The following is a 56,569-nucleotide window of genomic DNA, read 5'->3' on the forward strand; positions in this document are numbered from 1 at the left end:
TTTCTCCTGTTCAGCGATCGTTCTTGATGTTCGCGTTGGAGTAGGTGGGGCGGGGGCGCCCCCGCCCGGGGCCCCCCGCCGGCCCCCCCCCCCCGGCGGTGGTCCCGCAGTCGTTGATCCCGTCCATCCAGGCGTACGTCTTCAGGGTCCGCAGCTTCGCGCCCGCCGTCTCGGGGTCGAGGGTGTGCGGCAGGGTGCTGGTCGGGTAGCCCAGGTAGTTCTGCACGCCGACGTGCGGGTGCCCGGGGGTGTCGGCGTACCGGTCCAGTGCGGCCTGGACGAACCGCGCCCCGTACAGGTGGTCCTGATGGTCGCGGAGCTTGCCCGGTGTCCCCGGCCAGGTGCCGGGGGTCGGGTCCTGCATGCGGACGAAGGTCGGCCGGAAGCGCTCCAGGAGCCCGGTGACGGTCGCGACGACCTGGTCCTTGGTGTACGTGAAGTCGGCCGTGACGGGGGTGCCGGCGGCCCGCTGGGAGGCGAGTGCGTCGATTCGGCCGTGCCAGAGGCCGTTGAGGCTCTCGGGCCGGTCGTCGCTGATCGAGCCGGCCTCGCGCAGCTGTAGCCACACCAGCTTGACCTGGGGCTTCGCGCGCAGGGTGTCCAGCTCGGCCGTCGCGCCGCCGGCCGTGGGTATCGCGACCCGGTCCCAGGTGGCGGTCCGGCTGCCGGTGGCCATCTCGGCGTAGGCGGCGCGTATGCCGTTCTGCCGGGCTTCGGCGTAGCCGGCCTTGTCGGGCGCGGCGTCGGCGGCGTCGCGCGGGCGGGCGTTGACGCCGTCCGATTCGCCGGCGGTGAGGTAGACGGAGGCCAGGGGGCTGCCGGAGCGCAGGGACTGGGAGATGTCCGGGTTCATGAAGAACAGGTCGTCGTCCGGGTGGGCCACGATCTGCACCACGGAGGTGGCGGAGTGGGGGGTCCGCACCGGCGTGGCGGGCGCCTTGGCCTCGTGGCCGGGCGGCGGCACGGCAGGTTCCGCCGGCTTGGCCGCCGTCACCGAGAGGAGTCCGGCGAAGGTGCCGCCGACCAGGACGGTCGCGACGGCGGAAGAAACGATTCTTCGGCGGGAGGGGCGGCGGCGGGGACGGACAGGCATGTGCGGCGGCGCTTTCACTGACGGACGGGACGGGGGTCCCGCCCACCTCGACGGCGGGAGGGTCCCGTATCGAGGGCGAGCGGGTCCCGTATCGAGGGCGAGCGGGTTCCGTATCGACGGCGGGAGGGTCCCGCGTCGAAGGCGAGCGGGTCCCGTGTCGAGGGCGGGAAGGTCCCGCGTGCAACAAGACGGACCTTCTAGATTTACGGTTCATTCGCCCCGAAAGAGATCTTTGTGCGCGATCTCACGCGCCGGGCGCCGTGGGATGCGCCACGTACGCGCCGGATCGGCCGGACTCCGGCGCGATGTGACCGGCGGTCGGGCACGCCCGGGGCCCCCGCGCCGGATAGGCTCGGTCCTTGGGGCTGACCTGCTCGGAAGGAGCGGCGGAATGACGGTGCCGGGACGCAGGAGCAGTACGTTCTCACGTCTGCTGCGGCACGGGTTCACCGACCCCTCGGGAGCCGAGGAGCTCCTCGCCGCGCCCGAGCTGTCCGCACTGCGCGACGACTCCGTCCTCCTCGACGCCCTGGGCGCCACCGCCGACCCGGACCTCGCCCTGCGCGGCCTGGTCCGGCTGGCCGAGGCGCAGCCCGAGACCGAGCGGCAGACCTTCACGGCCACGCTGCTCTCGGCCAAGCCGTTCCGGGACCGCCTCCTCGGCGTCCTCGGCGCCTCCGAGGCGCTCGCCGACCACCTGGCCAAGCACCCCCGCGACTGGGAGTCCCTCGTCACGTACGAGGCGGCCGACCTGCACCCGGGCGTCGCCGAGTTCGAGCAGGGTCTGGCCGAGGCCGGCGACGCGGTGTCGCTGCGGGTCGCCTACCGCCGCTGCCTGCTCGCCATAGCGGCCCGTGACGTGTGCGGCACCACCGATGTCGCCCAGGCCGCCGCCGAGCTGGCCGACCTGGCGACGGCGACCCTGCGGGCCGCGCTCGCCATCGCCCGGACCGCCGCGCCCGCCGACGCCGCCCAGTGCCGGCTCGCCGTGATCGCGATGGGCAAGTGCGGCGGCCACGAACTCAACTACGTCTCCGACGTGGACGTGATCTTCGTCGGCGAGCCCGTGGAGGGCGCCGACGAGGGCAAGGCGATCCAGGCCGCGACCCGGCTCGCCTCCCACCTGATGCGGATCTGCTCGGAGAGCACGGTCGAGGGCACCATCTGGCCGGTCGACGCCAACCTCCGCCCCGAGGGCCGCAACGGCCCCCTCGTCCGCACCCTCTCCTCCCACCTCGCCTACTACCAGCGCTGGGCGAAGACCTGGGAGTTCCAGGCCCTCCTGAAGGCCCGGGCGGTGGCGGGCGACCCGGAGCTCGGCGCCCAGTACATCGACGCCGTCTCGCCGCTCGTCTGGCAGGCCGCCGAGCGCGAGAACTTCGTCCCCGACGTGCAGAAGATGCGCCGCCGGGTCGTCGACAACATCCCCGCCGCCCAGATCGACCGCGAACTCAAGCTCGGCCCCGGCGGTCTGCGGGACGTCGAGTTCGCCGTCCAGCTCCTCCAGCTGGTGCACGGCCGCAGCGACGCCGGACTGCACAGCGGCACCACCCTCGACGCGCTGACCGCGCTCGCCGCCGGCGGCTACGTCGGCCGGGCCGACGCGGCCCAGCTCGACGAGGCGTACCGCTTCCTGCGCGCCATGGAGCACCGCATCCAGCTCTACCGGCTGCGCCGCACCCACCTCGTCCCCGAGGACGAGGCCGACCTGCGCCGCCTCGGCCGCTCGCTCGGCCTGCGCACCGACCCGGTCGCCGAGCTGAACAAGGAGTGGAAGCGGCACGCGGCCGTGGTCCGCCGGCTGCACGAGAAGCTCTTCTACCGGCCGCTGCTCGACGCGGTCGCCCAGCTCGCCCCCGGCGAGATCCGGCTCAGCCCCAAGGCGGCCGGACAGCGCCTCGAAGCGCTCGGCTACCAGGACCCCGCCGCCGCCCTTCGTCACCTGGAGGCGCTGGCCTCCGGGGTGAGCCGCAAGGCCGCGATCCAGCGGACGCTGCTCCCGGTGCTGCTCGGCTGGTTCGCCGACTCGGCCGACCCGGACGCCGGTCTGCTCGGCTTCCGCAAGGTCTCGGACGCCCTCGGCAAGACCCCCTGGTACCTCCGGCTGCTCCGCGACGAGGGGGCCGCCGCGGAGAACCTCGCCCGCGTGCTCTCCGCCGGGCGCCTCGCCCCCGACCTGCTGCTCCGTGCCCCCGAGGCGGTCGCGCTCCTCGGTGACCCGGAGGGGCTGAAGCCGCGCGGCCGGGACCACCTGGAGCAGGAGGTCCTGGCGGCGGTGGGCCGCGCGGACGACGCCGAGCAGGCGGTCGCGGCGGTCCGCGGGGTGCGCCGCAGGGAGCTGTTCCGTACGGCGGCGGCCGACCTCATCGGCTCGTACGGCACCGAGGACAACCCCCGCGAACCCGACCCGGGCGCCCTGGTCGACCGGGTGGGGGAGGCCGTCACCGACCTCAACGCGGCGACCATCGCCGGCGCCCTGCGGGCCGCCGTGCGCGCCGAGTGGGGCGACACGCTGCCGACCCGGTTCGCGGTCATCGGCATGGGCCGCTTCGGCGGTCACGAGCTGGGGTACGGCTCCGACGCCGACGTCCTGTTCGTGCACGAGCCGCGCGAGGGCGTCGACGAACAGGAGGCGGCCAAGGCCGCGAACCGGGTGGTCGCCGAGATGCGACGGCTGCTCCAACTGCCCACCGCCGACCCGCCGTTGCTGATCGACCCGGACCTCAGGCCGGAGGGCAAGAGCGGCCCCCTGGTCCGCACCCTGAAGTCGTACGAGGCGTACTACCGCCGCTGGTCCCTCGTCTGGGAGAGCCAGGCCCTGCTGCGCGCCGAACCCATGGCGGGCGACCTGGACCTGGCGGAGCAGTTCATCGAACTCGTCGACCCGCTGCGCTATCCGGCGGAGGGTCTCGGCGAGGACGCGGTCCGCGAGATCCGTCGGCTCAAGGCCCGCATGGAGTCCGAGCGGCTGCCGCGCGGCGCCGACCCGACGCTCCACGCCAAGCTGGGCCGCGGCGGCCTCAGCGACGTCGAGTGGACGGTCCAGCTGCTCCAGATGCGGCACGGCTGGGCGGAGCCGGGGCTGCGGACGCCCCGCACCCGCGAGGCGCTCGCGGCCGCGCACGCGGCCGGTCTGATCCCGACGGAGGAGGCGCAGACCCTGGACGAGGCGTGGGTGCTCGCCACCCGCGTCCGCAACGCGGTCATGCTGGTCCGCGGCCGGCCCGGCGACACCTTCCCCTCCGACCCGCGCGAACTCGCCGCGGTCGGGCGCTACTTGGGGTACGTCCCGGGTCACGTCGGCGAGATGGTCGACGACTACCGGCGCATCACCCGCCGGGCCAGGGCCGTCGTGGAGGAGCTGTTCTACGGGGCGTGACGGGCCTCCGCGTCAGCCCTTCAGGTAGGGCTGGAGCAGGGTGCTCCACGCCTGGTCGATCTTCCGGAACTCCTCGGGGCACTGGGCGGCCCGGCTCTCGGGCAGGGGCCCGCCGGGGTTGGCCTCGGTCTGCACGGCGCCCTGGAAGGTGGCCGGGTCGGAGCCGTACAGCCAGCAGATGGCGTTGTAGTACCGCTGGGCGTCGAGGGAGTGCTCGTCGGGGAGCCGCGCGCTGACGTCGCCCTGCGCCTCGGCGTCGGCCAGGGCGCCCCATGCCTCGATGGCGCTCACCGCGTACTCCTGGTGCACGGAGTCGCCCGCGAGGAGGAGGGTGGCGAGCTGGTCGGCCGCGTCCTCCTCCCGGCCGGTGGTCGGCAGGTCGTAGACGTCGATCAGGCCGTGCGCGAGCTCGTGGAAGACGACGCTGTTGGAGATGCCGATGAGGTCGTCCTCGGTGGCCCGGTTCCGCTGGGCCTGGGTGCCGGTGGTGTTCAGCTCCTCGAAGACGCCCCGGTAGTACCCGACGAGGTCGTAGCAGAAGCCGATGCCCTGACTCTCGGGATCCCAGAAGGCGTTGACCTCGCCGCAGCTCAGGGCCGTCACCGGCACGTCCCGCGGAAGTCCGATGAGGGCGTTCGCATGGGCGGCGGCGCCTTCGAGCACCTCGTTCCGCTCCAGGAACTGCTGTTCCTGCACGTCCTGTGCGGTCTCGGCGGGCGCGTACCCCGCGACGAGAACTCCGGGGCCGGGAACGGCCGGTGCGGCGGTCGCGGTGGAGGTGCCGAGCGTCAGGAGAGCCGCGGACGTCAGGGTGACGGCCCATTTCCGGTGGAATCGCATCCTGTGCCTCCCGCTCGGGGTGAGGAGCGCGTGCGGGTGCCGCCGGAGCCGTGGGGAGCCCAAGGTCGTACAGCCCCAGGATAGGCCCGCCGGTCGGGCCGGGCACGCGCACGCCCCCGCGCCCCGACGCCTCCGGGCGGTCTCCTACTCGGTGTCGAGCAGGGTCCGGACGTGCCCCAGGTATGCCGTGAGCGCCAGCTCGAAAGCCTGGTCCGCGCGGCCCTCGGGGACCGCTCCGAGGGCGCGGGCGAGGAGGGGGGTGGCCGTCTCGTCGGGGAGTTCCCACATCGCCTCGGGGGCGGCCAGGTCGAGGGCCGAGCCGAGGACGAGGTTCTCCAGGGCGATGATGACGGGCATGACGTCCGGCAGCGCGAAGCCCGCGTCGAGCAGGCGGCGGACGGCCTTCTCGTACTGCAGGAGGACCTTCGGGGCGCGGACCGGCGAGGTGGTGAGCAGCGGGATCGCCCGCGGGTGGGCGGCGAAGGCGGCCCGGTAGGACCGGGCCCAGGCGGTGAGGGCGGCGTCCCAGGGTTCCGCGTCGAGGGTGGCGCCGTCGATCCCGGCGGCCACCCGCTCGCGCAGCAGTTCCACGATCCCGTCCCGGCCGTCCACGTGGTGGTAGACGGAGGCGGTCTGCACGCCGAGGCGCTTCGCGATCTGCGGGACGCTGAACTCGCCCTGCTCGTCGACGATGTCGAGCGCCGTGGTGGCGATGCGCTCCCGGTCGAGGAGGGGTCTGCGCGGCCGGCCCATGAAGCGTCACTCCCTGTTCAGGTCTTCCCGAATCGTCGAACGCGAGGCTACATTGCGCAAACCGAAAGCCTTTAGGTTTCCTGTCGCGGAAAGGCTTCCCCCGCCATGTCCACACCCACCCCCGACGAGCCCCCGGGGCTGAGAACCGGCACCCTCACCACCGCCGACATCTCCTTCTTCGTCGTCTCCGCCGCCGCCCCGCTCACCGTCATGGCCGGCGTCGCCCCCGTCGCGATCCTGCTCGGCGGCATCGGCGCCCCGGTCGGCTACCTCCTCGCCGGCCTCACCCTCACCGTCTTCGCCGTCGGCTTCACCACCATGAGCCGCCACGTCCGCAGCGCCGGCGCCTTCTACGCGTACATCACCCGCGGCCTCGGCGCCCCCATCGGCATCGCCGCGGCCCTCGTCGCCATGCTCGGCTACAACGGCATGGAGATCGGCGTCTACGGACTCCTCGGCTCCGCCACCTCGGACACCGCGGCCGCCCTCGGCCACGACGTCCCCTGGCTGCCCGTCTCCCTCGCCGGCCTCCTGCTCATCTGGTACGGCGGCCACCGCTCGATCGACTTCGGCGCCAAGCTCCTCGGCGTCCTCCTCGTCGCCGAGACCGGCATCCTCGTCCTCCTCGCCGGCGGCGTCCTGATCGACGGCGGCGCCCACGGACTCTCCCTCGCCGGCCTCGCCCCCGCGCACGTCCTCACCGGCGGCACCGCCGCCGTCCTGGCCTGCGCCTTCGCCGCCTTCACCGGCTTCGAGTCCACCGTCATCTACCGGCGCGAAGCCAGGAACCCCGAGCGCACCATCCCCCGCGCCACCTACATCGCGGTCGCCTTCCTCGGCCTCTTCTACGCCTTCGTCGTCTGGACCGTGATCCAGGCGTTCGGCGAGGACAAGGTCGTCCAGGCCGCCGCCGACGACCCCGGCGGCCTCTTCTTCGCCGCCATCACCACCTACGTCGGAGCCTGGGCCGCCGACCTGATGCACCTGCTCATCATCACCAGCGTCCTGGCCTCCCTCCTCGCCTTCCACAACGCCATCAACCGCTACACCCTCTCCCTCTCCGAGGAGGGCGTGCTGCCGAAGGCGCTCGGCCGGATCCACCCCCGCCACCGCTCCCCGTACGTCGCGGGAGCCGTCCAGACCGCCCTCGGGGCCGTCGTCGTCCTCGCCTTCGCGCTCGCCGGGGCCGACCCGTACCAGCAGCTCCTGCTCTGGGTGAACACCCCCGGCATGATCGGACTGATGGTCCTCCAGCTGCTGGCCGCGCTCGCCGTGCCCTGCTTCTTCCGGCGCATCGACCACCGGGAGGGCGCGCTGCGCACCGTCGTCGCCCCCGTCGCCGCGTTCGTCCTGCTCGCCGGGGCGATCGGCCTGGTCACCGCCCACGTCGAGCTCTTCACCGGGGCCTCGACCACGGTCAACACCCTGCTCGTCTCCCTCGTCCCCGCCGTCTTCCTCCTGGGCCTGGTCCTCGCGTACCGGCTGCGCCGCAGCCGCCCCGAGATCTACGCCCGCTTCGCCGCCGAACCCGTCACCGAAGGAGCCGACCCCTCGTGCCCGCACCCGACCTCGTCCTCGTCAACGCCCGCGTCCGCGACCCCGAGCTCACCGGCCACACCGCCCTCGCCGTCCATGGCGGAGTGATCACCGCCCTCGGCACCGACAGCGAGGCCCGCACCTGGGCCGGACCCGGCACCGAGACCGTCGACCTGGCCGGAGCCACCCTCACCCCCGGCCTCACCGACGCCCACAGCCACCCCGTCTGGGGCCTGGAGATGTTCACCGGCACCGACCTCTCCGGCGTCACCGACCTCGAAGGACTGCGCGCCGCCCTGCGCGCCGCCGAACGCCACGACGGCTGGGTCCTCGGCTTCGGCCTCGACCACAACGCCTTCGGCGGCCGCCCCGTCCACCACGAACTCGTCGACGACGTCCTCGACGGCGCCCCCGCCCACCTGCGCCTCTACGACGGCCACTCCGTCCTCGCCAGCGCGAACGCCCTCAAGGCCGCCGGCATCGAGGGCCCCCGCGCCTTCGCCCAGCACTCCGAGATCGTCTGCGGCCCCGACGGCCGTCCCACCGGACACCTCGTCGAGCACGCCGCCATGGACCTGATGACCCCGGTCCTGCCCGCGCAGTCCTACGCGGAGCGCCGGGCCCGGCTCGTCGGACTGCTCGACTCCATGGCCGCCACCGGCCTCACCGCCGCCCACGTCATGGACCTCGGCGGACACGACGTACCCGGCCTGCTGACCGCCCTGGAGGAGGACGGCGACCTGCCACTGCGCCTCCGGCTGGCCCCGTGGTGCATGCCCGGGGCGACCGCAGAGGAGCTGGACGCCCTCGTACGGCTCCAGTCGCGGGCCGGCCGTCTGTGGCGCGTCGGCGGCGTGAAGTTCTTCATGGACGGCACGGTCGAGGGCGGCACCGCCTGGCTGGAGCACGCCGACTGCCACGGACAGGGCACCGACGCCTTCTGGCCGGACCCGCGGACGTACTCCGCCGCCGTGGGTCACCTCCACCGCGCCGGCGTCGGCACCGCCACCCACGCCATCGGCGACGCCGCCGTGCGCCACGTCCTCGACACCGTCGAAGGACTCGGTACGGGCGGTCCCCGCCACCGGATCGAGCACATCGAGACCGTCCCCGACGACCAGCTCGGCCGCTTCGCCGCGCTCGGGGTCGTCGCCTCCATGCAGCCCCCGCACACCGCGTACACCCGCGCCGACCACACCGACGAGTGGTCCCGGCGGCTCGGCGAGGAGCGGGCGGCCCGTGCCTGGCGCTGCCGTGACCTGCGGGACGCCGGCGCGCGTCTCGCGCTCGGCTCGGACTGGCCCATCGCGCACCACGACGCCCGGCAGGTCCTCGCCACCGCCCGCGCCCCGCGCGGCGCGGCCTCGGCCCGCCTCGGTCTGACCGGCCTGATGGCGCTGGAGGGGATGACCACGCACGCGGCGCTCGCCGCGGGGGAGGAGCGGTTCGCCGGCCGCGTCGCCCCCGGCTTCCGGGCCGATCTCACCGCCTTCGCGGTGGACCCGGTCGAGGTCCCGGCGGACGAGGCCGCACAGGCCCCGATCCGGCTCACCGTCGCCGGCGGCCGGGTCACGTACCGGGGCTGACCGTCCGGGTCACGTACCGGGGGTCACGTACCGGAGCTGACCGGCCGCTCCGCGTCGGTCTCGCGGTCCGTCTCCTTCGCCGGGGGCGGACCGCCCCGCAGGACGGCCCCGGCGGGCTCCACCTGCCGGGGCAGCCGGTGCGGTCGGGAGCCGTACCAGCAGTAGGAGACGGCGAAGCCGAAGGCCAGGCAGATCATGCCGCCGACCGCGTCCAGCCAGAAGTGGTTGGCGGTGGAGACGATCACGACGAGGGTGGCCATCGGATAGAGCAGGCCGAGGATCTTCGCCCAGGGCGCCTTGGCCAGCAGGAAGATCGCCAGCCCGCACCAGAGCGACCAGCCGATGTGCATCGACGGCATCGCCGCGTACTGGTTCGACACGTGCTTCAGGTTGCCCGAGGCCATCGAGCCCCAGGTGTGGTGGACGAGCACCGTGTCGACGAAGTCCTGGCCGTTCATGAGCCGGGGCGGCGCGAGCGGATACAGGTAGTAACCGACCAGTGCCACACCGGTGGTGGCGAACAGGACCGTGCGGAACGCCGCGTAACGGCCCGGATGCCACCGGTACAGCCACACCAGCACACCGATGGTCACGATGAAGTGCAGCGTGGCGTAGTAGTAGTTCATCGAGACGATCAGCCAGGTCACCGAGTTCACGGCGTGGTTCACGGCGTGCTCGAAGGCGAGTCCGAGGGACTCCTCGGTCCGCCAGATCCAGTCCGCGTTCTTGAGCGCCTGGGCCTTCTGCTCCGGCACCGCGTTGCGGATGAGGGAGTAGGTCCAGTAGCTCACCGCGATGAGCAGGATCTCGAACCAGATCGTGGGACGCCGGGGCGTGCGCGTGCGCAGGCGTGACAGCCTTCCGTCGGCCACGGTGGGTGACGACGGGGTCGTCCGGTCGTCCAAACTCTTCACGGTCGTTTCACCCATAGGGAGAGAGTCTGCCAGATCCCCACCCCCCGACCGATCATCCCTCGGTCGGGTTCGGGGCGCACCCCCTCCGTCTCAGGAAGGAGTGCGCGCGGGCGCCGGGGCGGACGCGGTCGAACCGCGAACGACCAGCTCAGGCATGAAGACGAACTCGGAGTGCGGGGCCGGGGTGCCCCCGACCTCCTCCAGCAGCGCGCGGACCGCGGCCTGCCCCATCGCCTGCACGGGCTGGCGGATGGTGGTCAGCGGCGGGTCGGTGAACGCTATGAGCGGAGAGTCGTCGAAGCCGACGACGGAGACGTCCTTCGGCACGTCGAGCCCCTGCTGCCGGGCCGCCCGGATCGCGCCGAGCGCCATCATGTCGCTCGCGCACACGATCGCGGTGCAGCCGCGGGAGATCAGCGCTCCGGCGGCCGCCTGGCCGCCCTCCAGGGTGTAGAGGGAGTGCTGGATCAGCTGTTCGGACTCCTCCAGGCCGAGACCGAACCGCTCCTCCATGCCCTTCTGGAAGCCCTCTATCTTGCGCAGCACCGGCACGAACCGCTTCGGTCCGACGGCGAGCCCGATCCGGGTGTGGCCGAGCGCCGCCAGGTGCGTCACCGCGAGTCGCATCGCCGCCCGGTCGTCGGGCGACACGAAGGGCGCCTGGACCTTGGGGGAGAAGCCGTTGAGGAGGACGTACGGGACGCCCTTGCCGCGCAGCTGGTCGTAGCGCGTCATGTCGGCGGTGGTGTCGGCGTGCAGCCCGGAGACGAAGATGATGCCGGCGACGCCGCGCTCCACCAGCATGTCGGTGAGCTCGTCCTCGGTGGACCCGCCGGGGGTCTGGGTGGCGAGGACCGGCGTGTACCCCTGCCGGGTGAGGGCCTGCCCGATGACCTGCGCGAGCGCGGGGAAGATCGGGTTGTCCAGTTCGGGGGTGATCAGGCCGACGAGACCCGCGCTGCGCTGGCGGAGGCGCACGGGACGCTCGTAGCCGAGCACGTCGAGTGCGGCGAGGACGGACTCGCGGGTGGCAGTTGCCACACCCGGCTTTCCGTTGAGCACGCGGCTGACTGTGGCTTCACTGACCCCCGCCTGGGCTGCGATGTCGGAGAGCCGCGCGGTCATGGGAAAGGACTGTACCGGTCACAGCGCGTATTTCCCACCGGTTCACCCGTACCCGGGCCGGACCGCAAGGTTCGAGCCGTTGCGCAAGGTCTTGCAGTGCTTGCGGGGGTCTTTCGGGGCGACGAAGGGGGCGCATGGGGCCGCTCGGTGTGCGAGATGCCCGATACGGCCCCTGTCAAGCGGCCTGCAGGCAACCTTCGGGACACGTGGATGTAACGATCGCCGGGCCTTGCAGAAATTCTCCGCAAGGTCTTTCGGCGCGTTTTCATCCCTGTTACGTTCCTGGCAACCCGGAGCGCCGCGAGGGAGCGGTCGCATGAGGAAGGTTCCAGCCCCTCGTCTCCCCGGGATCATTGAAGGAGTTCACATGCGGCGTGGCATAGCGGCCACCGCGCTGATCGCGGCCCTGGGCGTGACCCTGGCGGCGTGCGGTAGTGACAGCGGTTCGAACGGCGGCGGGGCCAAGGGCTCGGGCGAGCTCTCCGGCACCGTGACCTGGTGGGACACCTCCACGGTCGGCTCCGAGGACAAGGTCTTCAAGAAGGTCGCCGAGGACTTCAAGAAGAAGCACCCCAAGGTCACGGTCAAGTACGTCAACGTGCCTTTCGGTGACGCGCAGAACAAGTTCAAGAACGCCGCTCAGTCCGGCTCCGGCGCCCCCGACGTCATCCGCTCCGAGGTCGCCTGGACCCCCGAGTTCGCGGACCTCGGCTACCTCGCCCCCCTCGACGGCACCCCCGCCCTCAAGGACGCCGACGACTTCCTCAAGCAGGCGTCGGCCTCCACGCAGTACAAGGGCAAGACCTACGCCGTCCCGCAGGTCATCGACTCCATGGGCATCTTCTACAACAAGAAGATCTTCAAGGACGCCGGCGTCGAGGTCCCCAAGACCATCGACGAGCTCAAGACCGTCTCCGCCAAGATCAAGCAGAAGACCGGCAAGACCGGCCTCTACCTGCGCGGCGACGACGCCTACTGGTTCCTCTCCTTCCTCTACGGCGAGGGCGGCGACCTCGTCGACGCCGACAAGAAGTCGATCACCGTCGACAGCCCCGCCGGTGTGAAGGCGTTCAAGACCGTCAAGGACCTGGTGGACTCCGGCGCGGCCAAGACGGACGCGACCGACGGCTGGAACAACATGCAGACGGCCTTCAAGGACGGCAAGGTCGCCATGATGATCAACGGCCCGTGGGCCGTCGCCGACACCTACGGCGGCAAGGAGTTCACGGACAAGGCCAACCTGGGCATCGCCCCGGTCCCGGCCGGCTCCGCCGGCCAGGGCGCCCCGCAGGGCGGTCACAACCTCGCCGTCTACGCCGGTTCGAAGAACCTCGACGCCTCCTACGCCTTCGCCGAGTACATGACCTCGGCCGAGACCCAGGCGACGATCGCGAAGGAGCTCAGCCTCCTCCCGACCCGTCAGTCCGTCTACATCAAGCCGGACGTCGCGACCAACGAGATGATCACCTTCTTCAAGCCGGTCGTCGACAAGGCCGTCGAGCGCCCCTGGATCCCGGAGACCGGCAGCCTCTTCGCGCCGCTCGTCACCGAGTACACGAAGGTCCTCACCGGCCAGACCACCCCGGAGGCGGGAGCCAAGGCCACCGGTGACGGCTACCGCAAGCTCCTGAAGGACTGGAAGTAGCAGGAAGAAGAAGGAAGGCAGGCCGGCTGATGGCTGTGGACACCCCCAGCCAGTCGGTGGTGAAGGCCGCGGGCGAGAGCGCCCGCGGCCGGAGCCGCGGAACTGGTAAGTCCCGGGGCGCGGCGAAGCGCTCCCTCTCCACCCACTGGTACGCCTGGGCGATGGTCGCCCCGGTGACCGTCGTGATCGCCGTGATCATCGGCTATCCGCTGGTCCGCGGCATCTTCCTGTCGCTGACCGACGCCAACGAGCGGAACGTCGAGCGCTCCATCGGCGTCAACCACATCCCGTCGAGCTACGAGTTCGTCGGCCTGGACAACTACGCCGACGCCCTGACGGGCGGCCAGTTCCTCTCCACCCTGGGCTGGACGCTGGTGTGGACAGTGTCCTGTGTGTCGCTGACGTTCGCCCTCGGCCTCGGCCTCGCCAACATCCTCAACCGCAGGATCGTCGGCCGCTCCGCCTACCGGCTGATGCTCATCCTGCCGTGGGCGGTGCCCGGCTTCGTCTCCGTCTTCGCCTGGCGCTTCCTCTACAACCAGGACAACGGTCTCCTCAACAAGGTCCTGGCCGGCGGCGGCATCGACGCGGTGCCGTGGCTGAACGACCCCACCTGGGCCAAGCTGTCGGTCATCGCGACCAACGTCTGGCTCGGCGTCCCGTTCATGATGGTCGCCCTCCTCGGCGGGCTCCAGTCCATACCCGGCGAGCTGTACGAGGCCGCCGAGATGGACGGCGCCAACGCCTGGCAGCGCTTCCGGCACATCACCATGCCCGGGCTCAGCTCGGTGTCCACGACGGTGATCCTGCTCTCCACCATCTGGACCTTCAACATGTTCCCGGTGATCTTCCTGCTCACCCGGGGCGGGCCCGGCGAGGCCACCCAGATCCTCGTCACCCAGGCGTACAAGTTCTCCTTCGAGGTCAGTCCGCGCGACTTCGCCCAGTCGTCCACCTGGGGCGTGCTCATCCTGGTCCTCCTGATGCTCTTCGCCGCGGTCTACCGGCGAGTCCTCCGCAAGCAGGGAGAAGTCTGGTGACCACCACGACCCCCGCCCGTCACGCCGTGAGCACCACCCCGATCCGCGGCCGCCGTTCGCCGCTGGCCTCGGTCGCGCTGCACCTCACGCTGATCACGGCGTCCGTGATCGCCGTTTTCCCGGTGCTGTGGGTGCTGCTGACCTCCCTGAAGCCCGCGAAGTACGCGATCACCACGGACTTCTTCAAGGAGACGACGCTCGAGAACTACACCAACCTGCTGAGGGACACCCCGTTCCTCACCTGGTTCGGCAACTCGCTGGTCGTCGCCGGTCTCACCACCGTCATCGGTGTCTTCGTCTCCGCCACCACGGGCTACGCCGTGAGCCGCTTCCGCTTCCCCGGCAAGCGCGGACTGATGTGGACGCTGCTCATCACCCAGATGTTCCCGGTCGCCGTCCTCATCGTGCCGATCTACAACATCATGGCGTCGATGGGCCTGCTCAACCAGCCGGTCGGCCTGGTCGTCACGTACCTGACGATCGCCGTCCCGTTCTGCGCGTGGATGATGAAGGGCTTCTTCGACACCATCCCCCGCGAGATCGACGAGTCGGGATACGTCGACGGCCTGACCCCCTTCGGCACCTTCTGGCGGCTGATCCTGCCGCTCGCCAAGCCGGGCATCGCCGTCACCGCCTTCTACTCCTTCATCACCGCCTGGGGCGAGGTGGCCTACGCCTCCGCCTTCATGGTCGGCGACGAGAACCTGACGCTCGCCGGCGGACTGCAGAAGTTCGTCAACCAGTACGGGGCGCAGTGGGGCCCGATGGCCGCGGCCTCCGTCCTGATCGCCGTCCCCGCCGCCCTGGTGTTCCTCTTCGCCCAGCGGCACCTGGTCACCGGCATGTCGGCCGGTGCCGTCAAGGGCTGACGGCCCTGAGCACCCCGCCCGAACGCACCTCCTTACCTCCCAGGGAAGACATGACCCAGCATCTCGCCACCCCGGCCGACGCCCCCACCACCGGCACGCACACGGGCTGGTGGAGAGACGCCGTGATCTACCAGGTCTACCCGCGCAGCTTCGCCGACGGCAACGGCGACGGCATGGGCGACCTGGAGGGCATCCGCAGCCGGCTGCCGTACCTCAAGGACCTGGGCGTCGACGCCGTCTGGCTCTCCCCGTTCTACGCCTCGCCGCAGGCCGACGCCGGCTACGACGTCGCCGACTACCGGGCCATCGACCCGATGTTCGGCTCGCTCCTCGACGCCGACGCGGTGATCCGCGACGCCCACGAACTGGGCCTGCGCATCATCGTCGACCTGGTGCCCAACCACTCCTCCGACCAGCACGAGTGGTTCCAGCGGGCGCTGCGCGAGGGCCCCGGATCGCCGCTGCGCGAGCGCTACCACTTCCGCGCCGGCAAGGGCGGGAACGGCGAACTCCCGCCCAACGACTGGGAGTCCATCTTCGGCGGTCCTGCCTGGACGCGCACCGAGAACCCGGACGGCACGCCCGGCGACTGGTACCTCCACCTCTTCGCCCCGGAGCAGCCCGACTTCAACTGGGAACACCCGGCCGTACGCGACGAGTTCCGCTCCATCCTGCGCTTCTGGCTCGACATGGGCGTCGACGGCTTCCGCGTCGACGTCGCCCACGGCCTGGTCAAGGCCGCCGGCCTGCCCGACATCGGCGCCCACGACCAGCTGAAGCTGCTCGGCAACGACGTCATGCCCTTCTTCGACCAGGACGGCGTCCACGAGATCTACCGCACCTGGCGCACGGTGCTCGCCGAGTACGACGGTGAGCGCGTCCTCGTCGCCGAGGCGTGGACCCCGACCGTCGACCGCACCGCGAACTACGTGCGCCCCGACGAGATGCACCAGGCGTTCAACTTCCAGTACCTGGGCACCCACTGGGACGCGGCGGAGCTGCGCACCGTGATCGACGCCTCGCTCGACGCGATGCGCCCGGTCGGCGCCCCCACCACCTGGGTGCTGTCCAACCACGACGTCACCCGGCACGCCACCCGCTTCGCCAACCCGGCGGGCCTCGGCACCCAGCTGCGCGAGGCCGGCGACCGCGCACTCGGCCTGCGCCGGGCCCGCGCCGCGACGCTGCTGATGCTGGCCCTGCCCGGCTCCGCGTACGTCTACCAGGGCGAGGAGCTCGGCCTGCCCGACGTCACCGACCTGCCCGACGAGGTCCGTCAGGACCCGTCGTTCTGGCGGGCCAGCGGCCAGGACGGCTTCCGCGACGGCTGCCGGGTGCCGATCCCGTGGACCGCCGAGGGCACCTCGTACGGCTTCGGCGCCGGCGGCTCCTGGCTGCCGCAGCCCGCCACCTGGGGCGCCCTGAGCGTCGAGGCGCAGACCGGCGACCCCGGCTCCACCCTGGAGCTGTACCGCAGCGCGCTCGCCGTGCGCCGCGAGCGCCCCGAACTCGGTGCGGGCGAGGACGTCGAGTGGCTGGAGGCACCCGAGGGTGTGCTCTCCTTCCGCCGCGACGGCTTCGTCTGCACCGCCAACACCACCGGCCGGGCCATCACCGTCCCGCTGCCCGGCCGGTACCTCCTTTCCAGCGAGGAGATCCGCGTCGTCGACGACGAGGCGGAAGTGCCCGCGGACACCACCGTCTGGTGGGCGGTGTGACGGTCCCCCTGCCGCGGGGGGGCGGGGACGGGGCCCCCCCGGGCCCGGGCCGCGCGGGCCCCACCCGGGGGCGGGGGGCCCCCTCACACCCCCGCCTGCCACCCCGGGCGGTCAGGGCCGCCCCACACCCTGTTGTGGGGGGGGGGTGCCGCGCCCCACGCCCGGGGCGGCCCGCACCCGCCCCCCCGCGGCTCGCGGACATCGCGGCCCAGTCCGGGGTCAGCGAGGCCACCGTCAGCCGCGTCCTCAACGGCAAGGCGGGGGTGGCCGGCGCGACCCGGCACAAGGTGCTCGCGGCGCTCGACGTGCTCGGCTACGAGCGTCCCGTACGGCTCAAACGCCGCAGCGCGGGCCTCGTCGGGCTCGTCGTGCCCGAGCTGACCAACCCGATCTTCCCGGCCTTCGCGCAGGTCGTCGAACAGGTCCTCGCCGGGCACGGCTACACCCCGGTGCTCTGCACCCAGATGCCCGGCGGCGCCACCGAGGACGAGCTGGTCGAACAGCTCGTGGAGCGCGGGGTGGCCGGCATCGTCTTCCTCTCCGGGCTGCACGCGGACGCGACCGCCGACCCGGCCCGCTACGCCCGGCTCGCGGCCCGGGGCGTGCCGTTCGTCCTCATCAACGGCTACAACGAGAACATCGACGCCAACTTCGTGTCGCCCGACGACCGGGCCGCGGCCCGGATGGCCGTCCGGCACCTGGTCGAGCTGGGGCACGAGCGGATCGGCCTCGCCATCGGCCCCACCCGGTACGTGCCCTCGCGCCGCAAGGCCGAGGGCTTCGCCGCCGAGCTGTACGAGCTCCTCGGCGTCGAGCGGGCGGACGCCGAACGGTTCATCAGACCGACGCTCTTCGGCGTCGAGGGCGGCCACGCGGCCGCCGAGATCCTGCTGCGCGAGGGGTGCACGGGCATCGTGTGCGCCTCCGACCTGATGGCGCTCGGCGTGATCCGCGCCGTCCGTGCCCGGGGCCTCGACGTGCCCGACGACGTCTCCGTCGTGGGCTTCGACGACTCGCCGCTGATCGCCTTCACCAGCCCGCCGCTGTCCACCGTGCGCCAGCCGGTGCAGGCGATGGCGACGGCGGCCGTCGGCGCGCTCCTGGAGGAGATCGAGGGAAACCCGGTCCAGCGCACGGAGTTCGTGTTCCAGCCGGAGCTGGTGGTGCGCGGTTCCACCGCGCAGCCGCCCAGGGGCGTGCAAGTCCTTCCGTAACAACTTGCACAGCGATGTCCGGAGGGTTGACCGGGCGTCGGGGCACTCGTACGGTCACGGCTGAAAACAGTTGCTGAAGTTTTCGGCAACTTCTTGCGACACGGATGTCGTACAGGAGGAAGCATGGCCAGAAGAACCGTGGCCGCTGCACTCGCCCTCGTGGCGGGAGCCGCCGCTGTGGCCGTCACGGGAAACGCCCCGGCGCAGGCCACCCCGCCCGGCGAGAAGGACGTCACCGCGGTGATGTTCGAATGGAACTTCGCCTCGGTCGCCCGTGAGTGCACCGACCGCCTCGGCCCCGCCGGATACGGATACGTCCAGGTCTCCCCGCCCCAGGAACACCTCCAGGGCGGCCAGTGGTGGACCTCGTACCAGCCGGTCAGCTACAAGATCGCCGGACGTCTCGGCGACCGCACCGCCTTCAAGAGCATGATCGACACCTGCCACGCGGCCGGCGTCAAGGTCGTCGCCGACTCCGTCGTCAACCACATGGCGAACGGCTCCGGCACCGGAACGGGCGGGACCCCGTTCTCCAAGTACGACTACCCGGGCCTCTACTCCGGCTCCGACATGGACGACTGCCGCTCCTCGATCTCCAACTACCAGGACCGCGGCAACGTCCAGAACTGCGAACTGGTCCAGCTCCCCGACCTCGACACCGGCGAGGACTACGTCCGCGGGAAGATAGCCGGCTACCTCAACGACCTGCTCTCGCTGGGCGTCGACGGCCTGCGCATCGACGCCGCCAAGCACATGCCGGCCGCCGACCTCGCCAACATCAAGTCCCGGCTCACCAACCCCGGGGTCTTCTGGAAGCAGGAGGCCATCCACGGCGCGGGCGAGGCCGTCTCCCCGAGCGAGTACCTCGGCAACGGCGACGTCCAGGAGTTCCGCTACGCCCGCGACCTCAAGCGCGTCGTCCAGAGCGAGAAGCTCTCCTACCTGAAGAACTTCGGCGAGGCGTGGGGCTACATGCCCTCCGGCCAGTCCGGCGTCTTCGTCGACAACCACGACACCGAGCGCGGCGGCGACACCCTGTCCTACAAGGACGGCGCCAACTACACGCTCGCCTCCGTCTTCATGCTCGCCTGGCCCTACGGCTCCCCGGACGTCCACTCCGGCTACGAGTGGACCGACAAGGACGCCGGACCGCCCAACGGCGGCCAGGTGAACGCCTGTTACAGCGACGGCTGGAAGTGCCAGCACGCCTGGCGCGAGATCTCCTCCATGGTCGCCTTCTGCAACACCGCACGCGGACAGGCCGTCACCGACTGGTGGGACAAAGCCGGCAACGCGATCGCGTTCGGCCGCGGCACCAAGGCGTACGTGGCGATCAACCACGAGTCCTCGGCGCTCACCCGCACCTTCCAGACCTCGCTGCCCGCGGGCTCCTACTGCGACGTGCAGTCCGGCACCGCCGTGACGGTCAACCCGTCCGGCCAGTTCACGGCCACCCTCGCCGCCAACACGGCCCTGGCCCTGCACGTCAACGCCACGAACTGCGGCGGCACCACCCCGACCACGCCGCCCACGACGACCCCGCCGACCACGCCGCCCGCCACCGCGGGCGCCGCCTTCAACGTCAACGCCACGACGGTCGTCGGCCAGAACATCTACGTCACCGGCAACCGCGCCGAACTCGGCAACTGGGCCCCGGCCTCGGCCCTCAAGCTCGACCCGGCCGCCTACCCGGTGTGGAAGCTGACGGTCTCCCTGCCCGCCGGAACGTCCTTCGAGTACAAGTACATCCGCAAGGACGCGGCCGGGAACGTCACCTGGGAGTCCGGTGCCAACCGCACCGCGACCGTCCCCGCCTCGGGCCAGGTCGTCCTGAACGACACCTTCCGCAGCTGACCTCCTCCTCCCGTCAGGGCCGCCCCACCCGGGGCGGCCCTCCCACCCGTACCCCCGTCCCTCCTCCAGGGAGCACCCCGTGACACGCAAGAGAACGGCGGTCGCCATCGCCGCCGCCCTGTGCGCGGCCCTCGTGCCCGCCGTCCCCGCGGCCGCCGCGCCCCGGCCCCCCGCCCCGCCGTCGGACCGGTCGCTCGCCGCGCAGCCCGCCCGCCAGGACCTCACCCGCGAGCAGTTCTACTTCGTGCTGCCGGACCGTTTCGCCAACGGTGACGCCTCCAACGACCGCGGCGGTCTCACCGGCAGCCGCACGGAGACCGGCTTCGACCCCACCGACAAGGGCTTCTACCAGGGCGGCGACCTCAAGGGCCTGACGCAGCGGCTCGACTACATCAAGGGCCTCGGCACCACCGCCATCTGGATGGCGCCGATCTTCAAGAACCGGCCCGTGCAGGGCACCGGCAAGGACGCCTCGGCCGGCTACCACGGCTACTGGATCACCGACTTCACCCAGGTCGACCCCCACTTCGGGACCAACGAGGACCTGGAGAAGCTGATCGCGGCCGCCCACGCCAAGGGCATGAAGGTCTTCTTCGACGTCATCGCCAACCACACCGCCGACACCGTCGACTACGCCGAGAAGAAGTACGGCTACCGCCCCAAGGGCGCCTACCCGTACCTCGACAAGGACGGCCGCCCCTTCGACGACCGCGACGCGATCGGCCGGGTCGACGCGGACTCCTTCCCGTACACCCCCGTCGAGAAGGCGAACGCCAAGGTCCCCGCCTGGCTCAACGACCCCACGATGTACCACAACCGCGGCGACTCCACCTGGGCCGGAGAATCCGCCGAGTACGGCGACTTCGTCGGCCTGGACGACCTGTGGACCGAGCGTCCCGAGGTCGTCGAGGGCATGAAGCGGATCTACGAGAAGTGGGTCCGCGACTTCAAGATCGACGGCTTCCGCATCGACACGGTCAAACACGTCGACCTGGACTTCTGGACCCAGTGGGCCACCGCCCTCGACAGTTACGCCAAGAAGCAGGGCCGCGAGGACTTCTTCATGTTCGGCGAGGTCTACTCCGCCGACACCACCGTCACCGCCCCCTACGTCACCCGCGGCCGGCTCGACGCCACCCTCGACTTCCCCTTCCAGGACGCGGCCCGCGCCTTCGCCTCCCAGGGCGCCGGCGCCGACCGCCTCGCCAAGGTCTTCGCCGAGGACTACCGGTACACCACCGACAAGGCCAACGCCTACGAGCAGGTCACCTTCCTCGGCAACCACGACATGGGCCGCTTCGGCGGCTTCCTCAAGCAGGACAACCCGAACGCGACCGACGCCGAACTCGTCGACCGGACCCGGCTCGCCAACGAGCTGATGTTCCTCTCCCGCGGCAACCCCGTCGTCTACTCCGGCGACGAACAGGGCTTCACCGGCGCCGGCGGCGACAAGGACGCCCGCCAGCCCCTCTTCGCCGCACAGGCCGCCGACTACCTCGACGACGACCAGATCGGCACCGACCGCACCCACGCCACCGACGCCTACGACACCACCCACCCGGTGTACCGGTCGATCGCCGCGCTCTCGAAGCTGACCCGCGAGAACCCGGCCCTCCGCGACGGCGTCCAGCAGGAGCGGTACGCCGAGGGCTCCGTCTACGCCTTCTCCCGCACCGACGCCACGACGCGCACCGAGTACCTCGTCGCCACCAACGGCGCCACCACCGCGCAGACCGTCACCCTCCCCGTCGACTCCGCGAACTTCCGGGCCCTGTACGGGGGTCAGGGCGCGGTCGCCGCGAAGGACGGCTCCGTCACCGTCACCGTCCCCGCCCTCTCCTCGCTGGTCCTCAAGGCCGACCGGGCCCTCCCGCCGCCCGCCGCACCGCCGGCCGTCGCCCTCAAGGCCCCCGCCGCCGGAGCCACCGGCACCGTCGAGCTCACCGCCGACGTCACCGGCGGCCGGCTGAACCGGGTCGTCTTCGCCGCCCAGGTCGGCAACGGCCGCTGGCAGACCCTCGGCACCGCCGACCACGCCCCCTACAAGGTCACCCAGTACGTGACCGCCCCCGCCGGCACCGCCCTGCGCTACAAGGCCGTCGCCGTCGACACCGCCGGCCGCACCGCGAGCGCCACCGCCGCCACCACGGCCGGAGCGCCCCCGGTACCCGAGAAGCCGGTCGCCGTCGAGCGGACCTACGCCGTCGTCCACTACCAGCGCGAGGACGGCGACTACGACGGCTGGACGCTGAAGGCGGCCGGCCAGGAAGCCGCGTTCACCGGCCGCGACGCCCACGGCGCCTTCGCCTGGGTCAAGGTCCCCGAAGGCGCCTCCACCGTCGCCTACACCGTCGAGAAGGCCGGCACCGCCGACGGCCCGCAGCGGAGCATCGCCCTCGGCCGCACCGGCGAGGTCTGGATCACCCACGGCCAGGACGGCCAGTCCGACACGAACCCGGCCCCGGCCCCGCAGGACACGGCCAAGGCCGTCGTCCACTACCAGCGGCCCGACGGGAACTACGACGGCTGGGGCCTGCACACCTGGACCGGCGCCGCCCAGCCCACCGACTGGTCCAAGCCGCTGCTGCCGGTGCGCTTCGACGCGTACGGCGCGGTGTACGAGGTGCCCCTCACCCAGGGCGCGACCTCCCTCTCGTACATCCTCCACAAGGGCGACCAGAAGGACCTGCCCACCGACCAGTCCCTCGACCTCGCCACCTACGGCCACGAGATCTGGGCGCTGTCCGGACAGCAGAAGTACCTGCTCCCGACCGTCGGCGGCGCCCCCACCCTCGACCTCGGCAAGGCCGAGGCCCAGTGGATCGACCGCGACACCGTCGTCTGGAAGGTGAAGACCACCGACGCCACCAGCCAGCAGCTGGTGTACGCGAAGGACGGCGGCATCACCGTCACCGACGGGGCCCTGAACACCGAGGGCCAGTGGCTCCGGCTCACCCCCGCCGCGCTCACCGACGCCCAGAAGGCGAAGTACCCGCACCTCGCGGCGTACCCGGCCTTCACCGTCGACCCGCGGGACGCCGACCGCGTCCGCGACTCCCTGCGCGGCCAGCTGATCGCCACCCAGCGCGCCGCCAACGGCGCCCTCCTCGCCGCCACCGGCGTCCAGACCGCGGGCGTCCTCGACGACCTGTACGCGGCCAAGGCGACCGGGGCGGCCCTCGGCCCGACCTTCCGCGGCGGCCGCACCACCCTCTCCGTCTGGGCCCCCACCGCCCAGACCGTCGCCCTCGAACTCGACGGCCGGACCGTGCCCATGCGGCGCGACGACACCACCGGCGTCTGGTCGGTCACCGGCCCCAAGTCCTGGACCGGCAAGCCCTACCGGTACGTGGTGAAGGTCTGGGCCCCCAGCGTCGGGAAGACGGTCGTCAACAAGGTCACCGACCCCTACTCCACCGCCCTCACCACCGACTCGGCCCGCAGCCTCGCCGTCGACCTCGCCGACCCGAGGCTCGCCCCCCGCGGCTGGCAGAACCTGCGCAAGCCCGCCGCCGTACCGCTGCGGGACGCCCAGATCCAGGAACTCCACATCCGCGACTTCTCGATCGCGGACCCGACGGCCGAGGCCGGCCACCGCGGCACCTACCTCGCCTTCACCGACTCCGGCAGCAAGGGCTCGCGGCACCTGAAGGACCTGGCCGCCTCCGGCACCTCCTACGTCCACCTCCTGCCGGCCTTCGACCTCGGAACCGTCCCCGAGAAGAAGTCCGACCAGGCCGCCCCCGCCTGCGACCTGAAGGTCTACGCCCCCGATTCCGAGGAGCAGCAGACCTGCGTCACCGCGGCCGCCGCGAAGGACGCCTACAACTGGGGCTACGACCCGCTGCACTACACCGTCCCCGAGGGCTCCTACGCCACCGACCCCGAAGGCACCCGCCGCACGGTCGAGTTCCGGCAGATGGTCCAGGCCCTCAACGGCGACGGGCTGCGCACCGTCATGGACGTCGTCTACAACCACACCGTCGCCGCCGGACAGTCCGACAAGTCGGTCCTCGACCGGATCGTCCCCGGCTACTACCAGCGCCTCCAGGCCGACGGCTCCGTCGCGACCTCCACCTGCTGCGCCAACACCGCGACAGAGAACGCCATGATGGGCAAGCTCGTCGTCGACTCGGTCGTCACCTGGGCCAAGCAGTACAAGGTCGACGGCTTCCGCTTCGACCTCATGGGCCACCACCCGAAGGCCAACATCCTGGCCGTGCGCAAGGCCCTGGACGAGCTGACCGTCGCCCGCGACGGCGTCGACGGCAAGGCGATCGTCCTCTACGGCGAGGGCTGGAACTTCGGCGAGGTCGCCGACGACGCCCGCTTCGTCCAGGCCACCCAGAAGAACATGGCCGGCACCGGCATCGCCACCTTCTCCGACCGGGCCCGCGACGCCGTCCGCGGCGGCGGCCCCTTCGACGAGGACCCCGGCGTCCAGGGCTTCGCCTCCGGCCTCTTCACCGACCCCAACTCCTCCACCGCCAACGGCACCCCGGAGCAGCAGAAGGCCCGCCTCCTGCACTACCAGGACCTCATCAAGGTCGGCCTGACCGGCAACCTCGCCTCGTACACCTTCACCGACACCTCCGGGCGCGCGGTCAAGGGCTCCGAGGTCGACTACAACGGCGCCCCGGCCGGCTACGCCGCAGCACCCGGCGACGCCCTCTCCTACGTCGACGCCCACGACAACGAGAGCCTGTACGACGCGCTCGCCTTCAAGCTGCCGGCGGGCACCTCCCCGGCCGACCGGGCCAGGATGCAGGTCCTCGCCATGGCCACGGCGACCCTCTCGCAGGGACCGGCGCTCTCCCAGGCCGGCTCGGACCTGCTGCGCTCCAAGTCCCTGGACCGCAACTCCTTCGACAGCGGCGACTGGTTCAACGCGATCCACTGGGACTGCCGCGACGGCAACGGCTTCGGCCGCGGCCTGCCCCCGGCCGCCGACAACAGGGCCAAGTGGTCCTACGGGAAGCCGCTGCTCGTGAACCCGGCCCTCACGGTCGGCTGCGAGCAGATCGACGGCACCTCCGCCGCCTACCGGGACCTCCAGCGGATCCGCACCACCGAGCCGGTGTTCTCGCTGGCCACGGCGGGACAGGTCCAGTCGGCCCTGACCTTCCCGCTCTCCGGGACCGGCGAGACCCCGGGCGTGATCACCATGCGCCTCGGCGACCTCGTCGTCGTCCTCAACGCGACCCCGCAGAGCGCCGCGCAGAAGGTCGCCGACCTGGCGGGCCGGGGCTACGCCCTCCACCCCGTCCAGGCCGCGGGCTCCGACACCGTGGTGAAGTCCGCCTCCTACGAGGCCGCCTCGGGCACCTTCACGGTCCCGGCGCGCACGGTCGCGGTGTTCAAGGCCGCGAGCTGACCGCGGGCCCCGGCGCCGGGATCCACCCGGCGCCGGGGCCGGCCGTCACCCCAGAACCTTCTCCATCCGCCGCACGGCGTACCGCCGGCCGTCCGCGCCGGTCTTCTCCAGGAGCGGGACGAGGGCCGTGTACCCCGCGTCCTCGTAGTACGTCCCCAGGCGCGGGTTGCGGTCCTCGCAGTCGAGCCGGGCCAGCGTCCGGCCCCCCGCCGTGATCCGCCCCTCCGCGTGGGCGAGCAGCAGCCGGCCCGTCCCGGCGGGCGCCGCCTCCCGGTCGGTCATCAGCCGGTGCACATAACCGGCCACCGGCGGCTGGGCCCCCCAGACCTCGCGGTCCTCCCACCACAGCTCGTACGCGCCCACGGTCCGCCCCTCGCGCGACGCGAGCCACACCTCGCCCTCGGCGATCCGCGCCCGGAAATGAGCGGCCCCGCGCGCCCCCGGCTTCCACTGCTCGATACCGCCGCGCACCATCCAGCGCGCCACCCCGTCGAACAGCTCCACCAGCAGGTTCGTATCGCGTTCGTCCGCCTGCCGGAAGGTCACTTGTGCGTCCATGGCCCCCACCGTAAAGGTGTGGCCAGACATCCGTCCCACCGGGAGTGACCCCCATGCCGCAGATCACCGTCGACTACTCCGCGCCCCTCGACCGGCGCGGCTTCGCGCTCGCGCTCCACCCCCTCGTCGCGGAGACCGTCGACACCCAGGTCGACGCCTGCAAGACCCGTTTCCGCGAGGTCGAGGAGACCGTCGTCGGCGACGGCGCCACCGAGGGCGCGACCGTCCACGTCGAGATCGCCCTGCTCCCCGGCCGTACGGAGGAGGCCAAGGCGCGGCTCGCCGAGGCCGTCCTCGACCTGCTGCCGCACCACCTCAAGACGACGGACGGCGTCCTGCTCTTCGCCGAGGTCCGCGAACTCGACGCGTCCTACCGCAAGCGCTGATCGGGCACGGCCGGCGCTCCGTGGAGCGTGGGCACCAGCGCGACGAGCCGGGCCACCAGGTCGCCGAAGGGACCGTCGGCCGGCTCGTCGGCGAGGATGCCGACGAGGATCCCCGCCATGTCGGGGTCGTACGCGGCGCTCACCGCGGCGAGGGCCGCGAAGTCGTGCACGAGCTGCACCTCCAGCTCCGCGCGCGGGACCCGGCGGCCGTCCAGCCACAGGAGCGCCGTCGACTCGGCGAGCGAGACCCAGGACCGGACGACCAACTCCAGGCGGGCCGAGGGCTTCTCGACCTCCAGATGCGCGAGGATCTGCTCGTAGGCGGCCTGCCGCACCTCGTCGATCATCGCGTTCGTCGTCGACGAGCCCACCGCGGGACCGCCGCGCATCAGCGCCGCGAACCCCGGGCCGTGCTCGTCCACGAAGTCGAAGAACCGGCCCATCACCCGCAGCAGCCGTGCTCCCAGCGGGCCCTGCGGCGGCTCCACGAACCGGGCCGCCAGCTCGTCGGCCGCCCGCCGCAGCGCCGCCTCGTACAGGCTCTGCTTGCCCGGGAAGTAGTGGTAGACCAGCGGGCGCGAGATCCCCGCGGCCGCGGCGATCTCGTCGATGGACACGTCGTCGGGAGAGCGGTGGCTGAAGAGTTCGAGGGCCACCCCGATCAGCTGCTGCTTGCGCTCCTCGACGCCCATCCTGCGGCGCACCCCGGTCGTCATACGAACAGCCTAACGGGGTCCGATACGCTCCTGCTCCATGAGCGCTTCCGACCAGGACACCCCGGCAGCCGGGGCCCTCGCGGCCGCGGAGACCGACGAGGCTCCCGAGACCGGCGAAACCGACGAACCCGACGCGATCGAAGAGATCGACGGACTCGACGAGGGCGGCGAGGCGGAAGAGGACGGCGAGTTCGACGAGGACGGCGAGGTCGACGAGGACTCCCGGGAGGGGCTCACTCCCAAGCAGGCGCGGCGACTCCGGGTCGCCGCCGCCTCCGTGCTCCTCGTGGCGATGGCCGTCGTCCTGGTGATCCGCCTGGCCAGCCGTACGTCCGTGCTGGTCGTCGGGGTGTACGGCCTCGCGATGATCCTCTGCGGGGTCGTGATCGAACTCTCCCGCAACGGCCGTACGCGGCTGGCCACATGGCTCCTGGTGGGGGGCCTGGCCGCCGCGCTCGCGTTCGACTGGCTGATCCTGCCGTAACGACAGGACGCCCCCTAGAGGTCCAGGACGAGCCGCTTCCCCGCGCAGCGGGAGACGCAGATCAGCATCGAGTCGCCCCGTTCGGCATCCGTGAGCAGCTCGTCCCGGTGGTCGATCTCGCCTTCCAGGACCCGCTGTTGGCAGGTGCCGCAGAAGCCCTGCCGGCAGGAGTACGTGATGCCGGGCAGCTCCTCGCGGACCGCGGCGAGGACCGACTGGTCGGCCGCCACGGTCACGGTACGGCCGGAGCGGCGCAGTTCGAGCTCGAAGGCGGTGCCGTCGGTCGTCGCCGCGGCCGAGAAACGCTCGAAGCGCGCGGTCCGGCCCTCCGGCATCGCCCTGGCCACCGCGTCCATCAGCCCGTCGGGGCCGCAGCAGTACACGACGGTCCCGTCGGGCAGCAGGCCGAGGAGGCCGAGGTCGGGGAAGCCGGACTCGTCCTCGGCGACGACCGTCACCCGGTCGCCGCCCAGCCGCTCGACCTCGTCCAGGTAGGGCATGGTGGCCCGGCTCCGCCCGCAGTACACGAGCCGCCACTCCGCCCCGGCCGCCTCGGCGGCGCGCACCATCGGCAGGACCGGCGTGACGCCGATGCCGCCGGCGACGAAGACGTACGCGGGGGAGTCGACCAGCGGGAAGCGGTTGCGGGGTCCGCGTATCCCGATCTCCACGCCCTCGTGGAGCTGTTCGTGGACCTCGCGCGAACCGCCCCGGCCGCCCTGCCCTTCGTCGATCAGGCGCGTCGCCACGGTGTACGCACCGGTGTCGGCCGGGTCTCCGCAGAGCGAGTACTGCCGGACCTGGCCGGACGGCAGGACGAGGTCGACATGGGCGCCGGGCTGCCAGGCGGGCAGTCCCTCGCCCTCCAGGCGCAGTTCGACGACGCCCTCGGCGGGCGTGGACCGTCCGGTCACGAGGACCCTGCGGGGGACGGTGCTGCCCCGGCCGTACCCGGAGACGGGCACGTCGAGGGCGGGCAGCGGCCAGAGCGGGGCGGTGGTCATGCGGCTGCGGACGGCGCGGCGGACCAGCAGCGCGGCCCCGGCGACGAGGGCGACGGTGGTGAACCGGGGCATCAGCGGCCTCCGTTGGCGCCGGGGGAGGAGGCCAGGTAGGCCATCGCCTGCGCGGTGTCGCCCTCCTGCGAGGGGTGGTAGGAGCGGGAGAGGTAGCGGGGGATGGAGCGCAGCATGTCCGGGGTCGAGGGCAGCACGCCCCGCCGGCCCCTGCGGACGAAGTCCGCGAACGACGCCTTCGGGTCGAGCAGGCCCGGGTCGTTCTCCAGGAAGAAGCGGATGCCCCGCTGCCAGAGGAAGACCAGCGCAGAGAAGGCGAGCGCCCAGGTGCGGGCGCGGCGCCGGTAGCCGCCGTCGAGGTGCATGAACAGCTCGAAGGCGACCGAGCGGTGCTCGACCTCCTCCGCCCCGTGCCAGCGCAGCAGGTCGAGCATGACCGGGTCGGCGCCGACGCGGTCGAGCTCGTCGGCGTTGAGCACCCAGTTGCCGAGGAAGGCGGTGTAGTGCTCGATCGCGGCGATCATCGCGACGCGTTCCATCAGCCACCAGCGGCGCGGCCGGCCGGGCGGCAGGGTCCGGTCCCCGAGGAGCTTCTCGAAGAACCAGTCGACCTGCGCGGTGTACGGCGTGGGGTCGAGGCCCAGCTTCCTCAGGTGGGGGAGGACGTCGTCGTGGGCCTGGGAGTGGATGGCCTCCTGGCCGATGAAGCCGATGACGTCCTCGCGCAGCCGGTCGTCGGTGATGTACGGCAGCGCCTGCTTATAGACGTGCACGAACCAGCGTTCCCCGGCCGGGAGGAGCAGGTGCAGCACGTTGATCGTGTGCGTGGTGAAGGGGTCGCCGGGAACCCAGTGGAGCGGGGTCTCCTCCCAGTCGAAGGAGACCTTCCGGGCCTTGAGCTCGACGTGTTCCGACGCCACCGGGGCAGGCTGCGTATTAGACATGTCGTCAATGTACTGAGGGGTAGGGGTCTCGCAACAGGCCCCTGCACCGGCTTTTTCCGGCCCGCGCGCCCGGCGCCCGGCGGAGCCGACCCGCCACCGGATCACCGCCGATCACCCCCGCGTCACCGCAGGGCGCTCCGCCGTGTGCCGTCCTCCAGCGTGCCGTCCAGATCCGCCCGCGCCCCCGCCTTCGCCCGCACCGCGAGCAGCGGACCGTCCGACCGTCCCCGCACGCCGCCCGACACCTCCAGGGCGGTGAACTCCGGGCTGCCCGCCGCCAGGACGTACCAGCCGCCGCCCGGCGCCTGCCACAGCACACCCGCCAGCACCCGGGGCTCCCGCACCCCGCAGGCGGGGGACCCCTCGGACCGGGCCGCGAGCGCCGCCGGCACCTTCGCCGACGGCACCAGGAACTGCGCCAGGACCCGGCCGCCCGTACCCCGCCAGGTCTCCGCGCGCGTGCACAGCCAGGTGCCGCGCCCGGCGCCCTCCGGCAGCGGCTGCCGCGCGAACCGCCAGGCGTTCACCGACCGCACCCCGTGCGCCCGCACCGCCGCCAGCTGGCACGCCGTCCGCGCCCACGCTTCCCGCGCCTCGGTCCCCGTCGCGTCCACCGGAGCCGCCGGCGCGCCCCACAGGAGCCGCGCGGGCGCCAGCTCGCCGAGGTCCGTGAGGAGCCGCAGCCCCGAACCGTCCCGCACCTGGAGGGTGTTCCAGCGGACGCAGCCCTTCGCCTCGGCCGGGCTCGGCACCGGCTCGGTCACCCCGTACGCGTCCCTGGCCAGCGGCCACGGCTCCTTCGCGGGCGCCAGGAGGTCCCGCACCGCCGTCTCCCGCACCCAGGGGGCCGTCAGATAGCGGACGTTGCCCGAGGCCCGGGAGAGGACGAGCGCCGCCGAACCGACCGTGTCGGCCCCGTCCGTCCGCGCGAAGTCCAGCGCCGCGCCGGCCGCGCCCCGCGTCGGCTCCGCGTACCGCACCACCCGCAGCCCGTCGTGGAAGAGCACCACCCGGGCCCCGTCCACCACGCCCGCGAACAGCAGCTGCGGCGGCCCCATCGGCGGCCCCACCGGCGTCCCCGGCGTCGCCGACGATCGCACCGAGAGCCCGGGCCGCGCCCACACGGCGAGCGCCCGTCGCACCAGCGCGCCGTCCCCGACGAGACCGCCGCGCGCGGGCCACACCGAGAAGTCCTGGCGGGTGGAACCCGGCCAGGCGGCCGGCGTCACCCGTTTCACGGCCCCCGGGTCGAGCGCCGCCTCGGCCGCCGGATTGCGCGCGTACGACGGCGCAGCAGCACCGTTTCTTCCCCAGCCGTCCCCCGGCAGCCCCAGCAGCAGCCCGCACACCACCAGCGCCACCAACGCCACCAGCACCGCCCGCCCGTGCTGCCTTCGCCGCATCAGATCCGTCGGCCGCGCCTGCAGCGCACACGGATCGAACTCGTCCGACTCCAGCAGGGCGGCCCCACTGACCCGCCCCGCCCGCCCGGGCCCGAGCGGCCCGGCACCGCCGCCACCCGGGCCGCTGGGCCGTTCCGGTCCCGCCCGTTCGCCGACCCGGTCACGACGGTCCCGGCCGTCCGGGCTGTCCCGGCTGTCCTGAGCGTGCTGGCCGGCCCTGCCGTCCTGACTGTGCCGGCCGGCCCTGCCGTCCTGGCCGGGCCGGTCGGCCCGGCTGTCCCGGCCCGCCCCGTCGTCCCGGTCGTCGGCGCGGTCCGCCCGGGGGCCCGGCGCAGGGGTGCCGTGTCCCCCGCCCGGGCCGCGCACGCGCCCCGGGCCCGCCTGCTCGCCGACCCGGTCACCGGACCCGCCCGGGATCACGCCCCGGCCGGGGCCGAAGGGGCCGACCGTGAAGGCGCCGTCCTGGGCCGCCTCCGCCGCGTCCGCCGAGTCCAGGGCGTCCACGGCGTCCGCCTCGGCCAGGGCCGCCGCCGGGTCGGCGACACCGGCGGCGGCGAGCACGCGCAGGACCTCGGGATCGCCCTGCCGCTCCAGACCGCGCAGGACGTAGGCCGCGCGGCCCGGGCCGGAGAGCCGGGACAGGCGCTGGTCCAGGGCCAGTTCGTCGGCGCCGCCGACCCGCGGGAAGAGCCGCAGCCCCCACACGTGCGGGAGCAGCGGCGGGAACTGCGCCCGGCGCGGCAGCGCGAGCCGCCGCAGGGGCAGCCCGGCGACGAGCGCCTGCCGCAGCACCTCGCCCCGTACGTACGCGTACCCGGGATCGACCGCGTCCTCGGCGTGCCGAGGCTCCGGCACGGAGGCCGGGCCCGGCACCCGGCGGCGCGGCAGCGAGCGCTGTACGAGCGCGTGGGCGGTCAGCACCCGCCGGTTGCGGCCGAGCGACGGCGGCAGCACGAGATAGGCGATGCGGACGAGACGCGGATAGCGCTCGACGAGCGCGGCCTCGGCCTGCTCGACGTCGACGGGGCCCACGGGCGAGGGAACGAGATCCTGGGTGCTCACGTTCAGCAGAACGAGCGATTCTTCCGATGGTCACCCCGGCCCGCGGACGACGAAGGGCCGGTGCGCGGCCGGTGCCGGGCCGGTGCGGCGGCTCGGGCTCAGGCCGTGGTGACCGTCAGCCGCTCGCGGATCAGCTCCGTCACCTCGTCCGGGACGCCGAGCCCCTCCCGTACGTACTTCTCCATCGAACCGTGCCGGACCGCCACCTCGTCGAGCGCCGCGTCCAGGTACTGCGGCAGGACCCCGATCAGGTCGAGCGCCAGCTGGGGGTCGCCGCCCTGGGCCGTGAACCCCTCGATCATCGGCGCGAACGCCTGCCGCACCGCCGGATTCACCGACAGGTACTCGGCCCGCACCGTCTCCTCGTCGGCCCCGAGCAGCGACAGGACGACCGTCGCCGCCCAGCCCGTCCGGTCCTTGCCCGCCGAGCAGTGGAAGAGCAGCGGCCCGGCACCCGGCGTCCCCAGCTCCCCGAGCAGGCCGCGGTACGCGGCACGGGCGGAGTCACCGGAGACGAAGGCCCGGTAGGTCCGCCCGAAGGCCGCCCGCATCCGACCCCCGCCCAAGTGCTCCTCGGCGAGCGCCGGGTCGGCGAGCAGCGTCTTCAGCCGCGCGGCGGGCGGCAGCCCGCTGCCCGCCAGCTGGTCGGAGAGCACGTCCGCGACGAGCAGCCGCGCACCGGCGGGAAGCCGGTCCGGCCGCTCCCCGCGCTCCCGCTCCGTCCGGAGGTCGACGACCGTCCGGATGCCCAGGTCGGCCACCACCGGCTCGTCCGGGTCGAGCCGGTCGAGCTGCGCCGAGCGCAGGACCAGACCGGCACGGACCGCACGCCCGTCGCCGAGCGGCAGGCCGCCGAGGTCACGGAGGTTGGCGACGGAGGCGGCGGGGATGGCGGGCATGGCGGCGGCTCCTCCCGTGCGTACACGTTCCCTGCCGACCGTAAGGGATCCCCTCGGTCCGGGCAGATCGGGACGAGTCCGTCCGGGCGGATGCCCCGGTCCGGGGAGCCGGGGCGAGCCCGTCCGGGCGGATCACGGAGAGCCCCTCCGGGCGGATCGCGGCCTGCCGGTCCGGGCGGGTCACGGCGAGTCCGTCCGGACGGGTCACGGCGAGTCGTCCGGGCGGGCCGTCCCGAACGGGGGGAGGTCCGGGCGGCGGGCCCGCCGCCCGGTCACTCCGCGGGCGTGGACAGCTCCGCCAGGACGGCCGCCTCCCGTTCCGGCGAGAGGCCGACCGGCGGCCGGTCCGGGCGGTGGGGGGCGACCCCGCCGAGGGACCCCAGCCAGGCCCAGGTGTCGGCGACCGTCTCCGCCACGGGCCGGCAGCGCAGCCCGGCGGCGACCGCGCGGGAGACGTCGGCGGTGTGCATCGCGTCGTACATCTCGCCCGGCGGCACCCACACGGGCAGCTCCGTCCAGGGCTCCACCCCGGCGGCGAGGAGCGCCTCCGGCGCGGTCCAGCGCAGCTCGGCGTCCGAGCCGGTCACCCGCACGCAGGCGTCGAGGAGTTCGCCGGTGGTCGTGTGCCCGGCCGGCGCGATGAGGTTGTACGGGCCCGAGAGCCCGGCGGCCACCGCGTCCAGCGTCCACGCGGCCAGGTCGCGGGCGTCGACGTACTGGAGCGGCAGGTCGCGCGGCCCGGGGGCCAGGACGGGGCCGCCGCGCGCGATCCGGCCCAGCCACCAGGGGAGCCGGCCCACGTTCTCGTACGGGCCGATGATCAGGCCCGCCCGGACGAGCAGCGTCCGGTCCTCCCCGAAAGCGGCCGTGGCGGCGAGCTCGCCGCCCCGCTTGGCCTCCGCGTACGGCACGTCCCCGTCGTCGGGCGAGCCCTCCACCAGCGGCCCGTCCTCCGCGAGTCCGGCCGCCGCGGGCCATGTGTACACGGATCGGCTCGACACGTACGCGAACCGCCCGACGCGGTCGGCGAGCAGCCGGGCCACGTCCCGGACCGCCGACGGCGCGGCCGACCAGGTGTCCACGACGACGTCCCAGGACCCCGTGGCGAGGGGGGCGAGGCCCTCGGGGGTGGTGCGGTCCCCGATCAGCGAGGCGGCCCCCGCGGGGACCGCGTGGCGGCCGCGGTGGAAGACCGTCACCTCCCAGCCCCGGGCCAGCGCGTCCTCGACGATCGCGCGGCCGACGAACTCCGTACCTCCGAGCATCAGCATTTTCATGATCGGAAGCCTGCCCGTTCGGCCCGGCCGAAGCGAGGGAGTTCCGCTGCCGGAGGATTCCGCTGCCGGAGGAACGGCGTCGGAGGGCCGCGACCGGAGGTGGCGTGTTCGGCCATCTGGCCGGATGGCATCATGACGGCGATGACGGATGCCCGGTCGCCCCTGCGCGCGCTGCGAGCCGCACTGTTCGCGGTGGTGTGCGTGACCTTGGCCGCCGTGGGGCATTCGTCCATGTCTGCGCACCAGCTGCCGGCGTCCGTGCTGCTCGGCGCCTTCGCCGTGACGGCCGCCGCCGCCTGGACCGCGGCCGGCCGCCGCCGGGGCGCACCCGAGATCGCGGGGGCCCTGCTCCTCCTCCAGGGCGCGCTCCACCTGATCCTCTCCACGGCCGGTTCCCACGCCGGGGACACGGGCCACCCGGCCATGCCCGGCATGGGGGGCGCCTCTCACGCCATGCCTGGCATGGAAGGCATGGAAGGCATGGCCATGGGCCCTGCCGGTTCCATGGGCTCCGCCACCATGGGCAACTCCGCCATGGGGCCTCCCGACATGGGGTCCGGCGTCATGGGTTCCGGCGTCATGGACGCCGCCACGGGCTCCGGCGCCGGCATGCTCGCCGTCCACCTCCTCGCCGCGCTCCTCTGCGGCCTGTGGCTGGCGCACGGCGAAGCCGCCTTCTTCACGCTGGCCCGCGCCGCCCTCGCCCACGCCTTCACACCGCTGCGCCCGCTGCTCGCGCGCGTCCGCGTCCCCGACGCCCCGCGCCCCCCGGTCCGCCGGTCGCGCCGCGACGCCCCGCGCCCGCACACCGTCGTCCTCGCGCACGCCCTCTCCCGGCGCGGCCCGCCCCGGCTGTCCGCACCCCGCGCCACGGCCCTCGGAGCACACGTCTGACCCGGGGGTCCCTTCCCCCTGTCTGCACCGAACTCCGAGGACAGCCACGTCATGACCGTCGACGATCCCGTACGCCCGGACACCCCCGAAGCACCCCCGTCGGACACCACCGAGCCCCGCACCCCGAACACCCCCCGCAAGGCAGGCACCTGGAGCGCGCTGCGCCCCCTCCTGCTCCGCCTGCACTTCTACGCGGGCGTCCTCGTCGCCCCGTTCCTCCTCGTCGCCGCCGTCAGCGGCCTCCTCTACGCCCTGTCCTTCCAGGCGGAGAAGGTCTACTACGCGCACGAGCTGGAGGTCCCCGTCGGCGACACCACGCTGCCGCTCTCACGGCAGGTGGAGACCGCCCGCGCGGCCAACCCGAACGGCACCGTCACCGCCGTCTGGCCCGGCGCCGAACCCGGCGCGACCACCCGGGTCCTCATGGCCGACCCGGACGCCCCCCAGGACGCCTCGACGGCCGTCTTCGTCGACCCGTACACCGGTGAGGTACGCGGACAGCTGCCCAGCTACGGCGGCTCCGGAGCCCTCCCGCTGCGCACCTGGCTGGACGAACTCCACCGCGACCTGCACCTCGGCGAGTTCGGCCGCAACTACAGCGAACTCGCCGCCAGCTGGCTGTGGGTGATCGCCCTCGGCGGCCTGCTGCTCTGGCTCGGCCGCCGCCGCTCCGCCCGCCGCGCCCTCCTCCTGCCCGAGCGGGGCCCGAAGTCCCGCCGCCGCACCCTCTCCTGGCACGGCTCGGTCGGCCTGTGGGCGGTGACCGGACTCGTCCTGCTCTCCGCGACGGGCCTGACCTGGTCCCGGTACGCGGGCGAGAACATCGGCGTCGTGCAGGACGGCCTCGGCGGCGCGACCCCCACCCTCTCGGCGACCCTCGACGGCGCCGCCGGCGCGTCCACGGGCCACGAGGGCCACGGCGCCGGCCACACCACGGGCGCCACCGCCCCGGGCGCCGACATCGGCCTCGACAGGGCGGTGGCGGCGGCCCGCGCGGCCGGCGTCGACAGCCCGCGGATCTCGGTCGTCCTGCCCTCCGAGGGCAAGGGGTACGTGGTCAAGGAGACCGACACGCAGTTCCCGGTCCAGCTGGACTCGGTGGCCGTGAACCCGGCGGACGGCGCGGTCCTCGACCGCCTCGCCTTCGCCGACTACCCCCTGCTCGCGAAGCTCACCCGCATCGGCATCGACGCCCACACCGGCGTCTTCCTGGGCCTGTTCAACCAGCTGGCCCTCGCCGCCCTCGCGCTCGCGCTGATCCTGCTGATCCTCTGGGGCTACCGCATGTGGTGGCTGCGCCGCCCGGGCCGCCCGGTGGCCCGCGGGGCCTGGCGCAAGGCCCCGGTGACCCTGCTGCTGCCGCTCGCGGCGGCCACGGCGGTCGTCGGCTGGTTCGTCCCGCTGCTCGGCCTCAGCCTGCTGCTGTTCCTCGCGGTGGACCTCACCCTCGCCGCGGTGGCGAAGGCGAGGGCCAGGGCCGGCCGGACCGTCTGACGAACGCCGCGATCAGGGCGTGTACTTGTAGCCGACCCGCCGCACGGTCTGGATCGTGTGGCGGTGCTCGGCGCCCAGCTTCCGCCGCAGCCGGGCCACGTGCACGTCCACCGTGCGCCCGTCGCCGACGTGTCCGTACCCCCACACCGTCGTGACCAACTGGTCCCGGGTGTGCACCCGGTGGGGGTGTGCCACCAGATGGGCCAGCAGCTCGAACTCCAAGTACGTCAGGTCCAGCGCCTGCCCGTCGACGACGGCGATCCGCTGCACGTCGTCGATGCTCACCGGCCCCTGCTCCTCCGCCGCCACGGCGGACGGCGCGGGGACGGGCGCGACGGGCAGGTGCGCCTGCTGGTCCGCCGGCACCAGCACGAGGTAGCCGACCATCGGCGGACGGCCCGGCAGCGTCGGCAGCGTGTGCTGCGGCGCCGGCAGCAGCGTCGCGCCCGGCGGCAGGAAGCTCGCCACCTGGGAGAAGTCGACGACCTCGTTCGGATCGACGGCACGCAGTCGGTGTCGTCCGGGACGGACGGCGGCGAGGGGGGAAGCGGCGGAAGCGGTCTGGGTGTGCACCATGGGAAGCTCAGCTCTTTCGCGCGAGGAGGCGGACGGACAGTCGTCGTACGTCAGTCGTCGTGCGCGTGGGCCGAAGGCCGCGGATCGGACCGTACCGATCGGGGCGTTAGAGGGCCGACGCGTTCATCGCGCGGCAACACACCCGGTCGAAGTCATGATGCTGCCGGGAGGGCCAGAACGGCTCGAGGTCGTGACGACCCGTCGCGGTGTCGTTCTTCATGATGGCCATATCCCTATTGAACCAGAAGGGAATGCCCCCGACGAGCCTTTCGTCGGCCAAACCCCGTGTCATCCGTCCCACATGACGGAAGGGGCGCCCACCGTGTGAACGGTGGGCGCCCCTTCCGGAGTGCGGGGATCAGAGGTGGATCAGACCTGGCCGGCCTTGGCGAGGGCCTCGCAGCAGGTGTCCACGATGAGGCGGGTCACGACGTACGGGTCGACGTTCGCGTTCGGGCGACGGTCCTCGATGTAGCCCTTCTGGTCCTGCTCGACCTGCCACGGGATGCGGACCGAGGCGCCGCGGTCCGAGACGCCGTAGGAGTACTCGTCCCACGGGGCGGTCTCGTGGAGACCGGTGAGGCGCTCGTCGATGCCCGCGCCGTAGTTCTTGACGTGGTCGAGCGGCTTGGAGCCCTCGCCGAGGGACTCGCAGGCGGTGATGATGGCGTCGTAGCCCTCGCGCATCGCCTTGGTGGAGAAGTTGGTGTGCGCGCCCGCGCCGTTCCAGTCGCCCTTCACCGGCTTCGGGTCGAGCGTCGCGGAGATGTTGAAGTCCTCGGCCGTGCGGTACAGCAGCCAGCGGGCCACCCACAGCTGGTCGGAGACCTCGAGCGGCGCCAGCGGGCCGACCTGGAACTCCCACTGGCCGGGCATGACCTCGGCGTTGATGCCGGAGATGCCCAGGCCCGCCGTGAGGCAGTTCTCCAGGTGCGCCTCGACGACCGGGCGGCCGTGGATCTCGTCCACGCCGACGCCGCAGTAGTAGCCGCCCTGCGGGGCCGGGAAGCCGTTGACCGGGAAACCGAGCGGGCGGGTGCCCTCGAAGAAGGTGTACTCCTGCTCGATGCCGAAGATCGGCTCCTGGGCGCCGTACGTCGCGGCGACCTCGGCGAGCGCGGCACGGGTGTTGGACTCGTGCGGCGTCATGTCCGTGTTGAGGACCTCGCACAGGACCAGGATGTCGTTGCCGCCGCGGATCGGGTCCGGGCAGACGAAGACCGGCTTGAGGACGCGGTCCGAGGCGTGGCCCTTGGCCTGGTTCGTGCTGGAACCGTCGAAGCCCCAGATCGGCAGCTCGTCGAGCGCGAGGCTCTCGCCGGCGATGATCTTCGTCTTGGAACGAAGCTTCGCGGTCGGCGCGGTGCCGTCGATCCAGATGTACTCAGCCTTGAAGGTCACGGGTCTCATCCTTTGGCGTGCTGCTGCGGGGTTCCGCTGCGGCTCGCGGCACTGCGAGAAGCTGCGGTCTCTGCGCTGTCTGCGCTGTTTGTGTTCGACCGCAGCTTCGCAACACGGGATTTCCCGTCGGTTGCCCGTTTGTGAACCCCGTGTTACTCAGCTTTCCTGATTTTCGCGTACGCGCTGTGCGACCACGTGCGCGTCGAGCAGCCCGCCGAGCCCCGCCGACCGGATCCGGCGCACGACCTCCTCGTACGAGGTGCCCAGCGCCTCCGCCGTCCGCCCCAGGTGCCAGTCGTGCGCGGCGAGCTGCCGCAGCAGGTGTCCCTTGCGGATCTGGTTCTCCGACAGCCGGAACGTCTTCAGGTACGCCGTCCGCCCCTTGTGGTCGGTGATCAGCTCGCCGATGTGCTGCTCCTGCCCGCCGCGCAGGAACGGCGGCAGGAACCGGTACAGGGCGAAGGACCCCATCCGCTGCACGCGCGAGAAGGCGTACGGCGTCTCCAGGAGGTCCCGCGCCATCAGCCCGTCGTGCGCCGCGGTCCAGGCCCGCTCCTGCTCCCGCGCCGCCGCCCGCAGGTCCGCGAGCGTACGGATGCCGCCGGCCCCGTCCCGGATCCGCGCCGTGAACTCCGGCACCGACGCGCCGTAGTACGCGTACTGGTGGACCAGCTCCCCGTACAGGTCCTCCACCAGCGTCGGATGCAGTCGGCGGTAGTCGTCGGGGTGCGGCACCACGAACGCCGCGGCCAGCGCGTCCGCCACGTACAGCAGCATCCCGCACTGCCCCGGGTGGAGCTCGAAGATCCGCAGCGCCTCCGCGAGCCCCGGCACCGCCCACCCCGCGTACGCCGCCTCGGCACGCGGCGACAGACCCCGACGCAGCGCCTCCCGCGACCAGTCGTCCCAGACCACCGGCGGCCCGCCGAAGTGCAGGGCGAGATACCCCTCCAGCGCGAGGTGCAGCGGCAGGAACCGCATCCGCCGCTCGCCCTGGCGCCGCTTGGCCATCCGGTGCAGCCGGCGCACGGGCACGCCCGGCGGCGCCCCCTCGTCGCCGAGCCGCGTCCCGTACGCGGCCTGCTCGGCCCCCGTCCCCGTCCAGTCGGCGACGAAGCCGTGCGGGACGTACGAGGTGTAGACCGTCCGGTCGTCGAGGTCCACGGTCGCCGGGCCGTACCCCCCGTACACCTCCCGGTGCAGCCGCAGGCCGGCCACCGGCTCGGACCGCACCAGCGGCACGAGCCGTACCCCGCCCCACACCTGCGCCGGACGCGTGTCCAGACCGGTCGGATCGATCCGCGTCATGCCCCGGCCCCCTTCAGGAAGAGCTCCACCCGCCGGTCCAGATAGGCCCGCAGCTCGGCGAACCCCGTCCGCCCCTCCGCGAACTGCGCGAGCTCCACCAGCGCCGCCAGATCCTCCGCGTCCCGGATCCCGGCCGTCGGTACGCTCGGCGCGAGCCGGCGCACGTCGAATCCCTCGGCGTCGTATACGGGGTTGAGGTGGACCGCGCTCGTCCGCCGGTCCGGATCGAGCCGTGTGCGCCACACCCGCAGCACCTCGCCCGCCAGCCCCGGCGGCGCGTTGTCCCAGCCGTCCGAGACGATCACCAGCCGCTCGGGACCCGTCTCCAGGGCGTCCAGGATCCGCGTCCCGAGCGGCGTCGGCCCGTACGGCCGGACCAGCAGCGGATCGTCCCCGCCCGAGGTCCAGAGCGCCGTGTACGCCCCCGGCGCCGCGAGCGCCTCCAGGAGGAAGTTGCAGCCCAGCGCGACCGCCAGCGGACGGCGCCGCTTCACCGCCGAACCGGACGAGGAGAAACTGTCGTCGAGCACGGCCGTCACCCGCCCCCAGCTCCCCGCGTACGGCCCCGCCGCACGCCGCGCCGAGGCCCGCAGCGCCCCCGTGAGCTCGGCCCGCCGCTCCACCCGCTCGCCGATCGGGAGCGCGAGGACGTACAGCGCGAGCCGGGTCAGCGGCATCCGGGACAGATCGGCCCCCGCGCCCGCCGCCCGCTCCGTCCGCAGCTGTTCGAGGCGGGTCATCCGGGGCGCGATCCGCTCCAGGAACACCGCGCGGGGCACGCCGTGCTTCGCGGCGAACCCCTCGGCGACCGTGAACGGCAGCTCGTACAGCGCGGACTGCTCGTAGCGCGCCCGGCGGTGGGCGTCGAGGGTGGGGTTCGCGTACCGGACCCGGCGTCCCGGCGCGAAGAGGAAGTCACCGGTCTCGGGGTCGGCCGGCCGGCTGTGGACGTGCCGCACCGCCGCCTTCAGACCCGTCCGGTACTTCACCGCGTCCAGCGCCGGATCGGGGCGGGCCTCCAGCCACCCGCGCACGATCGCGCGCGTGCGCCGGTTGTTGACCCCGGCGGCCCGCAGCGCGCGGAACAGCCGGTACACCCGCTGCGGCGGCAGGAGCGCGAGCCGCGCGGCGATCAGCCGGCCCTCGGCCCGCTTCTCCGCCGGCCCGCCCGCCTCGTCCGCCGTGCACAGCAGCCGTTCGACGATCAGCGCCGCGTTGTGGTGGTTGACGTCGAGGGCGAGGGCGGCCGCGTACACGGGCCGGTAGTTGACCCGTACGTACTCGTGGACGAAGTCGAGCGAGAACCGCTGCTCGGCGGCGGAGGCCCGGAACTCCCGCTGCCCGGTGGCGGTCACGGCGGCGTTCACGAAGAGGAGCACGTCCTCGGCGGCGACCAGCTCGGACACGGTCCTCCCCTTCCCGTGGGCGCCGGCCGGGGAATGAGGGCGCGAACAGCGAAGACGTTGCTTCAGAGGCAGGTTCCGGAAGTCGCACCGGAGTCCCGCGGCCGGCGACAGAACGCTAACACCGGGGTGGGGGAGACCCGCCAGCGCATTTCGTTCTCCGGAGAAGGCGATGGCGATGGCGATGGCGGCCGGTTGCCGTGGGCTGGGCCGGTTCGATCGCGGGCCAGCGGGCGGGCTCGGCCGGGCCGGTTGTCGGCGGCACCCGGCAGACTGGCCCCATGGCGAAGCAGCTGGGCGCGAAGCCCCGTATCGGTCTCCTCGGCACCGGCCCCTGGGCCGCCCGTACACACGCGCCCGCGCTGGTCGGGCACGAGGGCGTCGAGTTCAGCGGGGTGTGGGGGAGACGCCCCGAGGCGGCGGCCGCGCTCGCCGCCGCGTCGGGCACGCGCGCGTACGACGACGTGGACGCCCTCCTCGCGGCGAGCGACGCCGTCGCCCTGGCGCTCCCGCCGGACGTCCAGGCGCCCCTGGCGGTGCGGGCCGCGGAGGCGGGCTGCCACGTGCTCCTGGACAAGCCGGTCGCCACGACGGTCGCCGGCGCCCGCGCGGTGACCGAGGCGGTCGAGGCGGCCGGGGTCGCCTCCGTGGTCTTCTGCACCCTGAGGTTCGCGGAGCCGACGGCCCGCTGGATCGAGGAGCAGGCGGCGGCGGGCGGCTGGTTCCTCGGCGAGGCGCACTGGCTGGGATCGCTCTACGGCCCCGGCTCCACGAGCGTGTACGCGGCCTCCCCCTGGCGGCGGGAGAAGGGCGGCCTCTGGGACGTCGGCCCGCACGTCCTCTCGGTCTACCTGCCGGTCCTCGGCGACGTCACGGAGATCACGGCCGCGCCCGGCCCCGGCGACACCCACCACCTGGTCCTGCGGCACGCGTCGGGCGCGAGCAGCACGGCCACCCTCACCCTCGGCGCCCCGCCGGAGGCGGCGGAGGCGGCGCTCACCCTGCACGGCACCGCGGGCCGCGCCGAGCTGCCCTCGTGGGACGGCGCGGTGGGAGCCTTCGCCGCCGCCGTCGACGCCCTCGTCACCGCGGCCCGCACCGGCGAACCCCATCCGTGCGACGCCCGCTTCGGCCTGCGCCTCACGGAGATCCTGACGGAGGCGGAGCGCCGTGCCGCCCGCGGCTGACGACGCCGTGAGGCCGGACATCCGGGCCGTCACCCCCGCCGACTGGCCCCTGTGGCGGGCGGCCCGGATCGCCTCGCTCGCCGGCTCGCCCGAGGCGTTCGTGTCCCGGCTCGCGGACTGGGACCGGGGTGGCGAGGCGCGGTGGCGGGCCCGGTTCGACGACCCGGCCGCGTACGGCGTCCTGGCGGTCGTCGGCACCCGGCCCGTCGGCCTCGCGGCCGGCCTCGTCGCGCCCGGTGGCGGGCCCGAACTGCGGTCCGTCTGGGTCGCGAGGGACGCCCGGGGCCGCGGTCTCGCCGCCCGCCTGATCGCGTCCGTCGAGACCTGGGCCCACGGCACGGGCGCGGGCACCCTCCGCCTCTCCGTGCTGACGGCCAACGCCCCCGCCATCGCGCTGTACGAGCGCCTCGGCTACACGGCGGACGGCCGCGCGGGCGAGGTGCTGGTCATGGCGAAGAGGCTGGAGCGGACGGCGCGGGAGCCGGCGAAGGAGCCGCCCGAGAAGGAACCGTCGCCGAAGGAACCACCTGCGCAGGAGCCGCCGGAGAAGGAGCCGGGCGGCCACCTCTGAGGCTTTCGGCGAGCGCGTCGCACAGGGCGTCGAGCGCGGCCCCGTACAGCCGTTCCGGCGGCGTGGCGTAGCCGACGACCAGGCCGTCCGGGTGGCCCGGGCCCCCGGCGCCGGGGTGGCGGTAGGAGGCCAGGCCCTCCACGGCGACCCCGTGCCGGGCCGCCGCGGCGAGGGCGGCCGGCTCGGTGCCGGAGGGCAGTTCGAGGACCGCGTGCAGCCCGGCGGCGATGCCCGTCACCCGTACCTCCGGCACCCGCTCGGCGAGCACGGCGGTCAGCCGGTCGCGGCGGCCCCGGTGCCGCTGGCGCATGCGCCGGACGTGCCGGTCGTAGCCGCCGGAGACGAGGAAGTCGGCGAGGGTGAGCTGCTCCGTGGCCGAGGAGTACGGTTCGCGTTCCCCCTTCGCGGCGACCACCTCGTCCACGAGCCCCGCGGGCAGGCACATCCAGCCGATCCGCAGCGCGGGGGAGAGGCTCTTGCTGACGGAGCCGACCAGGACGGTCCGCTCGGGGTCGAGGCCCTGCACGGCGCCCACCGGCCGCCGGTCGTAGCGGAACTCCCCGTCGTAGTCGTCCTCCACCACGAGCCCGCCGGACCGGCGGGCCCACTCCAGGACGCCGGCCCGCCGCTCCGGATGCAGCGGCCCGCCGGTGGGGAACTGGTGGGCGGGGGTGAGCAGCACCGCGCCCGCCCCGGCCGGGATCTCGGCGACCCGTGCCCCGTCCTCGTCGACCGGCACCGGGACGGTGCCGACCCCGGCCTCGGCGAGGAGGCCCCGGTGGAACGGCAGCCCGTACGCCTCGACCGCCCACGGCCCTGTCGCGCCGACGACCCGGGCCAGCAGCCGCAGGGCGTGCGCGGCGCCCGAGCAGACGACGATCCGGTCGGGGCCGGTCCGCACGCCCCGCACCCGGGCGAGGTACGCGGAGAGCGCCAGGCGCAGTTCGATCCGGCCGCGCGGGTCGCCGATGCCGAACGCCTCGTGCGGCGCGGTCGTCAGCGCCCGCCGGGCCGCCGCGAGCCAGGCCCCGCGCGGGAAGGCGCCGGGGTCCGGCTTGCCCTGCACGAGGTCGTACGGCGGCGCCGGCGGCGCGACCGGCCGCACGGGTCCCGGTGCGGGCGCGGCGACCCGGTCGGCCACGCGGGTCCCCGACCCCTGGCGGGCGGTGAGCCATCCCTCGGCGACCAGCTCGGCGTACGCGTCGGCGACCGTGTTGCGGGCGATCCCCAGATCGGCGGCGAGCGAGCGGTACGGCGGCAGCCGGGTCCCCGGCGCCAGCCGCCCGCCGCGGACCGCCTCGCGCAGCGCCGCGATGAGCGCCGTCCGCCGGCTGCCGCCCGCCGCCTGCTCCAGATGCAGATCGATCCCGAGCCCGCCCGCCGAGCCCTCCACGCTGCTCACCCTTCCCCGCCCGTCGCCGGGCCCCGTGGTCCGGTGCCTCCGCTCACGATTTCCCGCCCCACGCCGGGGCTCGTACGTCGCGTACGCCGCTCGTACGCCGTGGTTCGCCCGCCCGGCTCAGCGGGAGAGCGCGTCGCGCACCGCTTCCTCGGAACGGGCCACGACGGCCGTGCCGTCCTCGGCGGTGATGATCGGCCGCTGGATGAGCTTGGGGTGGCCGGCGAGCGCCTCGATCCACCGGTCGCGGTTCTCCGCGTCCCGGGGCCAGTCCTTCAGCCCGAGGTCCTTGGCGACGGCCTCCTGGGTCCGGGTGATGTCCCACGGTTCGAGGCCGAGGCGGTCGAGCACCCGCCGGATCTCGTCGGGCGACGGCACGTCCTCCAGGTAGCGCCGCACGGTGTAGTCGGCGCCCTCGGCGTCGAGCAGGGTGAGGGCGCTGCGGCACTTGGAACAGGCGGGATTGATCCAGATCTCCATGCCCCACACGGTACCCCCCAGGCATCCCTCCACCACCCCCTAAACCCCATCTGGCCAGGGGCGATTGTCAGTGGGGGGCACTAAAATAGGGGGTGAAGGTGAGGGTCCCGGGGAGGGCCCCCATCCCACCGTTCGCCAGGAGGTTGCCCATGGCTCTCGCCGTGATCCGGACGCCGTCCATCGAACCCTGGAAGCCCCTCCAGAGGAAGCCCCTTCCCGCGGGCCGCCCCCGCGAGTGGTACGTGACGCACAACCGCCGACTCAAGGCCATGCGCCTCGCCATCGCCCTCCTCGACGCGGGCGTCTACCTCCCGTCGAAGGCCACCAACACGACGATACGCACCACCGCCGAGTCCCTCGGGATCCACCCGCCCTCCGACACCACCTGCCGCATGGTCCGCGCCCTGATCCGCTACGGCCGCTGACCCGCGGTCGCGTCCGGCTCTCCGGGCCTCCATGACCGAAGGGCCCCGCCGCTCTCCGTGGAGAGTGACGGGGCCCTTCGGCGTGGTTCCTAGAGGTCGAAGTAGAGCTCGAACTCGTGGGGGTGGGGGCGCAGCTGGATCGGGGCGATCTCGTGGGTGCGCTTGTAGTCGATCCAGGTCTCGATGAGGTCGGAGGTGAAGACGCCGCCGGCCTGGAGGTACTCGTTGTCGTCCTCGAGGGCGTGGAGGACGGCTTCGAGGTTGGTCGGGACCTGCTGGACGTTGGCGTGCTCCTCGGGAGCGAGCTCGTACAGGTCCTTGTCGATCGGCTCGGCCGGCTCGATCTTGTTCTTGATGCCGTCGAGGCCCGCGAGGAGCAGGGCGGAGAAGGCGAGGTACGGGTTCGAGGACGGGTCCGGCGCGCGGAACTCGACGCGCTTGGCCTTCGGGTTCGAGCCCGTGATCGGGATGCGCATGGCGGCGGAGCGGTTGCGCTGCGAGTACACCATGTTGACCGGGGCCTCGAAGCCCGGGACCAGGCGGTGGTACGAGTTCACCGTCGGGTTGGTGAAGGCGAGCAGCGACGGGGCGTGCTTGAGGATGCCGCCGATGTAGTAGCGGGCGGTGTCCGAGAGGCCCGCGTAGCCGGTCTCGTCGTAGAACAGCGGCTGGCCGCCGGTCCACAGCGACTGGTGGACGTGCATGCCCGAGCCGTTGTCGCCGAAGATCGGCTTCGGCATGAAGGTCGCGGTCTTGTTGTTGCGCCAGGCGACGTTCTTCACGATGTACTTGAAGAGCATCAGGTCGTCGGCCGCGGCGAGCAGCGTGTTGAACTTGTAGTTGATCTCGGCCTGGCCGGCGGTGCCGACCTCGTGGTGCTGGCGCTCGACCTGGAGGCCGACGTTCTCCAGCTCCAGGGAGATCTCGGAGCGCAGGTCGGCGAAGTGGTCGACCGGCGGGGCCGGGAAGTAGCCGCCCTTGTAGCGGACCTTGTAGCCGCGGTTGTTCTCCTCCGAACCGGTGTTCCAGGCGCCGGCCTCGGAGTCGATGTGGTAGAAGCCCTGGTTCGCCGAGGTCTCGAAGCGGACCGAGTCGAAGACGTAGAACTCCGCCTCGGGGCCGAAGTACGCGGTGTCGGCGATGCCGGTGGAGGCGAGGTACGCCTCGGCCTTCTTCGCGATGTTGCGCGGGTCACGGCTGTACTGCTCGCCCGTGATCGGGTCGTGGATGAAGAAGTTGATGTTCAGCGTCTTGTCGCGACGGAAGGGGTCCACGCGCGCCGTCGACAGGTCGGCGCGGAGCGCCATGTCGGACTCGTGGATCGCCTGGAAGCCGCGGATCGACGAGCCGTCGAAGGCGAGCTCCTCCGCCGGGTCGAAGGCCGTCGCCGGGATCGTGAAGTGCTGCATCACGCCCGGGAGGTCGCAGAAACGGACGTCGACCATCTTGACGTCGTTGTCCTTGATGAACTTCTGGACCTCGTCGGCGTTCTGGAACCCGTGCTTCTCGGACATCCAACTCCTCCTACTCCCGGCCCGGGGAGGGGCGGGGTTGCAGCTCGGTCGTGCGGCCAGTGCGGTGGCACACGCTGGACCCGACCATAGGCAGACGGGATTTCTCAAGCGTGACCCAATTGTTTCGTCGAAGTTAACCGGGGTGGGTGCGATCGCGCGCGCCGAGCCCGCCCCGACGACGTACTCCCACCCGGGCCGAACTGATCAAAAACGGGCACAGTACCGTGGTCGGGTGGACAACAGGCAAGCACTCGGATCTTGGCTCTCCGGCCCCCGCGCGGCGGCCGAGGACGCAGGCGTCGACTTCGGTTACCGCGGCGAGCAGCTGGGGCTGCCCGAGGAGGGCCCCGGTTCGATCGCCCGCCCCGGACGGCGGCTCGGCGCGCTCGCCGTGGACTGGGCCCTCTGCATGCTGATCGCATACGGCCTCGTCACCGACGGCTATGACCAGGCGACGGGCAACTGGGCCCTCGGCATCCTCCTCGTCCTGAGCGTGCTGACGGTCGGCACCGTCGGCTCGACGCCCGGCAAGCGCCTCTTCGGCCTGCGGGTCGTCTCCGTGAACGGCGGCCGGCTGGGCCTCGGGCGGGTGGCGGTGCGCTCCGTGCTCGTCTGCCTCGCCCTCCCGGCCCTCATCTGGGACCGCGACGGCCGCGGCCTCCACGACCGCCTCTCCGGCGCCGTCCAGGTCCGGATCTGAGCCCACCCCGTCCCCGTGCACGAGCAAGGCCCCGGACCGATTGGTCCGGGGCCTTGCTCGTCGGTTTCGTCGGGTCAGCGCATCTTCCCGCCGCGCGGCATCCGCATGCCCTTCGGCATCGGACCCTTGGGCAGCGGCATGTTGCTCATGAGGTCGCCCATCGCCCGCAGCCGGTCGTTGGCCGCGGTCACCTGCGGGCCACTGAGCACCCGAGGCAGCTTGAGCATGGTCGTACGGACCTTCTTCAGCGGCACCTGTCCCTCGCCGTCGCCGACGATGATGTCGGTGACCGGCACGTCCACCACGACGCGGCTCATGCGCTTCTTCTCGGCCGCGAGCAGCGTCTTGACCCGGTTCGGGTTGCCCTCGGCCACCAGCACGATGCCGGCCCGGCCGACCGCGCGGTGCACGACGTCCTGGCTGCGGTTCATCGCGACCGCGGGGGTGGTGGTCCAGCCGCGTCCGACGTTCTGCAGCACCGCCGCGGCAGCGCCCGGCTGGCCCTCCATCTGTGCGAAGGCCGCGCGCTCGGCGCGCCGCCCGAACACGATGGCGGCCGCCAGGAGCGCCAGGACGAAGCCCAGGATGCCCAGGTAGACCGGGTGCCCGATCAGGAAGCCGATCGCGAGGAGGGCACCGAGTACGACGATGCCCACGCCTGCGACGACAAGTCCGACCTTAGGGTCGGCCTTTCGGGTCATCTTGTACGTGAGGGCGATCTGCTTGAGCCGCCCCTGGTTCGCAGCGTCAGCGCTGCCCGTGTTTGCCTTCCTCGCCATGTCCTGAAGTTTACGTGGCCCGGGAGGTCCGGCCCGACGCGGCCTCCATCACATGCTGGGCCTCGACCCGGTCCTTGGCGCGGCGGCGGTCCTCGAGGACGGAGTTCCAGGCGTTGCGCCGTGCGGTGCGCTGTCCTGCGCCGAGGAGCAGTGCCTCCACGGCCTTCAGGGCGTCGGTGACGGACGGGATCGCGGTGACGCGGACGTGCGTCGATGCGGCCTGCATGTCGGGGTCCTCCCTCGATTGCGGGTGAGACGAGGCGGGGGGTGTGAGCGGGTGGTGGCGGTGAGTGAAACCAGGCTCACAGATCGGTGTTACCAGGGCGTGACCCGGTGGTCAAACACTGATGAAACGTTGGTGCGCCGGGTCGGGCGGGCGGGAAACGCCGGTGCGGCCCGTACGCCCCCGCTGAACTGCGGGGCCGTACGGGCCGCACCGGATCCGGCCACTACTGACCGGTAACTACTTGTGCTCGGATTCACACAGCCTGAGTGGCGTTGTCGACGGCGCCGCGCTTCTCGATCGCCTGCTGGAACAGACGGCCCGCGCGGTACGAGGAACGGACCAGCGGGCCCGACATCACACCGGAGAAACCGATCTCGTCGGCCTCCTCCTTCAGCTCCACGAACTCCTGCGGCTTCACCCAGCGCTCGACGGGGTGGTGCCGGACGGAGGGGCGCAGGTACTGGGTGATGGTGATGAGCTCGCAGCCCGCGTCGTGCAGCTGCTGAAGCGCCTCGCTGATCTCCTCACGGGTCTCGCCCATGCCGAGGATCAGGTTCGACTTCGTGACCAGACCGTAGTCGCGCGCCTGCGTGATGACGTCCAGCGAACGCTCGTAACGGAAACCGGGACGGATCCGCTTGAAGATCCGCGGCACCGTCTCCACGTTGTGCGCGAAGACCTCGGGGCGGGAGGCGAAGACCTCCGCCAGGAGCTCCGGCACCGCGTTGAAGTCGGGGGCGAGCAGCTCGACCTTGGTCCGGCCGTCGGCGCGGTCCGCCGTCTGCTGGTGGATCTGGCGCACGGTCTCCGCGTACAGCCAGGCGCCGCCGTCCTCCAGGTCGTCGCGCGCGACGCCCGTGATGGTGGCGTAGTTCAGGTCCATCGTGACGACCGACTCGCCCACGCGGCGCGGCTCGTCACGGTCCAGCGCCTCGGGCTTGCCCGTGTCGATCTGGCAGAAGTCGCAGCGCCGGGTGCACTGGTCACCGCCGATGAGGAAGGTGGCCTCGCGGTCCTCCCAGCACTCGAAGATGTTGGGACAGCCCGCCTCCTGGCAGACCGTGTGCAGGCCCTCGCTCTTCACGAGGCTCTGCATCTTCGTGTACTCCGGACCCATCTTCGCGCGGGTCTTGATCCACTCGGGCTTGCGCTCGATGGGGGTCTGGGCGTTCCGGACCTCCAGGCGCAGCATCTTGCGTCCGTCGGGGGCGACTGCGGACACATCGGCTCCTGTAGCTTCGATTCTTCGGCGCACACCAGGGTACGCCGTTGCTTCCCATGCCTTACTACGTCTGGCCAACCTCTGGCCAGCGCCCTGCATTCCTCAGGACGTCCCTCGGGGCGACCTCAGGCCGAGGCCGGTTCCATCGGGCGGTCGATCTCGCGCGGCTTCGGCTCCGCCTGCTCCAGGACCTCCCGCAGGTGGCGCTCCACGACCGGGAGCACCTCCTCGATCACGAGGTCCCGGCCCAGTTCGTTGGCGAGCGAGGTGACCCCCGCGTCGCGGATGCCGCACGGGATGATCCGGTCGAACCAGGCGTTGTCCGGGTTCACGTTCAGGGCGAAGCCGTGCATGGTCACGCCCTTGGCGACCCGGATGCCGATGGCGGCGAGCTTCCGGTCCTCCCGGCGCTGGCCGGCGTTGGACGGGGCGTACTCGGGGCCGTTCAGACGCGGGTCGAACTCCTCGTCGTGCAGTCGCGGGTCGAAGTCGAGGGACAGACCGCCCGGCGACGGCCGCTGCTCGACCGGGTCGCCGAGGACCCACACCCCGCTGCGCCCCTCGACCCGCGAGGTGGCCACACCGAACTCGGCGGCCGTGCGGATCAGGGCGTCCTCCAGGCGGCGGACGTGCGCGACGACGTCCACCGGGCGGGGCAGCTTCATGATCGGGTAGCCGACGAGCTGGCCGGGGCCGTGCCAGGTGATCTTGCCGCCGCGGTCCACGTCCACCACCGGCGTCCCGTCCAGCGGGCGCTCGTTCTCCGCGGTGCGCCGGCCGGCGGTGTAGACCGGCGGGTGCTCCAGGAGCAGACAGGTGTCGTCGATCTCGTCGGCGAACCGCGCGGCGTGCACCTCGCGCTGCTTGTCCCAGGCCACCTGGTACTCGACGGCTTCCGCGCCGAACCCAAGGCGGACGAATCGCAGCTCACTCACGGCCATGCCTCCTCCTGGGTGCCGGGACCGGGGCCGGGGATCATCCCGGGCCGGAGCGGCACCATGCGTCATTCGCGCCCATGCCACTGTACGGCGGCGAAGGGGACGCCCCTCCGGCAGGTGACCGGGGGCGCCTACGTCAGCGATGCCGTCAATCCTCACACGATCGGATGAATGTGGGGCGAAGGTGGCGGTACGGGCCGTGGAGACCGCTAAATTCACGCCGTTCCATGAGGGTCCGACGGGGCTGCCGCCGGGACCCGGAAGGCAGGAGACCGCACAGCTGATGACGGAACGACCACCGCAGCGCATCCCGAACCGCCAGCTCGCCGCGCTCATCGCCGAAGCCGGGTTCTCCAACGCGGGTCTCGCCAGACGGGTCGACCAGCTAGGTCTCGAACACGGGCTCGATCTGCGGTACGACAAGACCTCCGTGACCCGCTGGCTCCGCGGCCAGCAGCCGCGCGGCACCACTCCCGCCCTCATCGCCGAGGTCTTCACCCGCCGCCTCGGCCGCCGGCTCTCCGCCCAGGACCTCGGCCTCGACGCCTGCGCGCCGGTCTACGCGGGCCTGGAGTTCGCCGCCACCCCCGAGGAGGCCGTCGACATCGTCAGCGGCCTGTGGCGCAAGGACTCCGGCAGCCACGCCGAACTCCGCAAGATCGCCTTCACCCCGGCGGGCCTCGTCGTCCCCAGCCGCGACTGGCTGATCGGCCGCGCCGACGACCGGGTCGCACGCGGCGAGCCCGCCCCCGCCACGTCCCGGCCCTCCGTCCCCGGGGCGTCCCCGCACGACCCCCGGGTCCCGCCCCAGGGCCGCTTCTCCGTACCCCGCCAGCGCGGTACGGACCGGGGGCCCGGCCAGCGGGTGTCCAGCGGCGACATCGCCGCCCTGCGCTCCGTCGGCGAGCTCTTCCGCACCCTCGACCACGCCTACGGCGGCGGCCACGCCCGCCAGGCGCTCGTCCGCTACCTGGAACACGAGGCCGAGCCCATGCTGCGCGGCACCTACGGGGAGTCCGTCGGCCGCCGCCTCTTCGCCGCCGCCGCCGACCTCACCCGGCTCGCCGGCTGGACCTCCTACGACATCGCCGCCCACGGCCTCGCCCAGCGGTACTTCGTCCAGGCACTGCGCCTCGCCCAGGCCGCCGGGGACCGGGCCTACGGCTCGTACGTGCTCCTCACCATGAGCTGCCAGGCCGTCTACCTCGGCCACGGCCGCGAGGCCGTCCAGCTCGCCCGGGTCGCCCAGCAGGGCGTCGGCCCCGCCGCGCCGCCCGTCGTCCAGGCGATGCTGCACGCCATCGAGGCCCGCGGGCACGCCGTCCTCGGCGAGGCCCGCGCGTGCAGCGCCTCCCTCGTCCGGGCCGAACGGGCCCTCGAAGCCGCCCGGCCCGGCGACGAGGTGCCCTACTGGGCCCGGATGTTCGACGAGGCCCAGCTCGCCGACGAACTCGGCCACTGCCACCGCGACCTCCAGCAGTACCGCCCCGCCGCCCAGCACGCCGAACGCGCCCTCCAGCTCCGGGCCCCCGGCTTCGCCCGCAGCCGCCTCTTCTGCCGGGTCGTCCTCGCCACCTCGCGCCTCGCCCTCGGCGAACTCGACCAAGCCTGCGCGCTCGGCGCCGAGGCCGCCCAGCAAGCCTCCGAGATGCGGTCCGCCCGCGCCGTCGAATACGTCCGCGACTTCGAGCGCCGCCTGGAGCCCTACCGCGACGCCGCCGCCGCCCGCACCTACCGGGACCGCGTGGCCGCCATCGGCTGACGCAGCCCCGCCGCGCGGGCGATCGTCCCGCCCCGGCGGAACAGCCGCCCGCCACGGGGGGCGGCGGGTCAGGCCGCTTCCTCGGCGGCGGTGGACTCCAGGGGGAGGCGGATGCCCAGGTCGGCCAGGACGGCGGCGGCGGCGCGGTGGGCGGAGGCGACGGCGCCGTGGACGGTGCCGGTGGCGCGGTGGTCGCCGCAGACGTAGAGGCCGGCGAGGAGGCGGACGGAGCGGCGGGTGTCGTGCGGAGGCGGCATCGCGGGGACGGCGTCGGGGGTGTGGCGGAGGGCGAGGAGCTCCCACTCGTCGGTCGACGTGCCGTACAGCGTGGCGAGGTGTTTGCGGACGCGCCGCTCGGTGTCGTCCGGGGGCGTGCCGAGCACCGTCGAGGTGATGAGGGCCCGGCCGGCCGGGGCGCGGCTCGGGTCGACGGCGCTCATCACGGCGGTGTGGGCGACGGGCCCGCCAGGGTCGGACTCCAGGAGCAGCGTCGGGTCCCCGGTGGGGGCCGCCGGCGCGGTGTGGTGGAGGACCGTGACCGGGTGGAAGGCGGGCGTCCGCAGGCCGGGCAGCAGCTCGGCGGCCGACCGCGCGCCGGTCGCGAGGAGCATCGAGCGGCAGCCGAACACGCCGTGCTCGGCCGTCGTGACCCGCGAGACGGACGCCTCCGTGACCCGGACGCCGGTCCGGACCGTGCCCGGCGGCAGCAGGGCGGCGAGCCGCTCGGGGAGCGCCGCCGACCCGCCTTCGGGTACGGACAGCCTGCCCCGGGCGAAGGCGCGGAGCGCGAGGTCCGCCTGGCGGCTCGACGTGCCGAGGTCAGGGTCGGCGAGAAGCGCCGCGAGCAGGGGCCGCAGGACGCCCTGGACGGTCCGGGCGGGCAGCCGGGCGGTCAGGGCCTCGCGGGCGGTCCGCTCGGGGCGGGCCAGCAGTCGCTGCGTCGGGGTCGCGGCGAGCCGGACGAGGGACGCGCCGAGCCGCGCCTGGTCGAGCGAGGCGGTCGGATGACGGGGGGCGCTCGCGAGGGCGCGCGCCACGCTGAACGCTCCCCCCACGCTCCGGTGGCCCCCGCCCCGTGGCCCGCCGGCGGTCCGCCGCGGGTGCGGCGCGCCCCAGCGCGCGTACCGGCCGTCGGTGTGGACGAGCACCCCCGGGCCGAACGGGCGCAGCGCGAGGCCGTCGAGCCCCGGTACGGCCCGCAGCTCCTCGTGCGACAGGGTGAGCAGCGGTCCCACCCGGTCGAGCAGGAAGCCGTCGACGGCGTCGGTCGCCATCCGGCCCCCGATCCGCGGCTCCGCCTCCAGGACGGCGACGGACAGTCCGGCGCCGGTCAGCCGGTGGGCGGCCGCGAGCCCCGCGATCCCGGCTCCCACGATCACGACGTCGACGGTCTCCACGACGTCCGTACGCTGTGCGTTCCTTGCGCTGTCTGCGCTGCTGAGCACGTGCCCCTCCCCAGGTCGGCGCGGCCGGTGGGATGCCTATGCCCCCAACAAGCCTCCGGAATGCCCGAGTTCGCCGTTCGTGTCGAGCCTAGGCAGCGCTCCCACAGGTGCCAGCCGCGCGTACCGGGGTGCGTGCGGCACGGGGGAGCGCAGAGGCGCCGAGGTGCGGCCGCACGGACGCGTTCCGACATCCGGCCCCGCACCGTCGCATCGCCCCGAGGCACGGCAGCGGGCCGAATCGCCGGGCCGAATCGCCGGGCCGAACTGCCGGGGCGAACCCCGCGCGGCCCGTCAGCGACCCGCCGCCGCCCTGATCGCGTCGTCGATGGTGGGGAAGGCGAAGTCGAAGCCGGATTCGAGGAGGCGGCCGGGGAGGACGCGTTGGCTGCCGAGGACGTCCTGGGCGAAGTCGCCGAGGACGAGCCTGAGGGCGGGGGCGGGCACGGTGAGGAGGGTGGGGCGGCGGAGGACGCGGCCCATGGCCGCGGTGACTTCGCGGTTGGTGACGGGGGAGGGGGCGGTGAGGTTGACGGGGCCGGAGAGGGAGGGGGTGTCGGCGAGGTGGCGGAGGGCGGCGACCTCGTCGTGGAGGGAGATGTGGGACCAGTACTGGCGACCGTCGCCCATGCGGCCGCCGAGTCCGGCGCGGAAGACGGGGAAGAGCCGTCCCCAGGCGCCGCCCTCGCGTGCGACGACGAGGCCGGTGCGGGCGTAGGTGACGCGGATGCCGGCCTGTTCGGCGGGGGCCGCCGCGGCCTCCCACGCGACGCAGACGGAGGGGAGGAAGCCGGTGCCGGCGGGGGCGCTCTCGTCGACGGCGCGGTCGCCGGTGTCGCCGTACCAGCCGAGCGCCGTGCCGCAGACGAGGGCCTCGGGGGGCTGGGCGAGCGAGGCGAGGGCCTCGGCGATGGCGCGGGTGCCGAGGACGCGGCTGTCGCGGATCTCCTGCTTGTACGCCTCGTTCCAGCGGCGTTCGCCGACGCCGGCGCCGGCCAGGTGGACGACGGTGTCGACGCCGACGAGACCGGCGGCGTCGACGTACAGCCGCTTGGGGTCCCATTCGACCTCGTCGGCGGCCTCGGCCGGGTGGCGGACGAGGCGGAGGACGTCGTGGCCGTCGGCGCGCAGGGAGCGGACGAGGGCCGAGCCGATGAGCCCGGAGGCGCCGGTGACGGCGACACGCTTGCGGGTGGCGGAACGCTGCATGGGGCCCATCCTGCCGCTTCCGGGCCGGCGGGTGGCACAGTGGCCGTCATGATCGTGCCGGAGACGCAGACACGGACCGCCGGACCGAACGACGAGGACGCCCTCGGCGCACTCGACCGGGCGGCCTGGTCGACCCTCCACGCGGTGGTGCCCGCCCCGGTGGAGCCGTACGCGCCCTTCTTCGACGACCGCCACCGGCCGGAGGACTATCTCGTCGCGGTGCGGGGGGACGTGCTCGTCGGCTACGTGCGGGTGGTGGCGCCGACCCCGCTCGCGGCCAACGCCCATGTCCGGCAGGTCCAGGGCCTGGTCGTCGCCGGCCCGGCCCGGGGTCAGGGTGTCGCCAGGGCGCTGCTGCGGGCCGCGATGGACCGGGCGCGGGAGGACGGCGCGGTCCGGATCACCTTGCGGGTGCTGGGCCACAACGCGCCCGCCCGCGCGCTCTACGCCGCCGAGGGGTTCGTCGTCGAGGGCGTGCTGCCGGGGGAGTTCCTGCTGGACGGGGCGTCTGTGGACGATGTCCTGATGGGGCGTTCGCTACTCGGCTGAGTCGCGCAACAGCCGCATGCCGCCCATCAGTTCGCGCAGGCAGTGGACGGCGAGCCCGGCGGGCGCGCCCTCGCCGCGCGCGGGGGCGTCCGTCTCGGCCCAGCTCTCCAGGGCGATCCGGATGGCGTCGGTGGCCGCCGCGGCGGCGAGCCGGATCTCCAGGGGGTCGGCCGCCGGTCCGGCGAGCCCGGCGAGGACCTCGCGGAGCCGTTCCTCGGACTCCTGGTTGACCCGGTACCAGACGGCCCGGAGGGCGGGGTCCTCGGCGGCGGCGCGCAGCAGGCCGCGGGTCCACCGCAGGCCCTCGGCGGCGGCCTCGTCCTCGGGGGTGAGCGACGCGGCGACGGAGCGTTCCAGGACCTGGGCGAGGCCGGTGCCCGTCGCCGGGCCGGCCGCCGTGAGCTGTTCCCGCCAGCGGTCGGCGCCGCCCGCGAGGAGCGGGGCCACGGCGTCCTGCTTGGAGCGGAAGTACCGGTAGAAGGTGCGCAGGGCGACCCCGGCCCGCTGGGCGATGTCCTCGGCCGTGGTGCCGTCGGGGCCGTGTGCGGTGAAGAGTTCGGCGGCGGCGCGGGCGATGTCCAGCTGGGTGGCGGCCTTGCGGCGCTCCGTCAGCGACGGGGAGGGGGGCTTGGTGCTCACCGTAGGAAGCGTACGCCCGCGCACGCCGGAAGTGCACGACGTGCAGATATGGCAAAATGTGCCATCCGGGCGTACGGTGGCAGCGTTCCACGGAAAGCTTGACTTCGAGAGGTTGCCGCCATGAACCATCTGACCCGTTACGAAGGACGCCGCGCCCTCATCACCGGCGGCGGCTCCGGCATCGGCCAGGCCACCGTCCTGCGGGTGCTCGCCGAGGGCGGCCGGGTCGTCGCCGCCGACATCAGCGAGGACGGCCTCAAGGACACCGTCGCCAAGGCCGGCGACGCCGCCGACCGCCTCACCACCGTCGTCCTGAACGTCGCCGACGAGGACTCCGTACGGGCCGGCGTCGCCGCCGCCGTCGAGGCGCTCGGCGGGCTGGACGTCCTGGTCAACGCGGCCGGCGTACTGCGCTCCTCGCACACCCACGAGACGAGCCTGGACTCCTTCGAGCAGGTGATCCGGATCAACCTCACCGGCACCTTCCTCGTGATCCGCGAGGCGATTCCCGCCCTCCTGGAGGGCAACGGCTCCGCCGTCGTGAACTTCTCCTCGACCTCCGCGATGTTCGCCCACCCCTACATGTCCGCCTACGCGGCCAGCAAGGGCGGCATCCAGTCCATGACGCACGCGCTCGCCGCCGAGTACGCCAGGCAGGGCATCCGCTTCACCGCCGTGCAGCCCGGCTCCATATCCTCGGGCATGACCGACGGCACCGGCGCCAGCCGTCAGAGCGTCGGCCCCGGCCTCCCCGAGGACGCCGACC

The 56,569-nt window shown here is 73.2% G+C and carries 47 protein-coding genes and 1 pseudogene (1 of these 48 only partly in view); 21 read left to right on the forward strand and 27 right to left on the reverse strand.

The genetic code is table 11. The features are described from left to right. Positions 1–10 precede the first annotated feature (10 nt). Positions 11–1,093, reverse strand: coding sequence for a PIG-L family deacetylase (locus ACFVZH_RS03110; protein ID WP_384892282.1), 1,083 nt, complete (start codon positions 1,091–1,093; stop codon positions 11–13). A 391-nt stretch (positions 1,094–1,484) separates the two neighbouring features. Here ACFVZH_RS03110 and ACFVZH_RS03115 point away from each other — a divergent pair, with 391 nt between their 5' ends. After that, positions 1,485–4,472 (forward strand): bifunctional [glutamine synthetase] adenylyltransferase/[glutamine synthetase]-adenylyl-L-tyrosine phosphorylase, encoded by a 2,988-nt coding sequence (locus ACFVZH_RS03115; RefSeq protein ID WP_384892285.1) that lies wholly within the window; start codon positions 1,485–1,487, stop codon positions 4,470–4,472. Positions 4,473–4,484: 12 nt separating this feature from the next. Here ACFVZH_RS03115 and ACFVZH_RS03120 read toward each other — a convergent pair whose 3' ends face one another. Together ACFVZH_RS03120 and ACFVZH_RS03125 are read right to left on the reverse strand one after the other, a co-directional pair. Then, positions 4,485–5,312, reverse strand: a complete 828-nt coding sequence (locus tag ACFVZH_RS03120; RefSeq protein ID WP_384892288.1) for a DUF4344 domain-containing metallopeptidase — start codon at positions 5,310–5,312, stop codon at positions 4,485–4,487. A gap of 144 nt (positions 5,313–5,456) precedes the next feature. Continuing rightward, positions 5,457–6,065, reverse strand: a complete 609-nt coding sequence (locus ACFVZH_RS03125) for a TetR/AcrR family transcriptional regulator C-terminal domain-containing protein (protein WP_384892291.1) — start codon at positions 6,063–6,065, stop codon at positions 5,457–5,459. 105 nt (positions 6,066–6,170) lie between these two features. On the opposite strand from ACFVZH_RS03125, the gene ACFVZH_RS03130 reads away from it, so the two are divergent. Continuing rightward, positions 6,171–7,709, forward strand: a complete 1,539-nt coding sequence (locus ACFVZH_RS03130; RefSeq protein WP_384892294.1) for an APC family permease — start codon at positions 6,171–6,173, stop codon at positions 7,707–7,709. Beyond that, positions 7,619–9,187, forward strand: a complete 1,569-nt coding sequence (locus ACFVZH_RS03135; RefSeq protein WP_384892297.1) for an amidohydrolase — start codon at positions 7,619–7,621, stop codon at positions 9,185–9,187. The genes ACFVZH_RS03130 and ACFVZH_RS03135 overlap by 91 nt, the downstream gene beginning before the upstream one ends. Before the next feature lie 23 nt (positions 9,188–9,210). Here the strand turns inward: ACFVZH_RS03135 and ACFVZH_RS03140 are convergent, their stop codons facing one another. After that, positions 9,211–10,116 carry a phosphatase PAP2 family protein gene (locus ACFVZH_RS03140; protein ID WP_384892300.1) on the reverse strand — a complete coding sequence of 302 codons (906 nt, stop codon included), beginning with the start codon at positions 10,114–10,116 and terminating at the stop codon, positions 9,211–9,213. A gap of 75 nt (positions 10,117–10,191) precedes the next feature. Next, entirely contained in the window at positions 10,192–11,226 is a 1,035-nt protein-coding gene (locus ACFVZH_RS03145; RefSeq protein WP_384892303.1) for a LacI family DNA-binding transcriptional regulator, read from the reverse strand. Positions 11,227–11,593: 367 nt separating this feature from the next. Here ACFVZH_RS03145 and ACFVZH_RS03150 point away from each other — a divergent pair, with 367 nt between their 5' ends. The 7 genes from ACFVZH_RS03150 (at position 11,594) to pulA (ending at position 24,940) form a co-directional block, all read left to right on the forward strand. After that, on the forward strand, positions 11,594–12,871 hold the full coding sequence (locus tag ACFVZH_RS03150; RefSeq protein ID WP_384892306.1) for an extracellular solute-binding protein: 1,278 nt from the start codon (positions 11,594–11,596) through the stop codon (positions 12,869–12,871). Between the two features lie 29 nt (positions 12,872–12,900). Continuing rightward, on the forward strand, positions 12,901–13,911 hold the full coding sequence (locus ACFVZH_RS03155; RefSeq protein WP_384892309.1) for a carbohydrate ABC transporter permease: 1,011 nt from the start codon (positions 12,901–12,903) through the stop codon (positions 13,909–13,911). Beyond that, entirely contained in the window at positions 13,908–14,780 is an 873-nt protein-coding gene (locus ACFVZH_RS03160) for a sugar ABC transporter permease (RefSeq protein WP_384892312.1), read from the forward strand. The genes ACFVZH_RS03155 and ACFVZH_RS03160 overlap by 4 nt, the downstream gene beginning before the upstream one ends. A gap of 50 nt (positions 14,781–14,830) precedes the next feature. Continuing rightward, complete coding sequence (locus tag ACFVZH_RS03165) at positions 14,831–16,498, forward strand: alpha-amylase family glycosyl hydrolase (RefSeq protein WP_384892315.1); 1,668 nt, start codon at positions 14,831–14,833, stop codon at positions 16,496–16,498. 134 nt (positions 16,499–16,632) lie between these two features. Then, positions 16,633–17,712 carry a LacI family DNA-binding transcriptional regulator gene (locus tag ACFVZH_RS03170; RefSeq protein WP_384892317.1) on the forward strand — a complete coding sequence of 360 codons (1,080 nt, stop codon included), beginning with the start codon at positions 16,633–16,635 and terminating at the stop codon, positions 17,710–17,712. A 123-nt stretch (positions 17,713–17,835) separates the two neighbouring features. Further along, positions 17,836–19,566 (forward strand): carbohydrate-binding module family 20 domain-containing protein, encoded by a 1,731-nt coding sequence (locus tag ACFVZH_RS03175; protein ID WP_384892320.1) that lies wholly within the window; start codon positions 17,836–17,838, stop codon positions 19,564–19,566. 79 nt (positions 19,567–19,645) lie between these two features. Then, positions 19,646–24,940 (forward strand): pullulanase-type alpha-1,6-glucosidase, encoded by a 5,295-nt coding sequence (gene pulA, locus ACFVZH_RS03180; protein WP_384892323.1) that lies wholly within the window; start codon positions 19,646–19,648, stop codon positions 24,938–24,940. A 45-nt stretch (positions 24,941–24,985) separates the two neighbouring features. On the opposite strand, the gene ACFVZH_RS03185 is transcribed toward pulA, so the two are convergent. Continuing rightward, a complete protein-coding gene (locus ACFVZH_RS03185) occupies positions 24,986–25,498 on the reverse strand; it encodes a GNAT family N-acetyltransferase (RefSeq protein WP_384892326.1) in 513 nt (170 codons plus the stop codon). Between the two features lie 53 nt (positions 25,499–25,551). On the opposite strand from ACFVZH_RS03185, the gene ACFVZH_RS03190 reads away from it, so the two are divergent. Continuing rightward, the gene (locus ACFVZH_RS03190; RefSeq protein ID WP_384892329.1) at positions 25,552–25,884 is read left to right on the forward strand and encodes a 5-carboxymethyl-2-hydroxymuconate Delta-isomerase; all 333 of its coding nucleotides are present in this window, start codon (positions 25,552–25,554) and stop codon (positions 25,882–25,884) included. Here the strand turns inward: ACFVZH_RS03190 and ACFVZH_RS03195 are convergent. Next, a complete protein-coding gene (locus ACFVZH_RS03195) occupies positions 25,869–26,600 on the reverse strand; it encodes a TetR/AcrR family transcriptional regulator (protein ID WP_384892332.1) in 732 nt (243 codons plus the stop codon). The genes ACFVZH_RS03190 and ACFVZH_RS03195 overlap by 16 nt on opposite strands. Positions 26,601–26,637: 37 nt before the next feature. On the opposite strand from ACFVZH_RS03195, the gene ACFVZH_RS03200 reads away from it, so the two are divergent. Further along, complete coding sequence (locus ACFVZH_RS03200) at positions 26,638–27,084, forward strand: hypothetical protein (protein ID WP_384892335.1); 447 nt, start codon at positions 26,638–26,640, stop codon at positions 27,082–27,084. A 14-nt stretch (positions 27,085–27,098) separates the two neighbouring features. On the opposite strand, the gene ACFVZH_RS03205 is transcribed toward ACFVZH_RS03200, so the two are convergent. From ACFVZH_RS03205 to ACFVZH_RS03225, 5 genes are all read right to left on the reverse strand, one after another. Continuing rightward, positions 27,099–28,160, reverse strand: a complete 1,062-nt coding sequence (locus ACFVZH_RS03205; RefSeq protein ID WP_384892338.1) for a PDR/VanB family oxidoreductase — start codon at positions 28,158–28,160, stop codon at positions 27,099–27,101. Next, positions 28,160–29,044: a metal-dependent hydrolase gene (locus tag ACFVZH_RS03210; protein ID WP_384892340.1), complete on the reverse strand. Its 885-nt coding sequence runs from the start codon at positions 29,042–29,044 to the stop codon at positions 28,160–28,162. The genes ACFVZH_RS03205 and ACFVZH_RS03210 overlap by 1 nt, the downstream gene beginning before the upstream one ends. A 122-nt stretch (positions 29,045–29,166) precedes the next feature. Next, the gene (locus ACFVZH_RS03215; RefSeq protein ID WP_384892343.1) at positions 29,167–31,509 is read right to left on the reverse strand and encodes a hypothetical protein; all 2,343 of its coding nucleotides are present in this window, start codon (positions 31,507–31,509) and stop codon (positions 29,167–29,169) included. A 98-nt stretch (positions 31,510–31,607) separates the two neighbouring features. Further along, positions 31,608–32,408 carry a tyrosine-protein phosphatase gene (locus ACFVZH_RS03220; protein ID WP_384892346.1) on the reverse strand — a complete coding sequence of 267 codons (801 nt, stop codon included), beginning with the start codon at positions 32,406–32,408 and terminating at the stop codon, positions 31,608–31,610. 272 nt (positions 32,409–32,680) lie between these two features. Further along, entirely contained in the window at positions 32,681–33,685 is a 1,005-nt protein-coding gene (locus tag ACFVZH_RS03225; RefSeq protein ID WP_384892349.1) for an NAD-dependent epimerase/dehydratase family protein, read from the reverse strand. A gap of 231 nt (positions 33,686–33,916) precedes the next feature. Between ACFVZH_RS03225 and ACFVZH_RS03230 the strand changes: the two genes are divergently transcribed. Together ACFVZH_RS03230 and ACFVZH_RS03235 are read left to right on the forward strand one after the other, a co-directional pair. Continuing rightward, complete coding sequence (locus ACFVZH_RS03230) at positions 33,917–34,579, forward strand: hypothetical protein (RefSeq protein WP_384892352.1); 663 nt, start codon at positions 33,917–33,919, stop codon at positions 34,577–34,579. 51 nt (positions 34,580–34,630) lie between these two features. After that, positions 34,631–36,073, forward strand: coding sequence for a PepSY-associated TM helix domain-containing protein (locus ACFVZH_RS03235; protein WP_384892355.1), 1,443 nt, complete (start codon positions 34,631–34,633; stop codon positions 36,071–36,073). A 12-nt stretch (positions 36,074–36,085) separates the two neighbouring features. Here ACFVZH_RS03235 and ACFVZH_RS03240 read toward each other — a convergent pair whose 3' ends face one another. The 5 genes from ACFVZH_RS03240 to ACFVZH_RS03260 form a co-directional block, all read right to left on the reverse strand. Then, on the reverse strand, positions 36,086–36,649 hold the full coding sequence (locus ACFVZH_RS03240) for a winged helix-turn-helix domain-containing protein (RefSeq protein ID WP_384892358.1): 564 nt from the start codon (positions 36,647–36,649) through the stop codon (positions 36,086–36,088). Positions 36,650–36,755: 106 nt separating this feature from the next. Then, a complete protein-coding gene (locus tag ACFVZH_RS03245; protein WP_384892361.1) occupies positions 36,756–36,878 on the reverse strand; it encodes a hypothetical protein in 123 nt (40 codons plus the stop codon). 140 nt (positions 36,879–37,018) lie between these two features. Beyond that, complete coding sequence (gene glnII, locus ACFVZH_RS03250; RefSeq protein WP_384892364.1) at positions 37,019–38,050, reverse strand: glutamine synthetase; 1,032 nt, start codon at positions 38,048–38,050, stop codon at positions 37,019–37,021. Between the two features lie 156 nt (positions 38,051–38,206). After that, positions 38,207–39,358, reverse strand: coding sequence for a hypothetical protein (locus ACFVZH_RS03255; protein WP_384892367.1), 1,152 nt, complete (start codon positions 39,356–39,358; stop codon positions 38,207–38,209). Beyond that, positions 39,355–40,764: a hypothetical protein gene (locus tag ACFVZH_RS03260; RefSeq protein ID WP_384892370.1), complete on the reverse strand. Its 1,410-nt coding sequence runs from the start codon at positions 40,762–40,764 to the stop codon at positions 39,355–39,357. Before ACFVZH_RS03260 ends, ACFVZH_RS03255 begins: the two co-directional genes overlap by 4 nt. A gap of 278 nt (positions 40,765–41,042) precedes the next feature. On the opposite strand from ACFVZH_RS03260, the gene ACFVZH_RS03265 reads away from it, so the two are divergent. Together ACFVZH_RS03265 and ACFVZH_RS03270 are read left to right on the forward strand one after the other, a co-directional pair. After that, positions 41,043–41,948, forward strand: a complete 906-nt coding sequence (locus ACFVZH_RS03265; RefSeq protein ID WP_384892373.1) for a Gfo/Idh/MocA family protein — start codon at positions 41,043–41,045, stop codon at positions 41,946–41,948. A 7-nt stretch (positions 41,949–41,955) separates the two neighbouring features. Further along, positions 41,956–42,369 (forward strand): annotated as a pseudogene (locus ACFVZH_RS03270) (GNAT family N-acetyltransferase); the annotation flags it as partial. A gap of 25 nt (positions 42,370–42,394) precedes the next feature. Here ACFVZH_RS03270 and ACFVZH_RS03275 read toward each other — a convergent pair. Both ACFVZH_RS03275 and ACFVZH_RS03280 read right to left on the reverse strand, forming a co-directional pair. Continuing rightward, on the reverse strand, positions 42,395–43,921 hold the full coding sequence (locus ACFVZH_RS03275; RefSeq protein WP_384892375.1) for a PLP-dependent aminotransferase family protein: 1,527 nt from the start codon (positions 43,919–43,921) through the stop codon (positions 42,395–42,397). A 117-nt stretch (positions 43,922–44,038) separates the two neighbouring features. Next, a complete protein-coding gene (locus ACFVZH_RS03280) occupies positions 44,039–44,398 on the reverse strand; it encodes an arsenate reductase family protein (RefSeq protein ID WP_384892378.1) in 360 nt (119 codons plus the stop codon). 149 nt (positions 44,399–44,547) lie between these two features. Between ACFVZH_RS03280 and ACFVZH_RS03285 the strand changes: the two genes are divergently transcribed. Next, positions 44,548–44,823 carry a hypothetical protein gene (locus ACFVZH_RS03285; RefSeq protein WP_384892381.1) on the forward strand — a complete coding sequence of 92 codons (276 nt, stop codon included), beginning with the start codon at positions 44,548–44,550 and terminating at the stop codon, positions 44,821–44,823. An 89-nt stretch (positions 44,824–44,912) separates the two neighbouring features. Here the strand turns inward: ACFVZH_RS03285 and glnA are convergent, their stop codons facing one another. After that, complete coding sequence (glnA, locus tag ACFVZH_RS03290; protein WP_384892384.1) at positions 44,913–46,337, reverse strand: type I glutamate--ammonia ligase; 1,425 nt, start codon at positions 46,335–46,337, stop codon at positions 44,913–44,915. A gap of 232 nt (positions 46,338–46,569) precedes the next feature. Here glnA and ACFVZH_RS03295 point away from each other — a divergent pair, with 232 nt between their 5' ends. Continuing rightward, positions 46,570–47,037: an RDD family protein gene (locus ACFVZH_RS03295; protein WP_384892387.1), complete on the forward strand. Its 468-nt coding sequence runs from the start codon at positions 46,570–46,572 to the stop codon at positions 47,035–47,037. Between the two features lie 74 nt (positions 47,038–47,111). On the opposite strand, the gene ACFVZH_RS03300 is transcribed toward ACFVZH_RS03295, so the two are convergent. From ACFVZH_RS03300 to lipB, 4 genes are all read right to left on the reverse strand, one after another. Next, positions 47,112–47,816: a DUF4191 domain-containing protein gene (locus tag ACFVZH_RS03300; protein ID WP_384892390.1), complete on the reverse strand. Its 705-nt coding sequence runs from the start codon at positions 47,814–47,816 to the stop codon at positions 47,112–47,114. 10 nt (positions 47,817–47,826) lie between these two features. Then, positions 47,827–48,042, reverse strand: a complete 216-nt coding sequence (locus ACFVZH_RS03305; RefSeq protein WP_384892393.1) for a hypothetical protein — start codon at positions 48,040–48,042, stop codon at positions 47,827–47,829. Positions 48,043–48,295: 253 nt separating this feature from the next. Further along, positions 48,296–49,264, reverse strand: coding sequence for a lipoyl synthase (lipA, locus tag ACFVZH_RS03310; RefSeq protein WP_384892396.1), 969 nt, complete (start codon positions 49,262–49,264; stop codon positions 48,296–48,298). Between the two features lie 125 nt (positions 49,265–49,389). Continuing rightward, positions 49,390–50,199, reverse strand: a complete 810-nt coding sequence (lipB, locus tag ACFVZH_RS03315) for a lipoyl(octanoyl) transferase LipB (RefSeq protein WP_384892399.1) — start codon at positions 50,197–50,199, stop codon at positions 49,390–49,392. Between the two features lie 286 nt (positions 50,200–50,485). Here lipB and ACFVZH_RS03320 point away from each other — a divergent pair, with 286 nt between their 5' ends. Further along, entirely contained in the window at positions 50,486–51,964 is a 1,479-nt protein-coding gene (locus ACFVZH_RS03320) for a regulator (RefSeq protein ID WP_384892402.1), read from the forward strand. Positions 51,965–52,032: 68 nt separating this feature from the next. On the opposite strand, the gene ACFVZH_RS03325 is transcribed toward ACFVZH_RS03320, so the two are convergent. Both ACFVZH_RS03325 and ACFVZH_RS03330 read right to left on the reverse strand, forming a co-directional pair. Next, on the reverse strand, positions 52,033–53,409 hold the full coding sequence (locus ACFVZH_RS03325; protein WP_384892405.1) for an NAD(P)/FAD-dependent oxidoreductase: 1,377 nt from the start codon (positions 53,407–53,409) through the stop codon (positions 52,033–52,035). Between the two features lie 291 nt (positions 53,410–53,700). Then, on the reverse strand, positions 53,701–54,624 hold the full coding sequence (locus tag ACFVZH_RS03330; protein ID WP_384892408.1) for a TIGR01777 family oxidoreductase: 924 nt from the start codon (positions 54,622–54,624) through the stop codon (positions 53,701–53,703). 39 nt (positions 54,625–54,663) lie between these two features. On the opposite strand from ACFVZH_RS03330, the gene ACFVZH_RS03335 reads away from it, so the two are divergent. After that, positions 54,664–55,164 carry a GNAT family N-acetyltransferase gene (locus tag ACFVZH_RS03335; protein WP_384892411.1) on the forward strand — a complete coding sequence of 167 codons (501 nt, stop codon included), beginning with the start codon at positions 54,664–54,666 and terminating at the stop codon, positions 55,162–55,164. Here ACFVZH_RS03335 and ACFVZH_RS03340 read toward each other — a convergent pair. After that, complete coding sequence (locus ACFVZH_RS03340) at positions 55,153–55,803, reverse strand: TetR/AcrR family transcriptional regulator (protein WP_384892414.1); 651 nt, start codon at positions 55,801–55,803, stop codon at positions 55,153–55,155. The two genes, ACFVZH_RS03335 and ACFVZH_RS03340, sit on opposite strands and share 12 nt — an antisense overlap. Positions 55,804–55,923: 120 nt before the next feature. Here ACFVZH_RS03340 and ACFVZH_RS03345 point away from each other — a divergent pair, with 120 nt between their 5' ends. Beyond that, positions 55,924–56,569, forward strand: partial view of an SDR family NAD(P)-dependent oxidoreductase gene (locus ACFVZH_RS03345; RefSeq protein WP_384892417.1) — the 5' portion only. 149 nt of this gene lie beyond the right edge of the window; 646 of the gene's 795 nt are visible here — the first part of the coding sequence; the start codon lies at positions 55,924–55,926; its stop codon lies beyond the right edge, outside the window.

Origin of the sequence: Streptomyces sp. NPDC059534 (assembly GCF_042743475.1) — a bacterium.
Lineage (GTDB): Bacteria > Actinomycetota > Actinomycetes > Streptomycetales > Streptomycetaceae > Streptomyces.

What these genes read in the sequence shown, in the direction of transcription:
- ACFVZH_RS03110 (WP_384892282.1), bottom strand. Translation starts at nt 1,093, where the DNA reads ATGCCTGTCCGTCCCCGCCGCCGCCCCTCCCGCCGAAGAATCGTTTCT.
- ACFVZH_RS03115 (WP_384892285.1), top strand. Translation starts at nt 1,485, where the DNA reads ATGACGGTGCCGGGACGCAGGAGCAGTACGTTCTCACGTCTGCTGCGG.
- ACFVZH_RS03120 (WP_384892288.1), bottom strand. Translation starts at nt 5,312, where the DNA reads ATGCGATTCCACCGGAAATGGGCCGTCACCCTGACGTCCGCGGCTCTC.
- ACFVZH_RS03125 (WP_384892291.1), bottom strand. Translation starts at nt 6,065, where the DNA reads ATGGGCCGGCCGCGCAGACCCCTCCTCGACCGGGAGCGCATCGCCACC.
- ACFVZH_RS03130 (WP_384892294.1), top strand. Translation starts at nt 6,171, where the DNA reads ATGTCCACACCCACCCCCGACGAGCCCCCGGGGCTGAGAACCGGCACC.
- ACFVZH_RS03140 (WP_384892300.1), bottom strand. Translation starts at nt 10,116, where the DNA reads ATGGGTGAAACGACCGTGAAGAGTTTGGACGACCGGACGACCCCGTCG.
- ACFVZH_RS03145 (WP_384892303.1), bottom strand. Translation starts at nt 11,226, where the DNA reads ATGACCGCGCGGCTCTCCGACATCGCAGCCCAGGCGGGGGTCAGTGAA.
- ACFVZH_RS03150 (WP_384892306.1), top strand. Translation starts at nt 11,594, where the DNA reads ATGCGGCGTGGCATAGCGGCCACCGCGCTGATCGCGGCCCTGGGCGTG.
- ACFVZH_RS03155 (WP_384892309.1), top strand. Translation starts at nt 12,901, where the DNA reads ATGGCTGTGGACACCCCCAGCCAGTCGGTGGTGAAGGCCGCGGGCGAG.
- ACFVZH_RS03165 (WP_384892315.1), top strand. Translation starts at nt 14,831, where the DNA reads ATGACCCAGCATCTCGCCACCCCGGCCGACGCCCCCACCACCGGCACG.
- ACFVZH_RS03175 (WP_384892320.1), top strand. Translation starts at nt 17,836, where the DNA reads ATGGCCAGAAGAACCGTGGCCGCTGCACTCGCCCTCGTGGCGGGAGCC.
- ACFVZH_RS03185 (WP_384892326.1), bottom strand. Translation starts at nt 25,498, where the DNA reads ATGGACGCACAAGTGACCTTCCGGCAGGCGGACGAACGCGATACGAAC.
- ACFVZH_RS03190 (WP_384892329.1), top strand. Translation starts at nt 25,552, where the DNA reads ATGCCGCAGATCACCGTCGACTACTCCGCGCCCCTCGACCGGCGCGGC.
- ACFVZH_RS03195 (WP_384892332.1), bottom strand. Translation starts at nt 26,600, where the DNA reads ATGACGACCGGGGTGCGCCGCAGGATGGGCGTCGAGGAGCGCAAGCAG.
- ACFVZH_RS03200 (WP_384892335.1), top strand. Translation starts at nt 26,638, where the DNA reads ATGAGCGCTTCCGACCAGGACACCCCGGCAGCCGGGGCCCTCGCGGCC.
- ACFVZH_RS03205 (WP_384892338.1), bottom strand. Translation starts at nt 28,160, where the DNA reads ATGCCCCGGTTCACCACCGTCGCCCTCGTCGCCGGGGCCGCGCTGCTG.
- ACFVZH_RS03210 (WP_384892340.1), bottom strand. Translation starts at nt 29,044, where the DNA reads ATGTCTAATACGCAGCCTGCCCCGGTGGCGTCGGAACACGTCGAGCTC.
- ACFVZH_RS03220 (WP_384892346.1), bottom strand. Translation starts at nt 32,408, where the DNA reads ATGCCCGCCATCCCCGCCGCCTCCGTCGCCAACCTCCGTGACCTCGGC.
- ACFVZH_RS03225 (WP_384892349.1), bottom strand. Translation starts at nt 33,685, where the DNA reads ATGAAAATGCTGATGCTCGGAGGTACGGAGTTCGTCGGCCGCGCGATC.
- ACFVZH_RS03230 (WP_384892352.1), top strand. Translation starts at nt 33,917, where the DNA reads ATGTCTGCGCACCAGCTGCCGGCGTCCGTGCTGCTCGGCGCCTTCGCC.
- ACFVZH_RS03235 (WP_384892355.1), top strand. Translation starts at nt 34,631, where the DNA reads ATGACCGTCGACGATCCCGTACGCCCGGACACCCCCGAAGCACCCCCG.
- ACFVZH_RS03240 (WP_384892358.1), bottom strand. Translation starts at nt 36,649, where the DNA reads ATGGTGCACACCCAGACCGCTTCCGCCGCTTCCCCCCTCGCCGCCGTC.
- ACFVZH_RS03245 (WP_384892361.1), bottom strand. Translation starts at nt 36,878, where the DNA reads ATGGCCATCATGAAGAACGACACCGCGACGGGTCGTCACGACCTCGAG.
- ACFVZH_RS03255 (WP_384892367.1), bottom strand. Translation starts at nt 39,358, where the DNA reads ATGACGCGGATCGATCCGACCGGTCTGGACACGCGTCCGGCGCAGGTG.
- ACFVZH_RS03265 (WP_384892373.1), top strand. Translation starts at nt 41,043, where the DNA reads ATGGCGAAGCAGCTGGGCGCGAAGCCCCGTATCGGTCTCCTCGGCACC.
- ACFVZH_RS03280 (WP_384892378.1), bottom strand. Translation starts at nt 44,398, where the DNA reads ATGGAGATCTGGATCAATCCCGCCTGTTCCAAGTGCCGCAGCGCCCTC.
- ACFVZH_RS03285 (WP_384892381.1), top strand. Translation starts at nt 44,548, where the DNA reads ATGGCTCTCGCCGTGATCCGGACGCCGTCCATCGAACCCTGGAAGCCC.
- glnA (WP_384892384.1), bottom strand. Translation starts at nt 46,337, where the DNA reads ATGTCCGAGAAGCACGGGTTCCAGAACGCCGACGAGGTCCAGAAGTTC.
- ACFVZH_RS03300 (WP_384892390.1), bottom strand. Translation starts at nt 47,816, where the DNA reads ATGGCGAGGAAGGCAAACACGGGCAGCGCTGACGCTGCGAACCAGGGG.
- ACFVZH_RS03305 (WP_384892393.1), bottom strand. Translation starts at nt 48,042, where the DNA reads ATGCAGGCCGCATCGACGCACGTCCGCGTCACCGCGATCCCGTCCGTC.
- ACFVZH_RS03320 (WP_384892402.1), top strand. Translation starts at nt 50,486, where the DNA reads ATGACGGAACGACCACCGCAGCGCATCCCGAACCGCCAGCTCGCCGCG.
- ACFVZH_RS03330 (WP_384892408.1), bottom strand. Translation starts at nt 54,624, where the DNA reads ATGGGCCCCATGCAGCGTTCCGCCACCCGCAAGCGTGTCGCCGTCACC.
- ACFVZH_RS03335 (WP_384892411.1), top strand. Translation starts at nt 54,664, where the DNA reads ATGATCGTGCCGGAGACGCAGACACGGACCGCCGGACCGAACGACGAG.